This window comes from Neorhizobium galegae (genome assembly GCF_021391675.1).
In the GTDB taxonomy this organism is placed as follows: Bacteria; Pseudomonadota; Alphaproteobacteria; order Rhizobiales; family Rhizobiaceae; genus Neorhizobium; species Neorhizobium galegae_B.
The window spans coordinates 2,085,049-2,141,233 of the sequence record NZ_CP090095.1 but is presented as its reverse complement, the minus strand read 5'-3'; the positions used below and the strand labels follow the sequence as shown (position 1 = coordinate 2,141,233).

The following is a 56,185-nucleotide window of genomic DNA, read 5'->3' as shown; positions in this document are numbered from 1 at the left end:
GATCGACACCTGACCGCGATAGGTATTGTTCGAATTGCCGGCGGAAATGCCCTTAGAGATGATGCGGCTCGACGTGTTCTTGCCGAGATGGATCATCTTGGTGCCGCTGTCGATCTGCTGATAACCGTTAGAAACGGCGATCGAATAGAACTCGCCGCGGCTGTCGTCGCCGCGAAGAATGCAGCTCGGATATTTCCAGGTGATCGCCGAACCGGTCTCGACCTGGGTCCAGGAGATCTTCGAGCGGGCGCCACGGCAATCGCCGCGCTTGGTGACGAAGTTGTAGATGCCGCCCTTGCCCTGCGCATCGCCCGGATACCAGTTCTGCACCGTCGAATACTTGATCTCGGCGTCGTCGAGGGCGACGAGTTCGACCACGGCGGCATGAAGCTGGTTCTCGTCGCGCTGCGGCGCCGTGCAGCCTTCGAGGTAGGAGACGTAGGCGCCTTCCTCGGCAATGATCAGCGTGCGTTCGAACTGGCCGGTGTTCTTCTCGTTGATGCGGAAATAGGTGGACAGTTCCATCGGGCACCGCACGCCCTTCGGCACGAAGACGAAGGAACCGTCGGTGAACACGGCGGCGTTCAGCGTCGCGTAGAAATTGTCCGAGGTCGGAACGACCGAGCCCAGATATTTCTTGATCAGCTCAGGATGTTCGCGGATCGCCTCGGAGATCGACATGAAGATCACGCCGGCCTTCTGCAGTTCCTTCTTGAAGGTCGTCACGACCGAGACGGAGTCGAAGACGGCGTCGACAGCGACCCGGGGCGTCTCGACGCCAGCCAGAATCTCCTGTTCGCGCAACGGAATCCCGAGCTTCTCGTAGACCCTCAACAGTTCCGGATCGACTTCTTCAAGCGACTTCGGGCCGGCGGTGCTCTTCGGCGCGGCGTAATAGTAGAGGTCGTTGAAATCGATCTTCGGATATTCGACGCGCGCCCAGGTGGGCTCTTCCATGGTCAGCCAGCGACGATAGGCGTCGAGACGCCATTCCAGCATCCATTCCGGCTCCTGCTTCTTGGCGGAGATGAAACGGATGATATCTTCCGAAAGACCCTTTGGCGCCTTGTCCACTTCGATGACGGTTTCAAAACCGTATTTGTACTGGTCCACATCGATTAGGCGAACCTGATCGATTGTTTCCTGCACGGCAGCCATGTCATACTCCAAATCTTGCCGGTTCAAATTCCGGCAATTCTTGTCATCATTCCGGGGGGACAATCGCCACCCTTATGTAGGCGCCAGAAGGCGGTTTTCACACCTTTTGGCAAGCGGAAATTTGCGCATGCGCAATTTTGGAAGCGGTCACGCCGCCTCGCCCGCCGATTTTCGCCGGCCGGCAATCTTGGCGAAGGCGGCAAGCGCCCGCGCGATATCGTCTTCCGTCGTGTCGACGCCGAGAGAAATCCGCAAAGCTCCGAGCTTCGGATCATGTCCCATCGCCGTCAAAACATGGCTTTCACCGACTTTTCCCGCCGAGCAGGCGGAGCCCGCGGACAGCGCGATACCTTCGAGATCGAAAGCGATCTGCCCGGTTTCCGATTTCAGCCCCGGCAAAGTGAAAAAGCAGGTATTCGCCACGCGCAGAACTTCCTCGCCATGGATGATCGCATCCGGGGCAGCCTGGCGCATTCCCGCTTCCAGCCGGTTGCGCAGCGCTTCGGTCGCGGCATTGCGCTCATGAAGGTTTTCGCGCACGGCCTGAGCCGCCGCGCCGAACCCGACGATGGCGTGGAAATTCTCCGTGCCGGAGCGATGGCCCTTTTCCTGGCCGCCACCACGGATCAACGGTTTCGGCATCAGCACTTCGCCGCGCGAGACGAGCGCGCCGACACCCTTCGGACCGCCGATCTTGTGCGACGACAGGATCAGGAAATCCGCATCCAGCACATTGATGTCCACAGGAATACGGCCGACCGCCTGCACGGCGTCCACCACCATCAAGCCGCCATGGGCATGGGCGATCGCCGCAACGTCTGCCACGGGCTGGACAATGCCTGTCTCATTGTTGACCAGCATCACCGCGACCATCGGCATGCCGACGCTCCGGTCGTGTTCGGCCAGCAGCGCCTCAAGTGCGGAAAGATCGACGATACCCGCCGGCGTCACCGGCACTTCGGTCACCTGGGCCGGATCAAAGCGACCGCCTTCGCGGATCGCCGGATGCTCGATCGCAGAGACATAGACACGGCTCATCGCCAAAGGCGCCCGGCCCATGCGGAAATCCGGGGTCAGGACGTGGTTGGCGGCTTCCGTCGCGCCGCTGACGAAGGTCACATGCGGGGGCTCTGCACCGACCAGCGCTGCCACCTGCCGGCGCGCCTTGTCGATTGCGGCGCGTGCCGCCCTGCCCTCGCCGTGAACCGACGAGGCATTGCCGGGCAGTTGCAACGCATCCAGCATGGCGGCGCGGGCCGGCGCGCTCAAGGGCGCGGTCGCGTTCCAGTCCAGATATGTGCGGTTCAGTGCCATTGCCTGATCGGCTTCCGTTTCTAGATAGATGTTGAATTACACACGGGCGGACGGGGGACCCGCATTTTCCTTGAAATTTCCGTCGGCCTTGCCGTAAGAGACATCGCATCGGGCGCGCATCCAGCATGCAGCCCAAAGTTTCGAATGGTTCTAAACTGAGTTTAGAAAAGCTGAGCGTCTTCGTCAAGTCAAACTCGACGTGATACTCGTTTGGAACCTGAACATATTGACCGGAGTACCGATGCCCGAAGTCATTTTCAACGGCCCAGCCGGCCGCCTTGAAGGTCGTTACCAGCCCTCCCGGGAAAAGAGCGCCCCGATCGCCATCATCCTGCACCCGCATCCGCAGTTCGGCGGCACGATGAACAACCAGATCGTCTACCAGCTCTTTTACATGTTCCAGAAGCGCGGTTTTACGACACTGCGGTTCAATTTTCGCGGTATCGGGCGTAGTCAGGGCGAATTCGACCATGGCGCCGGCGAGCTTTCGGATGCTGCCTCCGCGCTCGACTGGGTGCAGAGCCTGCATCCCGATTCGAAGAGCTGTTGGGTTGCCGGTTATTCCTTCGGCGCCTGGATCGGCATGCAGCTCCTGATGCGCCGTCCTGAGATCGAGGGTTTCATGTCGATCGCGCCGCAGCCGAACACCTACGATTTCTCGTTCCTCGCACCCTGTCCGTCGTCCGGCCTGATCATCAACGGCGACAGCGACAAGGTGGCACCTGAGAAAGACGTCAACGGGCTCGTGGAAAAACTGAAGACGCAGAAGGGTATCCTCATCACCCATCGGATGGTCGAGGGCGCCAATCACTTCTTCAACGGTCAGGTGGAAACGCTGATGGCCGAATGCGAGGACTACCTTGATCGCCGCCTCAACGGCGAACTGGTGCCGGAACCGGCAGCCAAGCGCATTCGCTGATCGCTCTCAAAAACTGTTGGCAAAAACTGCTGGAAACGGCCGCTTCAGCGGCCGTTTTCATTTGACGGCTTTGATCGATTTCGGCTGCGGAGAGCCGATATGCCGCGCCTGCCTGACGCGGTTGCGGCCGGAGCGCTTGGCTTCGTAGAGAGCGGCATCGGCGTCCCGCATAGCCCCTGCAAGATCGCCGCCCGGCGCAAGCTCCGCCACGCCGAAACTCGCGGTCACCGCGAAGGAGGGCGCAAGCCCACCGACAGCTATCTCCATCGTCCCGCCCCTGAGCGCCTGCGCAGACAGTGTCGCCATGTCGAGCGTCGTGCTCGGCAGGAAGATCGCGAACTCTTCGCCGCCGATACGGCCGACCACGGCATTCTTGGCAGCGCTTGTCTGCAAAAGATCGCCGAAGGCCTGGATCACCAGGTCGCCAACGGGGTGGCCATAGGTGTCGTTGATCCGCTTGAAATGATCGAGATCGCAGATGATAACCGCGTGCCCGGCCTTCGGCGCCATCGCCATCGCGGCCTTGACGCCATTCTCGAAGCCGCGGCGATTGGCGAGACCGGAAAGCGCATCCTTTTCCGAATTGCTGCGCTCTTCCGCCATGATCTCCAGGACAAGAACCGACAGCAGCGTCAATCCGACCGCGACCATCAGCACCGCCGTCGAGCTTTGCGAGATCAGCGCGTAATTGGTGCCGATATAATCCTTGGCGGTCGTGCCCGCCCCCGCAATCACTGCAAGGCTCGCCTTGGCGAAGAAATGCAGGCCGGTCGCCAGCAGCAGATAACCAAGCGCCCGGTCGATCGCCAGCCGGCGGATCGATGAAAAGATGGCCGCCGCACTTGAAAGGAGCACCAATGCAAACGGTGCCTGGTAGGAAAAGGCATGCGCGGCCGTTCCGCGCGGCAGGTCATAGATCAGCAGGTCGAGGCCGATGCCCGTCACCAGGAAACAGCCCGCCCAGACGGGCGCGACCTTCCGGCCGTAGAGACTGCCGATACCGACCCTGAGCAGGGTCATGCCGCCGAGCACCGATGCGAAGGCGCAGATTGCCCAGAATTTCGTGAGATACGCATAGGCGACCAGCAGTTCGCAGACTGACGAGAGCGAGGCGACGGTAAAAGCGGCGGCAAACCAGAGCGCAGCCGTCCGCGAGCGGCTGCGCGTGGAAACCACAACGAAAACCGCGCCGAAGCATATGGCGATGATAAAATTCACCGCGAGGAAAAAGGCAGCCCCGTTCATCAGCCCATCAATGCTGGAGACCTGCACACCACCAGGTTACCGCGTCCGGGCCGGATGTTAAAAGCGTATGAAACAAGAAACCGTTAATGCATAACCTGCCCTTCTCGCACCCGCTATTGCGTCCCGCGAAAATGGCATGGCCTCTTGTTGGCCGCCGTCCATTCGTAGCGCTGATCACACCCAACATCACTTTTGAAGTGATTACCGGCAAAAACAGTGCTAGAGGCGCGGCCACATATCCCAAAACCCACCCCTGCCAGAGTTAGATCATGTCCAGGTTCAAGTCCGATTTCCTCCGCACGCTCGACGAGCGCGGTTTCATCCACCAGGTCTCCGACGAGACCGGGCTCGACGAACTGTTTTCGAAGGAAATCGTCACCGGCTATATCGGCTTCGACCCGACGGCGCCGAGCCTGCACGCCGGCAGCCTGATCCAGATCATGATGCTGCACTGGATGCAGGAGACCGGCCACCGGCCGATCTCGCTGATGGGCGGCGGCACCGGCATGGTCGGCGACCCCTCGTTCAAGGACGAAGCCCGCCAGCTGATGACCATCGACACGATCGAAGGCAATATCGCTTCGATCAAGCGCGTCTTCTCGAACTATCTCGCCTATGGCGAAGGTCCGAGGCAAGCGCTGATGATCAACAATGCCGACTGGCTGCGCAGCCTCAACTACCTCGAGTTCCTGCGCGACGTCGGCCGGCACTTCTCGGTCAACCGGATGCTGTCGTTCGAGAGCGTCAAGACGCGCCTCGATCGCGAGCAGTCGCTGTCCTTCCTGGAATTCAACTACATGATCCTCCAGGCCTATGACTTCGTGGAACTGGCCAAGCGGACCGGCTGCCGGCTGCAGATGGGCGGCTCGGACCAGTGGGGCAATATCGTCAACGGCATCGACCTCGGTCACCGCATGGGGACGCAGCAGCTTTTCGCGCTGACTTCGCCGCTCCTGACCACGTCCTCCGGCGCCAAGATGGGCAAGTCGGCGACTGGCGCCATCTGGCTCAACCCGGACATGCTGTCGGCCTATGATTTCTGGCAGTACTGGCGCAACACCGAGGATGCCGACGTCCCGCGCTTCCTGAAGCTCTACACGACCCTGCCGATGGACGAGATCGCAAGGCTTTCAGCGCTCGGCGGCTCGGAGATCAACGAGGTCAAGAAGATCCTCGCGACCGAGATCACGGCCATCCTGCACGGTCGCCCAGCGGCGGAAGAAGCAGCAGAGACCGCCCGCAAGACGTTCGAGGAAGGCGGGCTTTCCGAAAACCTGCCGTCTGTCGAGGTCCCCGCTGCCGATCTCGAAGCCGGGATCGGCCTCCTGTCGCTGATCGTGCGCGCCGGCCTTGCCGGTTCGAACGGTGAAGCGCGCCGTCACGTCCAGGGCGGCGCGGTACGCATCAACGACCAGGCCGTCAGCGACGAACGCATGACCATCGGCACCGGCGAAATCACCGGCGACGGGGTGATCAAGCTCTCGCTCGGCAAGAAGAAGCACATCCTGGTGCGTCCGGCCTGAACCGCTCTCCTCGGCAGTGAATTGAAACGGGCCGCTTTCGCGGCCCTTTTTATTGGAATTCAAAGATCTGGCGGAAAATACCGGGCGCGATCAGCGATAGCGGGTTGACGGTCAGCCTCGGCTTTTCGAACGGGCCTTCGAGCTTGAAGGTGATGCCGAGCAGGCCGCGATCACGGCCATTGCCGAGAATGGCGCCGATCAGCGGCAGCTCGCCGAAAAGACGGTTCAGGCCGTAAGCCGGCATGAACGTCCCGGTCATCTCCATATTGCCCTTTGCGTCGCGCACCATGCCCTGGAAGGTCGCACCGATCTGCTCGCCGCGCACCACGCCGTTTTCTATGGCGAACGAGCCATTGCGATAAAGCAGGCTTGCAAAACCGCGCTGGAATTTTGCCGAATTGACATCGATGTTCTTTTTGGTGGCCGTGTTCAGGCTGCGGCCCTCCTGATCCGGCGTCGCGACGAGAGACTGGAGCTTGGCTTCGTTGACCAGCGCGAAATTGCGCAGGTCGATGGCACCGGTCCAGGCATCGCCCTGCGCCTTCAGGCGCAGGTTCAGGAGTCCGCCGCGCATGTTGTCGTAGAGGTTCATGAAGCGGATGATAGCGCCCGCGTCGCCGCTGGTGATCGAGATCGTGTCGCCAGCATTCATCTCGCTGACGACCGCCTGCCCGCTTTCCGTCGAGCCGGAAAAATCCGCCGTCGAGATAGTGCCGCCTCGGCTTGAAAACAGGAACGACACGTTCGAGAGGGTCTGGTCGTTGAAGCCGATCATGCGGTCGAGCTTGCCGCGCACGGTGGCGTTGCTCGTATCGTCGTCACCGCGCTTGGCGCCGCTGCCGCTTTTTCCGCCTCCGCGTATCTTGGTGACGACAGGCCGCATATCGACGACGGAGCCGCTGATCGAGACGTCGAAATTGCCCTTTGCGCGTTTGACGCTCACCGCATAATTGTCGGACGGGGAGAGCTGCATATGCGAGAAGTCCGCCGACGTCAGGCTCCCGCCATTAAGCGCGAAGCTGCCGCGCGCGCCAAAACCGTCGCCGGAGAGTTCGAAATTGCGGATATCGGAACGCTCTCCCGTGTCAGACAGCTCGAATTGCGCCTTGGCCGGAATGCCGCCGCCCTTGGTCCAGCCGAGCCACGGGATGGAAAGCGTCGCCCGGCTTAGATCGAGCGAGACCGTCTGACGGGTTTCGTCGATCCGCGTCAACTGAGCCGTCACCGTCCCATCGATGACGTCGGAGAGGCCGGGAGCGAGTTTTTCTCGCTGATCGTTGTTGAGAACGGTCTTGATGATCCGCTCGCGCTTTGTCGGAGAGGCCGGACCGACGGGTTCGACCAGCGTGATATCGGCCGGCACATCATCGATCTTCCCTTTGGCACTGAGCCGTGCCGTGAGGTTGTCGATCTCGAGCGTGCCATCCAGATCGCCGATCTTGCGACCGGAAAACTGCGGTCCGAGATCGATGCCTTCGAGAGCGACATGGGCGCTCCAGGTCGGCTTCGGCGGATTGTGCGCCAGGATCAGCCCCATATGGGCCTTGAGATCGACGCGCGCATGGCCGGTAAAATCCTCCGGCTTGAATTCGGTCCCCTTCAACGCGTTGATCGGCCGGAAATTCGCAAGCTCGGTCAGCGCGTCGGCGGGTCCCGCAATCTTGAGCGAAAGGTCCGCCATCAAAGGCTTGGCATAGGTGGACGGGATCGAGAACCGGCCGCCCTCGACGGCGACGAACCGACCGGATGGGAAGAAGGAGGACGCGCGGGCGACATCGACCTGCATCACCTCGCCCTTCAAATCGAAGCGGCCGTCGATATCGCGCAGCGGGGGCACGTCGCCTGGCAGGTTGATCCGGGCATCGGCGAGATCGAAGCCGATCTGCAGCTCGTTCTTGTCGAGCTCCATCGGAATGCCGGGACCCTTCATCCGGCCGGCCGGAATGAAGACGGCGATCGAACCGTTGGTAATGGTGCCGCCGAACATATTGTCCATCACCCAGTCGCGCGGTTTCCGCGCCATCCAGAACGGCCAGAGCTGCTTGACCCCGGTCACTTCCATATGCGGCAGTTGCGCCCCGAAACTGATCTCGGGAGACTGGTTGCCGAACCGTACCTTCAGGGATCCGGCCATGCGGCCGAGAGGGCTGGAAACCCCCATTTCATCGAACTGAAGCTCGCGATCCGCCGACAGGTAACGCCCGTTCGCCTTGAGATCGAAGCGCGCCGGCTGCTCGCTTGTCGTGGCGCCGACGGCCGTCGCCCCGCTGATCAGAACGTCGAGGCCGAAACCGGGACGCTTGTCGTCCGGATTGAGCCTGTCGAGATCGATCATCGCGCCCGTGAACGGCAGGATGGTCGGGCCGAAACGGGCTTCGGATTTCAGCAGCTCGATCGAATTCTTCGAAAAGTCGTAGGCCACATTGATATTGGCGCCGCTCAAGGTCTGCTGGATGCCGTCGAAATAGAAATGGCCGGGCGACTGGCGAAGCGTCGCGGTGATAGCGGGCTTTACGGCCTCGCGTGAGCGAACCGCCGAGAGATCGAGATCGAGAGAGCCTTCGATCCCCTCGCGCGGCCGGCCATCCTCGGTTCGCTGCAGCATGAAAGATGTCACTTCGAGGCCCGTCAGCTTGGCCGAGAGCGACGACGTGACCCCTTCGACGGTCTTCGACGCTGCCACGAGAACCGCCTTGCGGCCGTTGAGGCTGATCGCACCGTTGATCTCGACCTCTCCTTCGGCGCTGCGCGTCAACTCGAGATCGTCGACGACCAGCACGATCGGCTTGCGTCCAGGTGCTGCCGGCAGCAGGATTTCGATACCGGCGATGCTGACGGAGCCCGTCCCGGTTCGCTCGATGAGCGCGCGAGCTTCGTCGAGGCGCTGGAAAATCTCTTCCAGCAGCGCCGGCATCGCGTCGATGCGGACTTCCGAGATCGGCAACGGATCGCCGGAGGGCAATTGGGCGGTGTCGAGACGGATATGTTCCGCCTCCATATGCTTGATCGACACCCGGCCGCCGAGAAGCGCCAGCGGATCGACCGCCATGCGCATGGCGCCGGCGCGGCTCAGATGTTGGCCGGTCGCCTGTTCGACGATATCGACGTCGCGCGCCTCCAGCGCAAGGCGCAACCTCGAATCGAACCGGATGGCTGTCGAGCCGACAGTAGCCACGTAACGCGGACCGATGGCGTTGTTGATGGCGCTCTGGGCGCGCGACGAAAGCGTGCTGTCGACCATGCCGCCCTCGATCGCGAAAACGGCGCTACCGACCGCAAGAAACACCAACAGGAGGAAAAGCAGCACGGTCTTGCCGAATCGCCTGCCCCGCCGGCTTGGCAGCGGGCAGTGCACGATGATCGGATCCTCGACTTGTGCGGAGGGCAATTCATGCAGCGGAACGAGTTCTTTCCGGCTGAAACTGATCCTTTCTCCGCGAATTTCCGACATCAGGCTGAGGACTCGTCTTTCTGCAATGGAATTCGGACCGGGCGCGACTGCACTGGACGTCGCCCGGGCGAATATATACCGATTGCGGCAAATATCACTCACGATACCGGCGAAAGAAAGGAAATCCATGGCCGACCTGACCATTGGCGACATCGCACCGGACTTCGAACTTCCACGCGACGGCGGCGGCACCGTTTCCCTCAAGGCTTTTTCGGGAAAACCCGTCGTCCTCTATTTCTATCCCAAGGACGACACCGAGGCCTGCACCAAGGAAGCTATCTCGTTTACCGGCCTTTTGCCGGAATTCGAAAAGGCCGGTGCGCCGGTCATCGGCGTATCGCCCGACAGCGTCAAGAAGCATGACAAGTTCGCCAAGAAGCACGCGCTTTCGGTCATTCTCGCGGCCGACGAGGACACTTCCCTTGCCAATCTCTACGGCGTCTGGAAGGAGAAGAGCATGTATGGCCGCACCTACATGGGTGTGGAACGCACGACCTTCCTGATCGGCGCCGACGGGCGCATCGCCCGGATCTGGCCGAAGGTGAAGGTCAATGGGCATGCCGAGGAGGTGCTTGAAAGCCTCAAGGCGTTGTAGGCAGGAGATATCGATGGCGGGCGAGTTTTCGATCACGTCGCTGAGGGGCGGCGCAACGGCAGCAATCCTGTCGGCCGATCTCGATATCAAGACGCGGCTGGCGCAGGAGACCGCCACCCGGTGGTTCGAGCGGCGGCTGTCCCTGCGCTCGCCGCTCGATCCGCCCCTGCCCGAGCGTCCCGGCCGGCCGGCAAAGCCCGAACTGGTACCGCCGAAGGCGGTCGGCAAACGTTCGCTGCACACCGTCAACGGCCGTATCGCGACGCTGCATGCGATCGCCCATATCGAGCTCAATGCCATGGACCTTGCGCTCGACATCGTCGCCCGCTTTGCGACCGAGCCGGTGCCGAACTCCTTCTTCGACGGATGGATGCAGGTGGCTTTCGAGGAGGCTAAACATTTCCGGATGGTGCGGGCTCGGCTGAACGACATGGGCGCCGACTATGGCGACATGCCCGCCCATGACGGCCTCTGGCAGGCGGCCCATTCCACCCGCAACGACCTTACCGCCCGCCTCGCCGTCGTGCCGCTCATTCTCGAAGCCCGCGGGCTCGACGTGACGCCATCGCTGCAGGCGAAGATGCGCGAGACCGGCGATCTCGAAAGTGCAGCCGTTCTCGACGTGATCTACAATGACGAAAAGGGCCATGTGGCGATCGGCGCGAAATGGTTCCGCTTTCTGTGCGCCCGTGAGCGCAAGGATCCGGCCGCGACTTTCCAGCAGCTGGTGCGCGCCAATTTCCGTGGATCGCTCAAGGCACCATTCAACGATATCGCCCGGGCCGAGGCGGGCCTGACGCCGTCATTCTACAGGTCGCTGACCTCCACCAGCTACGCTTGAACGCCTCGAATTAAAGCGTTCGTTAACCATATCCATGTGTAATCCCACCAATGGGAACAGCGGCTGAACGAGTCGCATCTCCGGGAGATCCGCGTGGCGAAGGGAACCGAAAACCGGGTGTTTGGGAAGCGGGCACCTCAGCACGTTCTCATTTTCGCCAGCGGTGAAAAGATCCGCCACATGACCATCCGGCCCTGGATGGCCGCATTGACCTTCTGTTTTCTCGGCGTTTTCGCGATCGGCTATCTCGGTGCCACCTCCTATCTGGTAATCCGCGACGACCTGATCGGCGCGACCATGGCGCGGCAGGCTCGTATGCAGCACGATTACGAGGATCGGATCGCCGCGCTGCGCGCCCAGCTCGACCGTATCACCTCGCGCCAGCTGCTCGACCAGCAGGTGGTCGAGCAGAAAGTCGAGAAGCTGCTGGAACAGCAGAACGCCCTCTTTTCGCGCCACGGCAAGCTTGGTTCTCTTCTGAACCGCGCCGAGGAGTCCGGCCTCACGGCACCGGAAACACCGGCACCAACCGTGCTTCAGCCGCCAGCCAAGGAACGCCAGGCTTCGCTTTCCGGTGGTAGCGGCGGCGTCAAGGCGATCGAGAAGCTCCTCTCCGGCGAAACCTCCGCCATGCCGCTCCAGACGTCGACCGTCCTTGGTTATGCGCCGTTGCGCGAAAACATCGCCGACAGGGCCGATCGGGTCTTCTCCAGAGTGACGCTGTCACTGAAGAACATCGAGAAGGAACAGCTTGCCAAGATCGCCAACCTGACGACGGGCGCCTCGGAAACCGCAGATGCGATCGCCGCAATCCTGAAGCGGACGGGCGTCGAGGTGGCATCCGCAGACAAGGTGACGGAAGATGCCACGAGCGGCGTTGGTGGCCCCTATGTCGCGCCGCAAACCCATGTCGGCGCCTTCGATGCCTCGCTCGACGAACTCGATGCCGCACTCAGCCGGCTGGAAGCCGTGCGCGAGACGGCGCGCGACCTGCCCTTCGGCAATCCCGCGCCCGGCCGTCCGGTCACCAGCCGCTACGGCAACCGCATCGATCCCTTCCTCGGTCGGCTTGCGCTGCATGCGGGCATCGATTTTCAGGCCTCGACCGGCGACGACGTGAAAAGCACCGGCGCCGGCAAGGTGGTTTCGGCCGGCTTCGCCAGCGGTTACGGCAACATGGTCGAGATCGACCATGGCCAGGGCATCACCACACGCTACGGCCATATGTCAAAAATCCTGGTGAAGGAAGGTGACGAAGTGGCTGCCGCGGACGTGATCGGCAAAGCAGGCTCGACCGGCCGCTCCACCGGCCCGCACGTCCACTACGAGGTCCGCCGCGACGGCAATCCCATCGATCCCGTGCACTTCCTCAATGCCGGCATGAAGCTCACGACCTACCTCAATTGAGCCGGGCTTTCGGCCAGAAAGCAATTCTTTACCGGTAGAGCGATAGCCGGCTTGCCCCGCCAGCATCTTCATTCACCAATCCGGCGTCCAATCGCCTTGCTTTCCTTGACTTTTGGACATTTTGGCCCTATGTCGCGGGCCAGTTGTCGAGCAGCCATGCATCGACTCCCATAGTGTTCGTACAGAACCGGAACGGAAACAGAATTCCCTTTGACCACATTTGCTGATCTTGGCCTGAGCCAGAAAGTCCTCTCCGCTGTCACAGACGCGGGTTACACGATCCCCACGCCGATCCAGGAAGGGGCAATCCCGCATGCGCTGCAGCGCCGCGATATCTGCGGCATCGCGCAGACAGGCACGGGCAAGACGGCCTCCTTCGTTCTCCCGATGCTGACGCTTCTGGAAAAGGGCCGCGCCCGCGCCCGCATGCCGCGTACGCTGATCCTCGAGCCGACCCGCGAACTCGCCGCACAGGTCGCCGAAAATTTTGAAAAATACGGCAAGAACCACAAGCTCAACGTCGCGCTTTTGATCGGCGGCGTGTCCTTCGACGATCAGGACCGCAAGCTGGAACGTGGCGCCGACGTTCTGATCTGCACGCCCGGCCGCCTGCTCGACCATTGCGAGCGCGGCAAGCTTTTGATGACCGGCGTCGAGATCCTCGTCATCGACGAGGCCGACCGCATGCTCGACATGGGCTTCATCCCGGATATCGAGCGGATCGCCAAGATGATCCCCTTCACCCGGCAGACGCTGTTCTTCTCGGCCACCATGCCGCCGGAGATCCAGAAGCTCGCCGACCGCTTCCTGCAGAACCCGGAACGGATCGAAGTCGCCAAGCCCTCTTCGACCGCCAAGACCGTGACGCAGCGCCTCGTCGCTTCGCACAACAAGGATTACGAGAAGCGCGCCGTGCTGCGCGATCTCATCAAGGCCCAGGACGATCTCAAGAACGCGATCATCTTCTGCAATCGCAAGGTCGACGTCGCCGATCTTTTCCGTTCGCTCGAGCGGCATGGCTTCTCGGTCGGCGCGCTGCATGGCGACATGGACCAGCGTTCGCGCACGACCATGCTGCAGAATTTCCGCGACGGCAATATCCAGCTGCTGGTCGCCTCTGACGTTGCCGCACGCGGCCTCGACTTGCCGGACGTCGGCCATGTCTTCAACTTCGACGTGCCGATCCACGCGGAGGATTATGTCCACCGCATCGGCCGTACCGGACGCGCCGGCCGCTCGGGCCGAGCCTTCACTCTCGTTACCCGTTCCGATACCAAATATCTCGCCGCCATCGAGAATCTCATCAATGAGAAGATCGAATGGCTGAACGGCGACATCTCAGCGCTTCCCGCCCCCATGGAAAGCCAGGAGAGCGACCGCGGTAGCCGCAAGGGCCGCGATCGTGATAAGGAGCGCGGCCGCGGCAGACGAAGCGATTCGGGACGTGCTGACTCTGGGCGCGGAGATTCGAGTCACAAGGCTGACACGAAGATCCAAGATAATCCGATTGAAGCAGTCGAAGAGGCATTTGTGGAAGCTAGGGTGGAAACCGTGAAACCGGAACGCAAGGCAGACAGGAAACCGCAGAGCAATGGCGGCAACCGCAACTCGCGGCCGACACCTGCCCCGGCACCCGCAAACGACGACAATCGCGAGCGTCGCCAGCGTTACCACCGCGATCACGACGACGGCCCTACCCCGATCGGCTTCGGCGACGACATTCCGGCTTTCATGCTGATCGTCGCGAACGCCGCCAAGGCTTAAAACCTTCCGTGGCCAAACCCGGCATTGATTTCCCCGGCGTCGGCGCCGGGCTTGTTATCGTGCGCGACGATGGCAAGGTTCTACTTTGCCGTCGCCTCAAGGCGCCGGAAGCGGGCTTCTGGAACATTGTCGGCGGCAAGGTCGATCCGATGGAGCCTTCCTCGGAAGCAGCCCGCCGCGAGGCGGAAGAGGAAACCGGCCTTACGATCGGCAAGGTCGAGTTTCTCTGCGTGGCTGAAGAGATCATCAAGGCCGACGGGCAACACTGGGTCTCGCTGATCTACGTCACCCGCGATTTCACCGGCGAGCCCTCGCTCACCGAGCCCGACAAGCTGTCGGAGATCGGCTGGTTCGATCCGAAGGATCCGCCTCAGCCGCTGTCGCCCTTCTCAGCGAAGGCCTTCGCACATCTTCCAAAGTGATCATAGACGAAAGCCGCTCCGGCGAACCGAAGCGGCCGACTTGATGAAATCAATTTGACAGAATTTCCGGACGCGACCCTGGTCGAGAGATTCGGCAGCCCACGCCCCTCAGTATCAGGCGAACGTACGCGCTTCACATTCTGTCGAGCAAGATGCGAAATCTAGCACTCGGGGATATCCAGGTTCAAGATTTCGAGTTGGCACGCACGGCTGCGTCGAATGCGAGCCGCACCCATTTGCGCATCTCGTCGGGATCGTCGAAGGCGTCTTCCGGCACCGACCAATAAGGCATCAGCACCGGTTTCCCCTTCTTTCCCTCATAAAACCATTGCCTGGCACCAGCGCCTTCGAACTCCGGCGCACTGACCGCATCCACCTTCAGCATGATCTCGCCGCGCAGATCGATCGCGACGATCAAACCATCGTGATAGATGCCCTTGCCGCCGAACATGCGGCGGATCGAGACCGGGCCGAGCCCCTCGAACATTTCCTCGATGTCGGAATTGTCCATTCGCCTACCTTTTCAAAATCCCGCCGGCAGCCATTACCGCCTCCGGCGTATCCACGTCCAGATGCGCGGCAGGCCCGATATCCACGTCGATCACCGAAAGCCCCGAGTTCTCGATGAGCGCGCGGGCACCGACATCGCCTTCCAGCCGCAGCACGGCATCGTAAGCTATCCGCGGCAGAATGATCGGGTTGCCGCGTTTTCCGTCCGAGACCGAACGAACCACGACACCGCCGCCAGCCTGACGGAAGGCGGCGATCAGCATGTTCAGATGCTCCGTGGTAACGCCCGGCATGTCGGCCAGCATGACCAGGATACCATCCTTCTGGGCCAGTTCCGGACTGGAGAAACCGGCAACCAGCGAACTTGCCATGCCGGAAGAGTAGTCCGGATTGAAGTGAGAACTGATACCGAGGCCGGCCAGCGCCATCTCGATCTCGTCGCGCCGATGACCGGTCACTGCGACCACCGGTGAGGCCTGCGACGCCAGCAGTATTCCGGCGGTGCGGCGGACGAGCGGAATGCCGTCAAACTCGGCGAGCAGCTTGTGCGGCCCGTCCTTGCCCATACGCCGCGCCTGGCCGGCCGCGAGCATCAGGGCGCCTACCGACAATGCCGCCGCCTTTTCGGGCGCCGCATCGCGCGGGCGCGGCCGGGTCGGAATTTCCATCAGCAGCCCGCCGACGCCCATGCCGGTGATATCGAAGGAGGTCGGCGTCTCGCCGGCCATCAGCCGGTTCAGCACCCAGTCGAAACCGTTTTCCTTCGGCGAGCGCGCGCAGCCCGGAGCACCCAGCACCGGGACCTTGCCGATCCGCCCGAGAACCAGGAGATTGCCGGGGTCGACGGGCATGCCGACCTGATCGACCTCCCCGCCCGCGCGTCGGATGGCGGCGGGAATGACATCGTCCGGATCGGCCACCGCCGAGGCGCCGAAGACGATAATCATAGCCGGCTCATTAATTTCCTCGGATCGAATCTGTTGAAGAACCCCGGTAAGGCGTTCGGCGGAATGGGGAATGCGGATCTCTTTTATTAGCCGGCTACCGGATGGCGCGAGCCTCTGCTCCAGCAGCTTGGCGGTGCGGTCCATGACCGACGCCTTCAGCGAGGGAAGCTCGGTCGCGACCAGCGTCACCGCACGGGGACTGAAGGCTTTTACCTCGAAGGCGACCGATTCTGCCAGCAGCGCCACGGCTTCCGCGACCTTTGCCTCACCAACGGCAAGCGGAATGATCTTGACGGTCGCCACCATGTCGCCGGCGCGCACCGCCACATGGTCGGCAAGGCAGGCAAGCGTGATCGCCGGATCGATACGGTTCAGCGCGTCGACCACCCTCTTGTCGGCAACAAAAAGCCCATCCACCCTGGCATAGATGTTGACGCGGCCGGTGGTCGCCTCCGAGAAACGCAGATTGTCCGGCGCGATCGCATCGGCGATCGCCTGCGCCGCGTCGTCCTCCAGCATGTCGCCGGGATCGAGCCGCACCGCGACGACGGATGCGACGCCTTCTTCCGAAAGCCGAGCGATATCATTCTGGGAAAGTATTTGCCCTTTCGACATGCGGCCGGCGGCTAGCCTGATACTGTGCGCCAGCACCACGCCTTCAGCTTCGCCGAGTTCGAACGTCCCGTATCTCATGGCGTCACCCCTCGGTGACGAGATCGCGCCGGCGGAACGCCTGGACGATCTGGGCCAGCGTGGCGAGCGCGATCTCGGCGGGGCTCGCGGCACCGATATCAAGGCCGATCGGCGCGGCGATGCGGCCGATCTCATTGTCGGTACGGCCCATCTCCTTCAGCCGCTCCACACGCTTCGCATGGGTCTTCCGGCTGCCGAGCGCGCCGACGTAGAAGCAGCCGACCCGCAGCGCTTCCGAGAGCGGGAAATCATCGATCTTCGGATCATGTGTGACGGCCGCCAGTGCCGTATAGGCGTCGAGCGGGCGATCCTTCAACACGTCTTCAGGCCAGTCGGCAATCAGATCGACGCCCTCGAAACGTTCCTCGGTCGCAAAAGCCGTGCGCGGATCGATGATCGTCAGGTCATACCCGGCGACCGGGGCCAGCCGGGCCAGCGCCTGGCTGATATGGACGGCACCGATCACCACGATGCGCGGCGGCGGCAGGTGAACATTGAGGAACAGCGACCGGCCTTCGACCTCGACCGTTCCCGCCTTGCCGCTGCGAAAGACTTTCGCGATCTCCTCGCCGAGCAGGCCCGACACGGGTTCGCCCTCGAGGATCACCTGCACCTGATCGTCGGCGAGATCGGTCACCACCACGGCAGCCCTGCGGGAACGCCGGGCGGCGTTGAGCTTCGTCAGTGCTTCGAGCCGCATCAGCCGAGCCTTTCCACATAAACCCTGATCCGGCCGCCGCAGGACAGGCCGACCCGCCATGCGGTCTCGTCGGCAACGCCGAATTCGAGCATTTTCGGGGCGCCGCTCTCGATGACGTCGAGTGCTTCGGTGATGACAGCGCCTTCGACGCAGCCGCCGGAGACGGAACCTTCGAAATTGCCTTCGCCGTCGATGACGAGATGGCTTCCGGTCGGCCGCGGAGCCGAGCCCCAGGTCTCGATCACGGTTGCGATCGCCACGTTGCGGCCGGCCTGCTTCCAGCTCTCGGCGGTCCGCAACGGGTCCAGAATTTCGGAAACAGTCATACGACCCTCCTCATGTCCAAATAGCGCCGCGGGTCCGCGGTCTTTGTGCGGTCATCCGACAATGCAATCGCCAAATCGGCAAGCGAGCGCAGGTTATGGACGGCGCGAAACTCGTCCACATGCGGCAGCATGGCGCGCACGCCGCGCGCCCGGGCCTCGAAACCATCGAACCGCAACAGCGGGTTCAACCAGATCAAACGGCGGCAGGACCGGTGCAGCCTGTCCATTTCCTGCGCCAGTTCCTCGACGCCCTCTCGCTCAAGGCCATCGGTTATCAATAGCACGACGGCGCCCTGCCCCAGCACACGGCGGGACCAGAGCCGGTTGAATTCGGCAAGCGTCGCGCCGATACGCGTTCCGCCGGACCAGTCGCGCACCGCGTCCGTGCAGCCGGCCAGCGCTTCGTCTGGATCGCGGCGGCGCATCTGGCGGGTGACATTGGTCAGCCGAGTGCCGAACAGGAAGGTATGTACGCGGGTGCGCTTTTCGGTCAGCGCATGCAGGAAATGCAGGAAGATGCGGGTGTACTGGCTCATCGAGCCGGAAATATCGGCAAGCACGACCAGCGGCGGCGGCGCGGTCTTGCGTTCGCGGAACCGCGGCAAAATGAGATCGCCGCCGCTCTTCATCGCCTGGCGCATGGTGGCGCGCGGGTCGATCCTCGGCGGGCGGCTGGACGGCCGGAACCGCCGCGTCGCCACCTTGTCCAGAGGCAGAGCGAGCTTGACCAGCTGGCGCCGGGCTTCGGCCAGTTCGGCCGCGCTCATCTGGGCGAAATCCATGCGCTTGAGGATCTCGCCGACAGAGGTCGTGAAGCGGGAGTCCACTTCGATCTCCGGCGGCTTCTTGCGGTTTGGGGTCTCCGGCTGGTCGGCGGTCAGCGCCTCGCTGACGCGGGTGGCGCCGGCCTTCTGCTTTTCCCTTTCGCGATTGTCGGCAGCCTTGGGCGACATCATCGCGATCATCTTGCCGACCAGATCGCGGGAACGCCAGAACAGGCGAAAGGCCTCGTCGAAGACAGGCTGGTCCTCATGGCGCCTGACGAAGACGGCAGACAGCGCCGCGTGGAATTCCTCGCGCGAACCGATGCCGATCGCATCGACCGCGGCAATCGCGTCGGCGGCAGCGGCCGGCCCGGTCTTCAGCCCGGCACGGCGCAATACGCGGGAGAAATAGACGAGGTTGTCGGCGAGCCGGCCATCATCGCCAGACCTCCCCGGACCGAACCCACCAGCGCCGGCCGGAACCGGGGGCACGATCATTCCGTCGTCGCTCAAGCCTGCCATGGCCCCTATCCTGCTGCCAGCAATTCGGCCTTCACTTCGGAAAGCACCCGTTCGCCTTCTCCGCCTTTGATGCGGGCGATATCGTCCTGATATTTCAAGAGCGTGCCGAGCGTATCGGCAATCGTTTCCGGATCGAGGGCGATCCGGTCGAGCTCGGTCAGCGCCGTCGCCCAGTCGATGGTTTCGGCCACGCCCGGGTTCTTGAAGAGGTCGACTGTCCGGAGCTTCTGCACATAGGCGACCACCTGCCGCGACAGGGTTTCGGAGCATTGCGGCACCTTGCGGCGGATGATCTCCAGTTCCTGTGCCGCATCCGGATAATCGACCCAGTGATATAGGCAGCGCCGCTTCAGCGCGTCATGGATTTCGCGGGTGCGATTGGTGGTGATGATGACGATCGGCGGCTCTGCGGCCTTTATCGTCCCAAGTTCCGGGATCGTCACCTGAAAGTCCGAAAGTACTTCCAGCAGGAACGCTTCGAAGGCTTCGTCGGTGCGGTCGAGTTCGTCGATCAGGAAGACCGGCGCCGGACCACCCGGCTGGCCAAGCGCCTGCAGCACCGGCCGGCGGATCAGGTGACGTTCGGAAAAGAGGTCCGCCTCGATGCGCGTGCGATCCTTGACGCCCGATGCCTCCGAAAGCCGGATGTCCAGCATCTGGGCCGGATAATTCCATTCGTAGACTGCCGAGGAGATATCGAGGCCTTCGTAACACTGCAGCCGGATCAGCGGCCGGTTCAAGGCCTTGGCCAGCGTCTTGGCGATCTCGGTCTTGCCGACGCCGGCTTCGCCTTCGAGGAAGAGCGGGCGTTTCATCTTCAGCGCCAGGAAGATCACCGTGCCGAGCGAACGTCCGGCAAGATAATCCTCGGCGCCCAAAAGCGCGATCGTCTCGTCGATCGAGGTCGGCAAAGCGCTCGTTTTTCCTTCAGGCATGATCACACCCTTTCAAACGGCATCCTATAAGCTACGAAAGCCGCGATCCAGATAGATGAGCGAGGGGTTCGCCTCGCCGAAATGCATGGCCTTCACCTCGCCGAACATGACGAAATGGGTCGAAACCCGTTTTATGTCGGTCAGACGGCAATCGAAGCTGACGACGGCATCGGCCAGCACCGGAGCGCCGGTCACCAGAGTTTTCCAATCTCCGAGCGCAAACCGCTCCTCGGCGGGAACGCCGCTCAGGCCCGCAAATCCCGTCGCCAGCGCCTGATGATGCGCCGCCAGCGAATTCAAAGCAAAGACGCCGCTCCTCTCGAAGATGGCATTGCTTGCATTGCTGCCGTTCAGGCAGACGAGCACGGTCGGCGGGTTGTCCGAGACTGAGCAGGCTGCCGTCACCGTCACGCCGCGCCGCACGCCTTCGAATTCCGTCGTCACAACCTGGACGTGGCCAGCGTATCGTGCCATGCCGTTCCGGTAGTGGACGGGGTCGAGGAGAGGCTGGTCCGTCAAAGGCATCTCTTGAAAGGCATCGGGGGACCGCCGTCAGTCCCGCATTACTCTTGGAGATATGGTGGCAAAAACCCTTGATGTCCACCGGAGTAGCGGCTTTTTACTTCGGAAAGCCGATTCTCTTTGACGGCTGCGATCAGAAAGCTAAATGTCGCTTCGAGAGAGAATCCCAGGAAAAACATGACAGCACGACGTTTCATCATCGCCGGACTGCTGGCTTCGTTTCTCGGATGCGGATCGGCACCGGCGGCAGTGATCGGGGTGGTCGCGCCGCGCTCCGGCCCATACGCACCGCTTGGCACTCAGGTCTTTCAGGGCGCCCGCGCGGCAGCGGAAGCGGGCGGCGACACCGTCGTCGAGATCGACGAGAGCTGCGATGAAAACGGTGGCGCTGCCGCCGCCAGGGGCCTCACCAACGCGAAAGTGTCCGCCGCCGTCGGTTTCCTCTGCGTCGAGACGCTTTCCACCGCATTGCCGCTGCTGAAGGCCGCACAGATTCCGGCCATTACCGTCTCGGTGCGCTCGAAGATCCTGATGGAGGACACGCTGCGCAACGGCTGGCCGTTCTTTCGCATGGCGCCAGCCGAAGGCGACGAGGCGGAGAAACTGTCCGAAACCATCGTCAATGTCTGGAAGGCGGAGCCAATCGCGCTGGTCGAGGACGGCACGATCTACGGCCGCGAGCTCGCCAGCGCCATCCGTCAGCGCCTCGAACCGATGGGCATCACGCCGATCTTCACCGACACGTTCCGACCTGGTCAGGAACAGCAAGTGGCGCTGGTGCGCCGTCTCGCCAAGGCGGGGGCAAGCCATGTGTTCGTCGGCGGCGACCGCAACGACATGGCGATCATCGCCCGCGACGGCGCTTCCGAAAACTTTCCCCTCACCTTGCTCGGCGGCGATAACTTGCGTGCGGCCAACCGTCCGGTGCCCCTGCGCGACGGCGTCCTGGCCGTCGCCCTCCCGGACTATGCCACCCTGCCCTCCGCGGCAGCGGCCGTCGCAGCCCTGCGCGCGAAAAATATCGATGCGGACGGATATCTGCTGCCTGCCTATGCCGCGACCGAACTTGTTCACCAGGCGGTGACCGCGGCGACAGGCCAGCCTCTGGCACAGACGATCGGCAGCCGTTCCTTCAGTACCGTGATCGGCCCGATCGCCTTCGATCGCGGTCATGAACTAAGGGACAATCCGTTCCGCCTGCTCGAATGGCGGGGATCCACGTTCATCCTCTCGCGTCCGGCGACAGACTGACGATTGTTCCGCCCGCGCCGCAATGTTAGAGGGACCGTCGACAACCGGAGACTTTCGACCCATGACGCTCGCCACCGCTCTGCCGATCCGCATCGCCCCGTCCATTCTCGCGGCCGACTTTTCAAAGCTCGGCCAGGAAGTGCGCGACGCCGTCGAAGCGGGAGCCGAATGGGTCCATCTCGACGTGATGGACGGGCATTTCGTGCCGAACATCTCGTTCGGTCCTGACGTCATCAAGTCGCTGCGACCTTACACCGCCGCCTTTTTCGATTGCCACCTGATGATCTCGCCGGCCGATCCTTACCTCGAAGCCTTCGCCAAGGCCGGATGCGACGGCATTACCGTGCATGTCGAGGCCGGGCCGCACCTGCACCGCTCGCTTCAGACGATCCGCTCGCTCGGCAAGAAGGTCGGCGTCACGCTCAACCCGGCAACGCCGCTCTCGGCGATCGAAAACGTGCTGGACGATATCGACCTGATCCTGATCATGAGCGTCAATCCGGGCTTCGGCGGCCAGAAGTTCATTCCCGCGATGACCGACAAGATCCGCGCTGCCAAGGCGATGATCGGCAGCCGGCCGATCGAGCTGGAAGTCGATGGCGGCATTACCGCCGATACGATCGGCGCGGCAACCGCTGCAGGCGCCAATGTCTTCGTTGCCGGATCTGCGGTTTACAAAGGCGAAGGAATCGCGGCCTATCGTGAGAACATCGCGCGGCTGAAAGCTGCGGCGGAGGACGGACGCAGATGATATCAGCCTTGCGATATTCGGTTCCGGCATTTGCGGCGATGTTGTTCGCCGGCTCCACATCCGCGGCCGATATCGCAAGCGTCCGCCCGATCGGCTTTTCCTCCGACGGCGCCGTTTTCGCCTTCGAGGAATACGGCATCCAGGACGGATCCGGCTTCCCCTATGCCAATATCTACGCGCTCGACCTCAACAAGGATACCTACCTGCCGGGAACGCCGTACCGGGTCCGGCTGGAACAGGATGGAGCGACGATCGCCAAGGCCCGCTGGCAGGTGCACAATGACGCGGATGGAATGATCGAAACCCACGAGCTCGCCAATCATCCAGGCGAAGTCGTCGCTTTCAACCCGATCACCGAGATCGGCAACGATCCCCATCAGCTGCGATATCGCAGCGTTCCGGCCGTACCACCGGTCGGAGAAGCCAATACGCTCGTCCTCGACGAGGTCCCGCAGCCGCTCGGCCCGCAATGTGAAGGCATAGTCGAAAAGACGGTCTCCTTGCGCCTTCGCTTTACCGAACGGAACGGGAAACCTGTCAACGACGTTGTTCACGAAGACCAGCGCATTCCGGCGTCACGCGGCTGCGTTACCGGCTACCGGCTCGCTGGCGTCGTCAGCGGCTCGTCGCTCGAAGGCGCTGCGGTCGAAGTAGCGCTGATCATGGTCCTCAGTGCCGGTTTCGAGGGCCAGAACGGACGCTGGATCGCCGTTCCGGTCAAGACAGCGCCCTAATCCCTGTTTGATTGCCTCAAAAACTTGAGCTTCGCCGCGCTTCTTGCTACAGCGCAGCCGACACTCGTGAAGGAAACGACAAGCCCATGATCCCCCGTTACTCGCGGCCCGAAATGGTCGCCATCTGGTCGCCCGAAACCAAGTTCCGCATCTGGTTCGAGATCGAGGCTCATGCCTGCGATGCGCTTGCGGCGATCGGCGTGATCCCGAAGTCGGCAGCGGAGACGATCTGGGCAAAGGGTGGCTCGGCCACGTTCGACGTTGCGCGCATCGACGAGATCGAAGCCGTCACCAAGCATGACGTCATCGCCTTCCTCACCCATCTCGCCGAATTCGTCGGGCCGGACAGCCGCTTCATCCATCAGGGCATGACGTCCTCCGACGTGCTCGACACATGCTTCAGCGTCCAACTGGTGCGCGCCACGGACCTCCTGCTTGCCGATATCGACAAGCTGCTCGAAGCGCTGAAGCGCCGCGCCTTCGAGCACAAGGACACGGTCACGATCGGCCGCAGCCATGGCATTCATGCCGAGCCCACCACGTTCGGCGTCAAGCTCGCCCAGGCCTATGCGGAATTCGACCGCAACAAGACGCGCCTGCTCGAAGCCCGTGACGAGATCGCCACCTGCGCGATTTCCGGCGCCGTCGGCACCTTCGCCAACATCGACCCCCGTGTCGAGGAACACGTCGCCGCCGCCCTTGGCCTGAAGCCGGAACCGGTCTCGACCCAGGTCATTCCGCGCGACCGTCACGCCATGTATTTCGCGATATTGGGCGTGATCGCCTCGTCGATCGAGCGGCTGTCGATCGAGGTCCGCCACCTGCAGCGCACCGAAGTCCTCGAAGCGGAAGAGTTTTTCTCGCCGGGCCAGAAGGGCTCGTCGGCCATGCCGCACAAGCGCAATCCGGTGCTGACCGAAAACCTGACGGGCCTTGCCCGCATGGTGCGATCCTATGCGTTGCCGGCCATGGAAAACGTCGCGCTCTGGCACGAGCGGGACATTTCCCATTCCTCGGTCGAGCGCATGATCGGCCCGGACGCGACGGTAACGCTCGATTTCGCCCTGGCGCGGATGACCAGCGTGATCGACAAGCTGCTCGTCTACCCCGAGAACATGATGAAGAACATGAACAAGTTCCGTGGGCTTGTTCACTCGCAGCGGGTGCTGCTTGCCCTTACGCAAGCCGGGGTCTCGCGCGAGGACGCCTATCGTCTCGTGCAGCGCAACGCGATGAGGGTCTGGGAAGAAGGCAAGGATTTTCTCGAGGAACTGCTGGCGGACCAGGAAGTCCGTGCCGCACTTTCCGAAGAGGACCTGCGCGAAAAATTCGACCTCGGCTATCACACCAAACACGTGGACACGATCTTCCGCCGGGTCTTCGGCGAGGCTTGATCTTGACCCTCTGAGAACCCAGATAGGCGCCATGAAGGCATCCGAAGCAGATATTTTGATCGTCCCCGGCTACACCAATTCCGGGCCGCATCACTGGCAGACCCGTTGGGAGCAGAAGCTGACGACGGCCCGCCGGGTCGAGCAGGAGGAATGGTCGAAGCCGGTGCGCGAGGACTGGGTCACACGTGTCGCCGAAGAGGTGAACCGTGCGACGCGGCCCGTCGTCATCGTCGCCCATTCGCTCGGCATCCCCACCGTCATTCATGCGGTTCCGCTGTTCACGAAACCGGTGGCCGGCGCCTTTTTCGTGGCCCCGCCGGAAGTGGACAATCCGTCCATCCGGCCCAAGCACCTGCAGACCTTCGGCCCCTACCCGCGTGATCCGCTTCCCTTCCCGTCGCTGACGGTTGCAAGCCGCAATGATCCGTTCGGCTCCTACGAACATGCGGACGACATCGCTTCCGCCTGGGGTTCGATGCTGGTCGATGCCGGGGAAGCCGGCCACATCAACCAGGATTCCGGCCATGGACCGTGGCCGGAAGGCACAATGGTTTTTGCCCAGTTCCTCAGTCGCCTTAAGCCTTGAAAATACGAAGGAACAGGCGTTGACCCATAATTTTCGGGTGCGTTAATTCGAACAGCATTTTTAAGCTGGACTTAATTGACACTTGCTAAGATGCGCGCTCGTTTTCTAGCGCGCCAGGCTGTGCCGATGCCGTCAAATGTTCTCTTACGCCTATTGGACTCCGGCCCGGGAGACGAGATCGGCGTTCTTGAGACGGTATTCCAGGCGGCTCCTTTCCCGATTGCCATCATCGATCATGCCGCTGCGCTGCTGTTCGCAAACAGCACATTCAAACGCGAATGGCTTGGCGAAGGCAGGCTACCGACTGCCTTGTCGGCCCTCCTGCGTCCCGACGACCAAGCCAAGGTCCCTCTGGCGATCCAGGGCATGAGCATTGATTCCCCAGCGGAACGTCTGGAACTGCGCATCGTGAGCCCGGCCGGGTCTCAGCGATGGGTGGTGGCGACCGTCACGCCGCTCGGAAAAAATTTCAAGGGCCAGTGCCTGTTTGCGGCCCACCTGACGGACATCACCGACCAGAGGCGGCAGTTCGAAGAACTTGCCGAGCGCGAAAGCCGCTGGGACAACGCGCTGGTCAGCTCCGTCTCAGGCGTCTGGGACCATAATTACGCGACAGGCCAGAAATATTACTCGCCGGTGTGGCGGCAGATCCGGGGAATGTCGGCGGAGGACCCACTGGCTGCCAGTACGGAGGAATGGCTCAAACTTGTCCATCCGGACGACCATGCGCTTGTCATCCATGCCATGGAGCGGCAGATCGCCGGGGATCCCGCCTACGCCGTCTTCGATTATCGCGAACGCCACAAGCAGGGGCATTGGGTCTGGATCGAATGCCGGGGCGCCTGTGTCGAATGGGACGCGAACGGCAAGGCGACCCGTGTCGTCGGCACGGACACGGACATCACCGCCCGCAAGGCCGCTGAAGAGAAGACGGCGCAGATGTCGAGGCGGCTCGACATGGCCCTCGAAATATCCGGGATCGGCGTCTACGAATCCGACTTCTCCACCGGCGAGGTCGAGTGGGACGAACGGATGTTCCGGATCTACGGACTGGAAAAGAGCGAGGAAGTGAAGATCGGCGGGCTCTGGGAGAGCTTCCTGCACCCGGACGATGCCGCACGCGTCCAGGCAAACGTCTCCGCCCATATCGATGAGGGCAAACGTTTCTCGGACCAATACCGCGTGATACTGCGGGACGGCTCCGAACGCGTCGTGCGCACCCGCACCATGTCTTTCATCGACGGTAACGGTCACCAGAAGATGGTCGGCGCCAACTGGGACGTCACGCCCGATGTGACGCTTCACGGGGAACTGGAACGGGCAAAGACCCTTGCCGAGGCGCGCAACCGCGAACTCGAAGCCGCGCGCAGCAGCATCGAGCACAATGCGATGCACGACTACCTGACCGATCTCCCCAATCGGCGTTATCTCGACGAGATGCTGGATCGCATGGCGGCGGAATGCGCCCGCGACCGATACGGCATCGCAATCCTCCATATCGACCTCGATCGCTTCAAGCAGATCAACGACACGCTCGGCCACAGTGCCGGCGACATGATGCTGAAGCATGCGGCAAAAGTCCTCAAGGGCACGATCCGCAAGGGCGATTTCGTCGCCCGTATCGGCGGCGACGAATTCGTCATCCTGTCGAAATTCGAAGGATCGCCGCGCAAGCTCTCGCATCTGGCAGACCGCATCATCAAAGAGTTGCGCAAGCCGGTATCCTATGAGGGCCACGACTGCCGTTTCGGCGCCAGCATCGGCATCGCCTGCCATACGGGAGCGGATGTGGATGCGAGACAGCTTCTCCTGAACGCCGATATCGCGCTCTACCGGGCCAAGAACCGCGGCCGCAATCGGCATGAATTCTTCTCTGCCGAGACCCAGAATGAGATCATCAGCACCAAGCGCATTTCGGACGAGATCCTTCTTGCTCTCGAGCGCGACGAGTTCATTCCGTATTATCAGCTGCAGTTCGATGCGCAGACGCTGGAGATCGCCGGCGTGGAAACGCTGGCGCGGTGGATGCACCCGGAACGCGGCATGCTGTCCCCGGACAAGTTCCTCGATATGGCCGAGGAACTCGATGTCGTCTCGGTGATCGACGGGACCATCCTTGACAAGGCGCTTGCCGATTTCCGGGACTGGCGCGCGCATGGCCTTCCGATCCCAAAACTTTCGGTCAACGTTTCCTACCGGCGGCTGCGTGATGCCTCGCTGTCACGCAAGCTCAGGAAACTCAGGATCGAGCCCGGCACGGTATCCTTCGAGCTGCTCGAATCGATCTTCCTCGACGACTGCGACGAGGATGTCCTGAGGAACCTGGCGCGCATCAGGAAGCTCGGCATCGAGATCGAGATCGACGATTTCGGCACCGGCCACGCCTCGATCATCGGCCTCCTGCGGCTCAATCCGCGTGCGCTGAAGATCGACCGCGAGCTCGTCCGCCTCGTCTCGCAGTCGCAAAAGCAACGAAAGATGGTCGGATCGATCATCGAGATCGGCAAATCGCTGAATATCGAAGTCGTCGCGGAAGGCGTCGAGACCACGGAACAGATCCGCATCCTGCGCGATCTCGGCTGCGACATCCTGCAGGGTTATGCGCTCGCAAGACCGATGCCGCGTAGTAGCATTCCGGATTTCATACTTTCCGGTCGGTGGCGCCCCGGCGAAAGCCCGCAGCCCGACAGCCGCAAGCGGCACCCCACCCACGACTGAGAGCTCGACTTTGACGGGCATAAAGAAAAGCCGCGCCCGACAGGACGCAGCCTTCATATCGGGCTTTGAACAAGCTGGTTACTGGTTCTCGATCTGATCAATCGCCTGAGCCAGAAGCTCCACCATCTTGGTGCGGATATCCTGGTCGGAGATGGAGACGCCGCCGGCATCGAGATCGCTGCGCAGCTTGCGGAACACATCCTCGTCACCCGCTTCCTCGAAGTCGGCAACCACGACTTCCTTCGCGTAAGCGTCAGCATCCGCCTTGCCGAGCAGGCCGGCTGCCCAGAGGCCGGCGAGCTTGTTGCGGCGGGCGAGCGCCTTGAACTTCAATTCCTGATCCAGGGCAAACTTGTTTTCAAAGGCTTTTTCGCGATCGCTGAGGCCACTCATCTCGGGTCTCCCAAAGTGAACTTATATGGGACCCCTTAATCAAAAGACGAGGCGAGCGCAATCGGCGGAACGTCGATTCCGGCATTGACGGAAGCGGAATCGTGGCCGGCAATTGACGAATGCGAATTTCGCCTCGGGGAAACCTGTGCCTGCTGTCTTTGCCCGCACCCCCTTGGCCGTGTCTGTCAGCAGGTCCGGCATCGCCAATCGCAGCTCCTCGCCTGGATTTGCGACACCGGTCGCGTCGAAATCATGACGCAATTTGGTGGCTAAGTCCTGCCGAGGGTTGCCGTCGAGGATTGGAATCCCAGATCACAGGCGTAGGCGCCTGCATCGGCACAGTGAGCAGCCGTGCGATCCGGGGGCCATCAGCCCCTTGCGGCGAGTTCCCGCGCGAAACCGCAAGCTTTGGTCACGGGTAAATTGGTCCTCAACGGCTTTGGCCCGGTCACAAAGAGCATATATGTCACGGGTCCCCGCTTTTCCTGTTTATTACCGCCCTTTCAGCCCGGACACCCCAGTTGCCAGAGCAAACCCTTCGATAACCCGTGTAGTCTGAAGCTCACTGATTCCTGGTTGCGCTTCGCCCACCCCTCGCCCACAAAGGTTTGGAGGCCCGCATTGTGAAACCCGTTCTTTTCCGATAAGGGACCGCTCAACATCATCCATTGCGTCCACCAGGGGCGCCAACAATGAGACAAGAATCATGAACCGTCGCCGCCGTATCTACGAAGGCAAGGCCAAAATCCTTTATGAAGGCCCCGAGCCCGGCACGCTGATCCAGTTTTTCAAGGACGACGCCACTGCCTTCAACAAGAAGAAACATGACGTCATCGACGGCAAGGGTGTACTCAACAACCGTATCTCGGAATACCTCTTCACCCATCTGAACAAGATCGGCATCCCGACGCATTTCATCCGCCGGCTGAACATGCGCGAGCAGCTGATCAAGGAAGTGGAGATGATTCCGCTCGAGATCGTGGTGCGCAACGTTGCCGCCGGATCGCTCTCGACCCGCCTCGGCATCGAGGAAGGCATGGTCCTGCCGCGCTCGATCATCGAGTTCTACTACAAGTCGGACGCGCTCGCCGATCCGATGGTCTCCGAGGAGCACATCACCGCTTTCGGCTGGGCGAACCCCGCCGAACTCGACGACATCATGGCGCTCGCCATCCGCGTCAACGACTTCCTCTCCGGGCTTTTCCTCGGCGTCGGTATTCAGCTCGTCGATTTCAAGATCGAATGCGGCCGCCTGTTCGAAGGCGACATGATGCGCATCATTCTCGCCGACGAGATCTCGCCGGACAGCTGCCGCCTCTGGGATATCGAAACCAGGGAAAAGATGGACAAGGACCGTTTCCGGCAGGATCTGGGCGGGCTTGTGGAAGCTTATTCGGAAGTCGCGCGGCGTCTCGGCATCATCAATGAGAACGAACCTGTCCGCGGCACCGGACCGGTTCTCGTCAAGTAATCTGGGGGTTGGATCTGTGATCAAGGCACGCGTGACGGTCACGCTCAAGAACGGCGTTCTCGATCCGCAGGGCAAGGCCATCGAAGGCGCGCTCGGCAGTCTCGGTTTTTCCGGCGTCGGACATGTGCGCCAGGGCAAGGTCTTCGACCTTGAACTCGAGGGCACCGACAAGGCGAAGGCCGAGGCGGACCTCAAAGCCATGTGCGAGAAGCTGTTGGCAAACACTGTGATTGAGAACTATACTATAGCCCTCGACTGAAGGTTGCGGAGCGTGTGATGGCCGAAGTCACAAACGAAATGCTCTACGAGGAGATGTTGAAGCTCGACGAGCGTAGCAAGCAGACGCTTGAGTCGCTTGAAGAGCTTGTCAGCTTCATGAAGGAGACGAACCGCGAGCTTGCCGAGGGACAAGCGCGAACCGAAGCCTTGAAGAAGGAGCTTTTCGGCGACCGTTTCGATCGATACGGAGCGTATCGTGGCTGACGTTTCCCAGGAACTCATCAATGAGCTTCTGCGACGACTCCATCAGCGAGCTGACAAGTCGGACACCGCCATTCGCGATCTGCGGAATGAGATGAATTCGATGCGTTTGGTCGTTCACGCGCATCAGAGCGATATCAACAACCTCTATACCATGTTGCATCAGCTGGATGCCAGGTTGGAGAGAATCGAAAACCGCCTCGAATTGCGCGAGCTCGCCGAGGCACAGGCAAGGTTTGAACCGCACCCATGAAATCCGCCGTCGTTCAGCTTCCCGGTCTCAATCGCGATCGCGACATGATCGCCGCCCTCACCAAGATTTCAGGCGAGGCGCCGATCACCATCTGGCAGACCGAGACCGACATTCCGGATGATGTCGACCTCATCGTCATTCCGGGCGGTTTTTCCTATGGCGACTATCTGCGCTGCGGAGCGATCGCGGCCCGCATGCCGGTCATGCAGGCGATCCGGGACAAGGCAGACAAGGGCGTCAAGGTGCTCGGCGTCTGCAACGGCTTCCAGATCCTCGTCGAAGCCGGCATGCTACCTGGCGCCCTGATGCGCAATTCCTCGCTGAAGTTCGTCTGCAAGGAAGTGAAGCTCGAAGTGGTCAATGCCGACACGGATTTCACCCGGGCCTATGAAAAGGGCCAGGTGCTCCGTTGCCCGGTCGCCCATCACGACGGCAACTATTTCGTCGATGCGGAGACGTTGTCCGGCATGGAAGATCGTGGCGAAATCGTCTTCCGTTATGCGGAAGGCACCAACCCGAACGGCTCCCTGAACGACATCGCCGGCGTCATGAACACGCGCGGCAACGTGCTCGGCATGATGCCGCATCCGGAAAACCTGATCGAAGCCGCCCATGGCGGCAATGACGGGCGCGGGATTTTCGCCTCGGCGCTCGATGTGATCGCCGCGACCGCCTGAACCTTCATCTTATCCGGATCGATCCCAGAACGATCGAAACCACGTCAGGACGTTTGATGCCGTTCACTTATCGCCTGCTCTCTGCATTTCCTCTCGCCGCCCTTGGCTTAGCGCTTTCCGCCTGCCAATCGGAACGCCCGGCGGCGGTGACGGCGAACCGTGCGGCGCTGCCGACGATGGAGCGCGTGGCGCTCGCCGCCAATAGCTGCTGGTTCAAGTCGGGCGACGCGGCCTTCAAGCCCTATCGGCTGGCACCGGAACTCAACTCCTTCTCCGGCCGGCCGCGCATTCTCGCCGTGCCGCGCAACAGTCCCGAATCGCGCCCGATGCTGGTGGTGCAGGCGGAGGGCAACCCCGCCCGTCTCGACGCGTTCGGTCCGATGATGGGCGGCCCGGAAGGCGAGAGAATCAAGCGCGATGTGCTCCGCTGGGCCGGTGGCGCGAGCGGCTGCTGATATTAACCATTTGAATTTACATCTCTGTAAACAATCTGTTGCAGCTCTGCACCGGCCCGCCCGAATCTTTGCGTTTTTTCGCCACAAGTCATAACGGTCTGTGAACCGGCGCTGGACGGGCGCTACCCGTCATTGTACCACTTTCGTCATCGAGAAGCGGGCGGCCCGTATCGCGGGATCGCGCCAGCCGCAAAAATCGCGGCGCGTATGAGGACGATGGAATGAACAAGGCATTTTTCGGATCCGTGGTCGGTGCAGTTCTGGCGGCGTCGGCGCTGTCTTCCACGGCCTTTGCGCAGGAGCGGCTGTTCGATGAAGTGCGAATCGGCGTTTCCGGTTCGATCCAGAGCAAGAGCACGTTCGAGAAGGGCGCATTCCCGTCCGCCACCGTCTTCTTCGACCCCTTCGACCAGCGCCATGCCCAGAGCTTCATGGACCACATGCTGCGTCCGCGCGTCCATGTCGGCGCGATCGTGTCGACGGCAGGCGAAGCGAGCCAGGTCTTTGCGGGCTTCACCTGGACGGCACCGATCACCGACAAGATCTTCGTCGATCTCGGCTTCGGCGGCGCCTTCAACAACGGCAACCTCGACAAGCCGAACGACGGTCCGAAGCTCGGCTGCCATGTGCTCTTCCATGAGTCGCTCGGCCTCGGTTACAACATCACCAACAACTGGCGCGTTCTTGCGACCGTCGAGCACTCTTCGAACGCCGATCTGTGCGATCACAACGACGGCCTCTCCTACGCAGGCATCGCGGTCGGCTACAAGTTCTGATCCAGATAGAGTATTTTCCAACTGAGGCGCCGGTTTTCCGGCGCTTTTTGTTTTCCGGCCGCAACGCCGTACCGCCGCATGGCAGTATTTTCCTGTCGCGCCGCATTGCGACATAGGTTAAAGAGCGCCAAGAGCTTGGCCCTTCAATCCAGAGAAGATCATGACCATCCCGAACAGTATCGCGATCACCCCCGAACTCGTCGCCTCGCACGGCTTGAAGCCCGACGAATATCAGCGGATTCTCGATCTGATCGGCCGCGAGCCGACATTCACGGAACTCGGTATCTTCTCGGCCATGTGGAACGAGCACTGCTCCTACAAATCCTCGAAGAAATGGCTGCGAACGCTACCGACCAAGGGGCCGCGCGTCATTCAAGGGCCGGGCGAGAATGCCGGCGTCGTCGACATCGACGACGGCGATTGCGTCGTCTTCAAGATGGAGAGCCACAACCACCCGTCCTATATCGAGCCCTACCAGGGCGCGGCGACGGGTGTCGGCGGCATCCTGCGCGACGTCTTCACCATGGGCGCCCGCCCGATCGCGGCGATGAACGCGCTACGCTTCGGCGCGCCCGATCATCCGAAAACCAAGCATCTCGTGTCAGGCGTCGTCGCCGGTGTCGGCGGTTACGGCAATTCCTTCGGCGTTCCGACGGTCGGCGGCGAAGTGGAGTTCGATCCGCGCTACAACGGCAATATCCTGGTCAACGCGTTTGCGGCCGGGCTTGCCAAGTCGAATGCCATCTTCCTATCGGAAGCCAAGGGCGTTGGTCTGCCGGTCGTTTATCTCGGCGCCAAGACCGGCCGCGATGGTGTTGGCGGAGCCACCATGGCATCGGCCGAATTCGACGAATCCATCGAGGAGAAACGCCCCACCGTTCAGGTCGGCGATCCCTTCACCGAAAAGTGCCTGCTGGAAGCCTGCCTCGAACTGATGGCGACCGGCGCGGTGATCGCCATCCAGGACATGGGCGCGGCCGGCCTCACCTGCTCGGCCGTCGAAATGGGCGCCAAGGGCGATCTCGGCATCGAACTCGACCTCGACAAGGTGCCGGTGCGCGAGGACCGGATGACGGCCTACGAAATGATGCTTTCGGAAAGCCAGGAGCGCATGCTCATGGTGCTGCAGCCGGAAAAGGAAGAGCAGGCGAAGGCGATCTTCGTCAAGTGGGGCCTCGATTTCGCGATCGTCGGCAAGACCACCGACGACCTGCGCTTCCGCGTGCTGCACCAGGGCGAAGAAGTCGCCAACCTGCCGATCAAGGATCTCGGCGACCAGGCTCCGGAATACGATCGGCCATGGGTCCAGTCGAATGTTCGCGCGCCCCTGCCCGCTTCGCAGGTCGCCGCACCCGCCGACTATAACCAAGCCCTGTTGAAGCTCATCGGGTCGGCCAACCAGTCCAGCCGCCGCTGGGTCTGGGAGCAGTATGACACGCTGATCCAGGGCAATTCGCTGCAGCGTCCGGGCGGCGATGCCGGCGTCGTGCGCATCGAAAGCCATCCGACCAAGGCGCTCGCCTTCTCGTCCGACGTCACGCCGCGTTATGTCGAGGCCGATCCGTTCGAAGGCGGCAAGCAGGCGGTCGCCGAATGCTGGCGCAATATCGTCGCCACCGGCGCGGAGCCGCTCGCCGCGACCGACAACCTCAATTTCGGCAATCCGGAAAAACCGGAAATCATGGGTCAGTTGGTCGGCGCCATCAAGGGCATCGGCGAGGCCTGCAAGGCGCTCGATTTCCCGATCGTTTCCGGCAACGTATCGCTCTACAACGAGACCAATGGCGTCGCGATCCTGCCGACCCCGACGATTGCCGGTGTAGGCCTCCTGCCCGACTGGCAGAAGATGGCGAAGATCGGTTCTGCCAATGACGGCGACAAGCTGATCATGATCGGGACCGATGGCAGCCATCTCGGCTCTTCGGTCTATCTGCGCGACATTCTCGACACGATCGACGGCCCGCCGCCGGAAGTCGATTTGAAGGCCGAGCGCCGCAACGGCGATTTCGTCCGCTCCCTCATCCGCAACGGCCAGGTGACGGCCTGCCACGACATTTCCTCGGGCGGCCTTGCGATCACGCTTGCCGAAATGGCGATGGCCTCGGCCAAGGGTATGAAGGTCAGCCTCAAGGAGCAGCGCGGCCCGGCCCATGGGCTGCTGTTTGGCGAAGACCAGGCCCGCTACGTGATCGCGGTACCGGCCGATCTCGCCAATTTCGTGCAGGCGAATGCAGAAGGCGCAGGCGTGCCCTTCCGCACACTCGGCACGGTCGCTGGCGACAGCCTCGTGGTCGACGATCTCGTCAGCATCGCGGTGCCGCAGCTTACCGAGGCCCATGAGAGCTGGTTCCCAACCTTCATGGCCTAACCCATCCGGATCAGCCTGTCGCCATGACCGTGGTTTCCAGATCGCGGTTTGTTTGCACAGGTGAACAAAATTTGAAGCCCGAGGGATTGATGGACTCGGGCTGTCCCGATAAGCATTGCGGCTTTCTGAATTAGGAAAGTAAGCGCAAAAAATGCTTATGCCGATTTTGACCTGGTTGAGGTCATCGGGCCCGACCTGGCACTACAAGCGCATCTGGCTCGATGCACTGATCATCACCCTTTGCCTGAACGTTCTGGCTTGGATGGTTTTTTCGAAGTTGGGTATGACTACCCGCGATATCTTCAATGAAGACGGCCCCATCGAAGACATTCAGTCCGCTTCGCTTGCCATCACCGCCCTTTTTGCCGTCATGGCGGCATTGGGGACGCGGATATTGGCCCGCTTCGTCGCAATCACGACAGCCTGCATCTCCATCGTCTTCTTCATGCGCGAGATGCCAATATGCCGCGACAATGTGACAGTTTATTGCGTGTCGAAGACCTGGCTGCCGATTATTATCGGCGCGGCGGCTCTTATCCTGCTGATCGCGACGATCGTGTTCGAATATCGCCATAGAGGAGGCCTTCTCCGAGCCATTCATCCACGCCTTTCCTGGCCGCTGGCCCTGGTTGCCGCCGTTCTCGCCTGCAGCCAACTTGCCGAGCATTTCGATATTGTCGTGATGGAGGAGAGCATTGAATCCTACGGTTTCATGATCCTGACCCTGAGTTCCATCTGGCTTTTCCGCTTCTCCCGCACGCAGCATCTTCCACCGCTCAGAACCCGAGCCAAAGCCAGCCTCCACAAGGTGAAACACGTATTCTTGCACCATTGAGGCGGAGCCGTTCGATCCAGCTTTGACCGGGGAGCAGCTTTGAGGCAGTGTATCCTCACAAAAGGTTCCGCGGTTTTGAGTCCCGCGGAGAGAAAAGGGACGACATCATGGCTATGAGACCCGGTGAAATCGAAGACCTGATCAAGGCCGGCATTCCCGGTGCCAAGGTCACCATCCGGGATCTTGCTGGCGACGGCGATCATTATGCCGCGGAAGTGGTGGCGGAAGCGTTCCGGGGAAAGAGCCGGGTGCAGCAGCACCAGATGGTCTACGAGGCTCTGAAGGGCAATATGGGCGGCGTGCTCCACGCGCTGGCATTGCAGACTTCGGCTCCGGCGGAGTGAGCGATGCCTGACCTGATCAAGGAGATCGTTACCGGCCTCGTCGAAACTGCCCTGAAGGAACTTCTCGGAAAGTCGCATGGCCGCACGCCCGCCAAACGCAAGAAGCGGCAGATCCGCTCGGCCACTACCGGGCGTTTCGCCAATAAGACTGCACGCACCAAGACCACAGCCAGACGCGCGGCGAAGCCGGCGACGAAACAGGTGAGCCGCCGACGCACCCCGGCAAGTCGCAGCAAGCAGCGCAGCCGCTGACGCAAATGCACTTGGGTCCATGGCTTAAACGGCAGTCAGCGAGGCAATAAGCGCTTTCCAACGGACTATTCCGCTGGAATTCCCGATGCCACGTTGCTATTTAAGGCAGATGACGCAGCGCAGCGGCCCTTGAAACCGCATGTGAAAGGATAGGACATGAGCGGAATTACCGATTTTATCGCCAACGAAGTGAAGACCAATGACGTGGTTCTCTTCATGAAGGGCACCCCGCAGTTCCCGCAGTGTGGTTTCTCGGGCCAGGTCGTGCAGATTCTCGACTATCTCGGCCTGGATTATAAGGGCGTCAACGTGCTCGCCGATGCGGAGATCCGCCAGGGCATCAAGGACTACTCGAACTGGCCGACGATTCCGCAGCTTTACGTCAAGGGCGAGTTCGTCGGCGGTTGCGATATCGTCCGCGAGATGTTCCAGTCCGGGGAATTGCAGACTCACCTGCAGGAACAGGGCATCGGAGTCCGCGGCGCGGCCTGAGATTTTCCGGGCTGCTGTCCGGGATATTTAAAAGACATTTTCAAGGCGCCGCTCCCAACGGCGCCTTTCACGTTGTTTAGGAAACTGCTGTGACAAATCCTTCACAAACTGCCCCGGACCGCCTGCGCGGCATGGGCCGGATCGAATTCATCGCGATGATGGCGATGCTGATGGCCATCAATTCGCTTGCCATCGACATCATGCTCCCCGGCCTGCAGGAGATCGGCGCCTCGCTTGGCGTCGCCAACGAGAACCATCGGCAATATGTAGTCTCCGCCTATCTCTTCGGCCTCGGCGCCGCGCAGATCATCTATGGACCGATCTCCGACCGTTTCGGTCGCAGGAACCCGATGCTCTTCGGCCTCGGCCTCTATTTCATCTGCGCGGTCGGCGCCGTCGTCGCGCCGTCATTCGGAGCGCTGCTGGCCCTTCGCTTCATCCAGGGTGCCGGAGCGGCCGCAACACGGGTGATTTCCATTTCGATCGTGCGCGACGTATACGGTGGTCGCGCCATGGCGGAAGTGATGTCGCTGATCATGATGGTCTTCATGGTCGTGCCGGTCATCGCGCCTGCCACCGGCCAGGTGATCATGCTGTTCGGCAACTGGCACCTGATTTTCGTGTTCATGGCCGTCGCCTCGCTCTGCATCGGCTTCTGGATGTATGCGCGCCTTCCGGAAACGCTCGATCCGGCCGATGTGCGTCCCTTCACCATTTCCTCAATCCTGCACGCCTTCCAGATCGTTCTGACCAATCGCCTCGCCCTCTGCTACACGATTGCCAGCACATTCATCTTCGGCGCCATGTTCGGCTTCATCAACTCGGCCCAACAGATTTATGTCGGGATCTACGATGTCGGCGTCTGGTTTCCGCTGGTCTTCGCCTGCGTGGCGGTGTTCATGTCTGCGGCATCCTTCCTGAACGCCCGGTTTGTCGGGCGTTTCGGCATGCGGCGCCTTTCGCACGGCTCGCTGCTTGGCTTTATCGGCATCACATTCGTTTGGATGCTCGTACAGATCTTCGGGCCTCAACCCATGCCGCTCGTGATCTTCATCGTGTTTTTCGGGCTCTCCATGTTCCAGTTCGGTTGGATCGGCTCGAATTTCAATTCGCTTGCCATGGAGCCGCTCGGCCATGTCGCCGGAACGGCGTCCGCCGTACTCGGCTTCATGAGCACGGTCGGCGGAGCGCTGATCGGCGTCGCGATCGGCCAGGCCTTCAACGATACGGCACTGCCCCTGGTCGCAGGCTTCTTTACTGTCTCGATCATCGGGCTGATCTTCGTGCTGATCGGCGAGAAAGGAAAACTCTTCCAGCCGCAAAATCCGAAGATCTGAGGCATTTCACCCCACAAAAAAGGCCGGAGCGATCCGGCCTTTTCTTCTGATGGCCGCTATTTCAGTGGCCGATGATCTCGTGGCGCAGCATCTGCCAGCTTTCCTTGTCGGTGGCGAGCAGCAGCCCGCCGTCGACATGGTGCGGCATGTAAGGAGAGCCGTCGAAGCGCGCCACATAACCGCCCGCCTCCGTGCCGATCAGCGTGCCGGCCAGATGGTCCCAGGGCATCAGCTTGTTGTAGAGCACGAACTGCACGTGGCCGCCGGCAAACGTGCGGTATTCATGGGCCGAGCAGCGATAGTTGGCGAAGAACCGGACCTTGGCGAGATTGCCGAGGATCCGCTCGCGCTCGCCGCCGAAGAAATATCCGGGTGACGCCATGCCGATCATGGCTTCGATCGGCCGGGCGTCGGCGACCGAAAGCCGGATCGCCTCGCCGTCCGGCCGCCTCATGAACGCGCCGGCGCCCCTTTCCGCCATCACCCAGTCGTCGCCCATCGGATCGTAGATGATCCCGGCGACCGTCTCACCCTTCCAGACGACCGAGGCCATGACGCCGAAGGCCGGGATGCCGGAGGCGAAATTGAACGTGCCGTCGACCGGATCGACGACGACCGCGAACTCCGCATCGGCGAGCTTGGCGAGCAGCGACGGATCGGCCGCCACCGATTCCTCGCCGATGAAGAGCGCGCCGGGCGCAAAAGCTTCCAGCTCGCGGCGGATCATCCGCTCGGCGGCCTCGTCGGCCTCGGTTACCAGGTCGGACGGCTCGCTCTTTGAACGTACATCGCCGCTGCCGAGCCGCCGGAAACGCGGCAGGATTTCGGCCTTGGCAGCAAGGCGCAGAAGATCGGCAAGCTTCGTGATGTCGAGCGGAAGGGTCATGACAATGGTCTCAGTTCGGGAGGTTCTCGGTTCGGGAAGAATTCAGAGGCTTTGAGCGGCTTGCAGGCCGGAGAAATCGAAGAGTTTCGGATCGAGCAGGTGCGACGGGTTCACGTGGGCGAGCGCGCGCAGCATCGTATCCTTGCGGCCCGGCATGCGGGCCTCGATATCGGCAAGCATCGCCTTCATCGCATTGCGCTGCAGGCCATCCTGCGAGCCGCAGAGATCACACGGGATGATCGGGAACTGCATGGCGGCGGCGAATTTGGCCAGATCGTCCTCGGCGCAATAGGCAAGCGGCCTCAGCACCATCACGTCGCCCTCGTCGTTCAAGAGCTTTGCCGGCATGCCGGCAAGCCTGCCCCCATGGAAAAAATTCATGAAAAAGGTTTCGAGGATGTCTTCCCGGTGGTGGCCGAGCACCAAGGCGTCACAGCCCTCTTCGCGGGCGATGCGGTAAAGGTTGCCGCGCCGAAGCCTGGAACAGAGCGAGCAATAGGTAGCGCCTTCCGGCACCTTTTCCTTCACGATCGAATAGGTATCGCGATATTCGATGCGGTGCTTCACGCCGATCGAGGTCAGATAGTCCGGCAGCACGTGCTTGGGGAAATTCGGCTGGCCCTGGTCGAGATTGCAGGCGAGGAGTTCGACCGGGAGCAGACCGCGCCATTGCAGATCGAGCAGCACGGCGAGCAGAGAATAGGAATCCTTGCCGCCGGAGACACCGACCAGCCAGCGTTTCTGGCCATTGAGCATGCCGAAGTCGTCGAACGCCTGCCGTACCTGTCTGAGCAGGCGCTTGCGCAGCTTGTTGAACGAGACGGAACTCGGCGCATCGCGAAAGAGCGCTGGCACCAGACCGTTGCCGGTCTCGTCCAGCTCATCATCGATTTTGGCCGTCACGCCCATTTGTTTTTTCCTTGAAACCAAAAAGCGGGCCGAGCCCGCTTTTCCTGTCGATGATCAGGCCCCGAGAGCGGCTGCCACCGCGTCGAGCGCCTCGTTCGCCTTGGCGCCATCGGGTCCACCGGCCTGGGCCATGTCCGGACGGCCGCCGCCGCCCTTGCCGCCGAGCGCCACGGATGCGATCCGGACCAGATCCACGGCGCTGAACCGACCGACGAGATCCGGCGTGACCGCAACCACGGCGCTCGCCTTGCCGTCTTCCGAAACGCCGATCAACGTGACGACGCCAGAGCCGAGGCTCGCCTTGCCTTCGTCCGCCAGGCCCTTGAGGTCCTTGGCGTCGATGCCGTTGAGCGCCTTGCCCATGAACTTGATGCCGCCGATCTCCTTGAGATCACCGGCCGAACCGCCCTGCCCGCCGCCCATCGCAAGCCTGCGCCTGGCATCCGCCAGTTCCTTCTCGAGCTTGCGGCGCTCGTCGATCAGCGCTTCGACGCGCGAAACCAATTCCGCCGGCTGCACCTTCAAGGCGCCTGCGAGCGTTTTCACGCGCTCGTCCTGTTCGGCGAGATAAGCCCGTGCAGCCTCCCCCGTCACCGCCTCGACACGACGAACGCCCGCACCGACTGCGCTTTCGCCGAGAACGCGGACCAAGCCGATATCACCGGTCGCGTTGACATGCGTGCCACCGCAGAGTTCGACCGAATAGGGCTTGCCGGCCTTCGGACCTTCGATCGCCTTGCCCATCGCAACAACGCGAACTTCATCACCGTATTTTTCGCCGAATAGCGCCATAGCGCCTTCCGCGATCGCGTCGTCGACGCTCATCAGGCGTGTCGTGACCGGCGCATTCTGGAGGATGATGGCGTTCGCCATGTCCTCGACCTTCTGCAATTCCTCGGCCGACATCGGCTTCGGATGCGAGACGTCGAAACGCAGGCGCTCGGGCGCTACCAGCGAACCCTTCTGGGCCACATGGGTGCCGAGCACTTCACGAAGCGCCTCATGCAGCAGATGGGTGGCCGAATGGTTGGAACGCAGGCGCGAGCGACGGTCGTGATCGACCGTCAGCGCTGCGGCATCACCAACCTTCAACGTGCCCTCGGTCACGGTGGCGATGTGGACGAATACGCCCTCGCCCTTCTTCTGGGTATCCGAGACAGTGAGCTTGGCATTGTCCGTCGAGATCACCCCGGTATCGCCCATCTGACCGCCGGATTCGCCGTAGAAAGGCGTCTGGTTGACGACGACCTGCACCTGTTCGCCGGCCGATGCACTGGCGACCGCCTTGCCCTCGCGCACGATCGCCTGCACCACGCCTTCAGCAGTTTCCGTGTCGTAGCCGAGGAATTCGGTGGCGCCGTGCTTTTCCTTGAGCTCGAACCAGATCGTTTCCGTCGCCTTGTCGCCGGAACCGGTCCAGTGCGAGCGGGCTTCCGCCTTCTGGCGCTGCATGGCGTCGGTGAAACCGGAAATATCGACGCCGATTTCGCGGGCGCGCAAGGCATCCTGAGTGAGGTCAAGCGGGAAGCCATAGGTGTCGTAGAGCTTGAAGGCGGTCTCGCCATCCAGCATATCGCCCTTGTGAAGCGTGTTGGTCGCATCCGACAGCAACGAAAGACCGCGCTCCAGCGTCTTGCGAAAACGGTTCTCCTCGAGCTTCAGCGTTTCCGAAATCAGTGATTCCGCACGCACCAGTTCCGGATAGGCGCGGCCCATCTGCTGGATGAGCGCCGGCAGCAGCTTCCAGAGCAGCGGATCGCGGGCGCCGAGAAGCTGTGCGTGGCGCATGGCGCGGCGCATGATGCGGCGGAGCACATAACCGCGGCCTTCGTTCGAGGGCAAGACGCCGTCGGCGATCAGGAACGCGGAGGATCGCAGGTGGTCGGCGATGACGCGGTGGCTGCCGCGATGCTCGCCTTCCGCCTTGACGCCGGTCGCCTCTTCAGAGGCCGAGATCAGCGCCCGGAACAGGTCGATATCGTAATTGTCGTGCTGGCCCTGGAGGACGGCCGCAACACGCTCGAGGCCCATGCCGGTGTCGATCGACGGGCGCGGCAGGTCGATCCGCTCTTCCTTCGTCACCTGCTCATACTGCATGAAGACGAGGTTCCAGATTTCGATGAACCGGTCACCGTCCTCTTCCGGCGAACCGGGCGGTCCGCCCCATATATGGTCGCCATGGTCATAGAAGATTTCCGAGCACGGGCCGCAGGGACCGGTATCGCCCATCGCCCAGAAATTGTCGCTGGTCGGAATGCGGATGATCTTGTCATCCGAAAGACCGGCGATCTTCTTCCAGAGGTCGAAAGCCTCGTCGTCGGTGTGGTAGACGGTGACCAGGAGACGCTTGGCGTCGAGGCCGAATTCCTTGGTGATCAGGTTCCAGGCAAGCTCGATCGCATTCGCCTTGAAATAGTCACCGAAGGAGAAATTGCCGAGCATTTCGAAGAAGGTGTGGTGACGAGCGGTGTAACCGACATTGTCGAGGTCGTTGTGCTTGCCGCCGGCGCGAACACATTTCTGCGCCGTCGTCGCAGTCGAATAGGAGCGTTTCTCAAGACCGGTGAACACGTTCTTGAACTGCACCATGCCGGCATTGGTGAACATCAGCGTCGGATCGTTGCGCGGCACCAGCGGGCTTGAGGAGACGACTTCGTGCCCGTTCTTTCGGAAATAGTCGAGGAAGGTCGACCGGATTTCATTCACGCCGCTCATGCTACGCCCTTTTTACCGCCGGATGCGGTCCTATTATTCGAAAACCAAAGGCTTGTATCGCCCACACCCACAACTGTCCAGCCGCCCCACCGCCTAACCGAACGAGAAACCGGCCGCTCATCTTTCGATGGCGACCGGTTGATTGGCAGCGGCCGGAGAAAACTCCGAGTGCGGCGGGACCGCCTACATTTCGGCGGCTGTATCGCCGTCGTCAGCATCCGGACCGCCATTCTGCAGGAAGCGGTCGGCGATGAGGCCGGCATTCTGGCGGAGCGACGTCTCGATTTCGCGCGCAAGCTCCGGATTGTCGCGCAGGAACGTCTTGGCGTTCTCGCGGCCCTGGCCGAGGCGCTGGCTGTTATAGGAGAACCAGGCACCAGACTTCTCGACGATGCCGGCCTTGACGCCGAGATCGACCAGTTCGCCGGTCTTGGAAACGCCTTCGCCATACATGATGTCGAATTCGACCTGCTTGAAGGGGGGCGCCATCTTGTTCTTGACGACCTTGACGCGAGTCTGGTTGCCGACCACTTCCTCGCGTTCCTTGACCTGGCCGATACGGCGGATGTCGAGGCGAACGGAGGCGTAGAACTTCAGAGCGTTGCCGCCGGTCGTGGTTTCCGGAGAACCGAACATCACGCCGATCTTCATGCGGATCTGGTTGATGAAGATCACCATCGTATTCGACTTGGAAATCGAAGCGGTGAGCTTGCGCAGCGCCTGGCTCATCAGGCGCGCCTGAAGGCCCGGCAGGCTGTCGCCCATCTCGCCCTCGATTTCGGCGCGCGGGGTCAATGCCGCAACCGAGTCGATAACGAGGACATCGACGGCACCGGAACGGACCAGCGTGTCGGTGATTTCGAGCGCCTGCTCGCCGGTATCCGGCTGCGAGATCAGAAGGTTCTGGAGATCGACACCGAGCTTGCGGGCATAGACCGGATCGAGCGCGTGTTCAGCGTCGACGAAGGCGCAGATGCCGCCCTTCTTCTGGGCTTCGGCAATCGTCTGCAGCGCAAGGGTCGTCTTGCCCGAGCTTTCCGGACCGTAGATTTCAATGATGCGGCCCTTCGGCAGGCCGCCGATTCCCAGCGCGATATCGAGGCTGAGAGAGCCGGTCGAAACCGTCTCGATCTCAACAATGTTCTCGTTCGAACCGAGCTTCATGATCGATCCCTTACCGAAGGATCGTTCGATCTGCGACAATGCCGCTTCCAGCGCCTTGCTCTTGTCCACGCCTTTATCCTCTACCAGCCGCAATGAGTTCTGTGCCATGTTGATCCCACCTTTAGGTTATTGCCGCCGCGCAAGCAATGAAGCAGCCGATAAAGGTGATGTACCTATTTTGTTCTCATTTTGCAAGAGCCAATCAACAGGTTGACTCAAAATGAGAATTCCGGTTCCGTTCTCATCATGTTCACGCCATGTGGCATGTGGAAAATTCGCGTTTGAAAACAATCACGCGTCACTCTGCTAGGTGATAATCACGGGCCGAGAAACTTTTGGCGCGTGTGCGATTCTCAGTCCGAATCGAGGGTCTCACGTACCACTACGGCAAGCTGCTTCAGCGAGAACGGCTTCGGCAGAAAGCCGAACTTGGCACCGTCCGGCAGGTTGCGAGCAAAGGCATCCTCCGCATAACCGGAAACGAAGATGAACTTCATGTCTGGATAGGTTTTGCGCAGCTCGGTCAAAAGCGTTGGCCCGTCCATTTCCGGCATGACGACGTCGGAGACGACGATATCCACCTTGCCTTCGAGTTCGGCCAGGATATCGAGCGCCTCAACGCCGGATCCGGCCTCGTGAACCGTATAGCCGCGCGTCTCGAGCATGCGCTTGCCGCCGCGCCGTACCGCCTCCTCGTCTTCAACGAGCAGCACGACCGCCGACTTGCCGGTGAGATCGAGATCCTCGGCCGGAGGGGCGGAGACGACCGGCGCGAGAGGAACCGGCTGAGCCGGCGCGCCGGTCGCGGACGCCGCGTCATGGACGATGACCGGCGCTTCGGGAATGTGGCGTGGCAGGAAGATGCGGAAACTCGTGCCGCGTCCGACTTCCGATTCGGGATAGATATAGCCGCCCGACTGTTTGACGATGCCATAGACCATCGAGAGGCCGAGGCCGGTCCCCTTGCCTACTTCCTTGGTGGTGAAGAACGGCTCGAAGATCTTGTCCATGATTTCGGGCGAGATGCCCGTGCCGGTGTCGGAAACCTCGACCATGACGAAATCCTCGGCCGGCAGATCCGTCTGATGGAAACCGCCCGCATCCTCGGCGGATACATTGCGGGTCTTGATGAGGATCGTGCCGCCCTGGGGCATGGCGTCGCGCGCGTTGACGCAGAGGTTGATCAGCACCTGCTCGAATTGCGACAGATCGGTGCGCACCGGCCAGATATCGCGGCCGTAATCCACTTCGAGCTTCACATTGGTGCCGGAGATCAACCGGTCGACCAGCATGCGCAGATCGCCGACGACGTCGGTGAGGTTCAGCACCGCCGGCCGCATGGTCTGCTTGCGCGAGAAGGCGAGCAGCTGGCGCACCAGCACGGCGGCACGGTTGGCGTTGCGCTTGATCTCCATCAGGTCGGCAAAGCTCGCGTCGGAGGGGCGCGCCTGCAGCAGGAGATGATCGGAGGACAGAAGAATCGCCGTCAGGACGTTGTTGAAGTCGTGGGCGATACCGCCCGCCAGCGTGCCGACGGCATTGAGCTTCTGGGTCTGCGCCATCTGGGTTTCGAGCGCCTTCTGTTCCGTCGTCTCGACGGCATAGACGATCGCGGCCTCTTCCGGCGCCTCGTCGCTCTCGTCGATCACGGCGTTCACATAGAAGCGCACATAGCGGTTCTCGTCGCCGGGGTGGCGCGAATCGATCGGGGCGATATCGCCCTGGCCATCCTTGGCGGCGGCAATCGCATGCATCAGATGCTGGCGGGAATTGTCGTGCACGATGCGGTCGAGTTCGATGCCGTTATCCACGTCGTCGCGGGAAACGACGCCGGCAAACAGCTTGAGGAACGGCGCATTGATGCGCAGGATTCTCCCTTCGCCATCGACGGAGGCGATCGCCATCGGCGTATTGTTGAAGAAACGCGTGAAGCGCATCGCGGAGGCGGACTGGTCGCCCTCGCCGCCCTTTGGCCGCGCCAGCACGATGGTGCGGCTTTCGCCCGGCGCGCCGTCGCGGGTGGCGCTGACATTGTGCACCAGGCGCACGGGCAGGCTCTGGCCGTTGGTGCGGCGCAGATCGAGGTCGAGGGTCTCGGTGCGCTTCAGACCGGGTGCGGCCTGCACCGACTGGATCAGCGCCATGCCCTCGCCGGCCACGAGATCGGCGATCGTCACCGAGCGCGGCACGAACTTGGTCAGGTCGATGCCGAGCCATTCGGCAAGCGTGGCGTTCAGGTAGAAGATTTCGCCCTTCTTGCCAGCGGAGAAGAACCCGGCGGGCGCGTGGTCGAGATAGTCTATAGCGTTCTGCAGTTCGCGGAAGAACCGTTCCTGGTCGTCGCGTTCCGAGGTGATGTCGGTGATCTGCCAGATGTCGAGCTGGCCCTTGCGGCTGTCGGCGGGCGTCAGCAGCCGTGCCTTGAGACGGTACCAGTGGGCACCGGAACCGTTGCCGGTCGTCCGTCCGATCGGCTGGAGAAGCCGGAACTCCTCATGGCCTTCCCGGCCTTCGCGCAGAGCCGTCGTCAGCCGGTAGAGCGCCTCGGTCGATTCGCGGGTCTTGGATAGAAGCGCTTCGAGCGACTGCACGTTGCTCGCCTTGGTCGCACCGGTCATCCGGCCATAGGCGGCATTGGCGTAGAGAATGCGGCCCTTGGCGTCGGTGATCAGAATGCCGTCGGGATGGTTGGCCAGGAAACCGCGGGCCAGTTCGTCGGAACGCGACTGCGGCATGACCTCGACGAGGCCGATGATCGACGACACCAGGAAGAAGATGCCGACCATGGCGAGAATGCCAAGCAGGCCGAGCACCAGCTCATTGTCGAGCGCATGCTGAAACAGCACGAATCCGGCGGCCACGCCACAGAGAACGAGCGCCAGGAGAACAATCCGGATGATGGTGCCGCCACGCGTCCCTTTTTCCACCAGGGGCGCCTCGTAGTTGCCGCTCTGCTGCAACTTCGTCATCAATTCCTCGCATTTCGACCGACGCTGCGGCCATGAACATTCAGGGATCGGGAATCCCGCGATTCCTTATTAGCAAGTTGCAGGTTCAGCAAAAAGCTCTGCTGGGCCACAAAACCCGGGACAGTTTGGCGGAGTGACCTATCTTTGCTTTTCTACGCTGTTTTTCAGCGCGGGACAGTGACAGTTAGCAGCTTGCTTCGGTAGCAAAAAAGTCGTTTTTTACCGCGGCGTTCATATGAGGAGTGGCAAGAGATGTTCGAAGAGCTGATGGGCGCCTATGGAGGCCGCCTGGTGATCGCAGTCGCCGGCGTCGGCATTGGGCTTCTCGTCCTTATCGGCGTGCTCTGGCTCATCCGCAGCCGTTCCGGCCCTTCGCCTTTTGTGCGCGGCGGCAAGAACCGCCAGCCGCGGCTTCAGGTCCTGGATGCGGCGGCCGTCGATGCAAGGCGTCGCCTGGTTCTCATCCGCCGCGACGGGGTCGAACACCTGATCATGATCGGCGGGCCGACCGATATCGTCATCGAAAGCGGAATTTCGACGGCGGCACCGGCCATGCCGGCAACAGCGGCCAACCGGTTCCAGCCGATGGACATGACGGTTCCCGTTCAGGTCGCAGCCGCCATGGAAGCCCGACCGGCTGCCGTTGCCGAACCACGCCCTGCCCCGATCCCACGCCCCGCGGCTCCGGAACAGCGCGTCGAGCCGGCCCGGGAAAGCGCCGTGCCGCCGCGAGAGACGCCGCGCGCCGCTCCGCCGGTGGCTCCCACGACGGGACCGATACCGATGAGCGGTACACTCGCGCCACGACCCGCATCGCCTGCCCCGGCGAACAATGCAGCAATTCCCGAGCCGGCGGCCGCCCCCAGGATCGAACCGCCGGCCCGTCAAGCCCCGGAGGTAAAATCCGACCAGTTGCGGCCGATCGCGGCGCTGGCAGCCGCCGCGGCGGCGCCGCCTGCCTCAGTTCCCGCCCAGGTTCCGGCTTTCGACGACGCGGCCGACGTGCTCGACGCCGCCCGTGGGCGGGTCTTCCAGGAAGCACCCGAGCCGCGCGCCGTGCCGGTCAGCGCCGCGATCGTGCCGCCGGCCCTGCAATCGGCCGCCGACAAGCCGAAACAGCTCGGCAGCGACTTTGAACGGATTCTCGAAGAGGAAATGGCCAACAACCTCGCGGCCCGCGAGACCGCCGTCATCCCCCAGCCGAACCGTCAGATACAGCCGAGGAGCCCCGGCGTGCCGCCGGTCACCGGTGCCACGCCGGAACCGAGCCTGCAGTCGGAAGTTGCGCGCATCTTCGGCGAGATGTCCGTCACCCGTGACAAGTGAGCCGGCGCGAGGTTTGAATTTCCGCCAAGAAAAAAGGCACGGAAAACCGTGCCTTGAATTCGTTTCCGACTGATCGGGCGGATTATTCGTCCTTATAGACCTTTTCGCGGCGCTCGTGGCGTTCCTGTGCCTCGATCGACAGCGTGGCGATCGGACGAGCGTCGAGACGCTTGAGGCCGATCGGTTCGCCCGTTTCCTCGCAGTAACCGTAGGTGCCCTCTTCGATGCGCTGCAAGGCGGCATCGATTTTGGAAATCAGCTTGCGCTGGCGGTCACGGGCTCGAAGTTCGATAGCTCTGTCGGTTTCGGAGGAAGCCCGGTCGGCGAGATCGGGGTGGTTGGCGCTCTCTTCAGCCAGATGGCCGAGCGTTTCGCGCGCTTCTCTCAGAATGTCATTTTTCCAGGCGATCAGTTTCGCCCGGAAATACGCCTTCTGGTTTGCATTCATGAACTCATCGTTTTCAGAGAGCACATAGTTGCTAAGATCGATCTTCTCACTCAACGCGATTCTCCTGAAGAACATCTCATGCGGCGCTCTATATCCTATCCTCCCATCCGGATTCAAGCCTCGCGCTCAGTATTAAGGCATTTTTAAAACTGTCATAAAAATCCGCTAAACGGCTATTTTTTAAGCTTTTATTCTGAGCACCCGAAACTCTTCTCCACAGGAGGCTTTACCAGGGCAGGCTATTTCAGAACATCTGCGGCAGTTGACGAGTCTCGTGCCGAAAGGCTACCCATCGCTTCCATCCTCTCACTAGCGGTGCCGGGCATGACGACGATCACTCCTCCTCCTTCCCGCATCTACCTGCTGCGCCATGCCAAATCCGGCTGGGCGGAGCCGGGACAGCACGATTTCGATCGCCCTCTCGACAATCAGGGCTTCGCACAGGCCGAGATCGTTGCCGACAAGGCTGCAGATCGCAACTACCGGCCTGATATCCTTATCAGTTCCACCGCCATGCGGTGCCGCCAGACCGCCGAAGCCATCCGCCGCGCGATCAGCGAGGAGATCGAGCCTGTCTTCATCGACGAACTCTACAACGGCTCGCTCGGCACCTATCTCGCCATCCTTGCAGGCCAGCGGGACAGCAATTCGGTCATGCTCGTCGGCCACAACCCGACCATGGAAGAAGTGCTGGAAGGGCTGATCGGCGCCGAGCAGATGGTGGCGGCGGTCCCGGGCGGCTATCCTCCTGCCGGCCTCGCGGTGCTCGATTATCGCGGTTTTGTCGCCGGCTCGGATGCCGCCTGGACACTGACCGACTTCCTGACGGCCTGAACTGGACCCGAGCGACGGCTTTGCGGCCTCGCGACGGCTTCCTATATAGGCGTAAACTCTGGACCCGGAACGACGCCTTGCCGCCTTCGCTTACCAGCTTCTCGGATGACGCGCGCATCGCGCTCGACAATCTCGCCGACCGTGCCTCGGGCCTCGTGCATCCGACGATCAGGCTCGGCGTGACCGGCCTGTCGCGGGCCGGCAAGACCGTGTTCATCTCGTCCCTTGTCCACAATCTCCTGAACGGGGGCCGGTTGCCGCTCTTCGAGGCGTTCCGATCCGGCCGGATTTCCGCCGTGCGGTTGGAGCCGCAGCCGGATGATGCCATCCCGCGCTTCCAGTACGAGGACCATATCCAGGCCCTGGTGCGCGACCGCATCTGGCCGGATTCGACCCGCGCCATCTCGGAGCTGCGGATCACTCTCGACTACCAGAGTGCCAGCGGCTGGGGCCGGATGTTTTCGCGCGGCCGGCTGTCGATCGATATCGTCGATTACCCCGGCGAATGGCTGCTCGACCTGCCGCTGCTGGCGCAGGATTTTCGCACCTTCAGCGACAACACCGTGGCGCTTGCCGGCACCGGCATCCGCGAGGAATTGTCGCGGGAATGGCTGGCTCTCGCGAACGGCATAGATGCAGACGCCCCGGCTGACGAAATGACCGCGAGGCGGTTGTCGGAAGCCTTTGCGGGCTACCTCAAGGCCTGCAAGGCGGACGAGCGGTCGCTTTCGACCCTGCCGCCCGGCCGTTTCCTGATGCCCGGCGATCTCGAAGGCTCGCCGGCGCTCACTTTGCGCCGCTGCCGAACATGCCTGATGCCAAAGCGCCGAAGGGTTCGCTGCGGGCGATGATGGAGCGCCGCTACGAGGCCTACAAGAACGTCGTGGTCAAGCCGTTCTTCCGCGAGCATTTCGCGCGGCTCGACCGCCAGATCGTGCTGATCGACGCGCTGCAGGCGATCAATCGCGGACCCGAAGCGGTGCAGGATCTGGAACGGGCGCTGACCGACGTGCTCGCCTGTTTTCGGCCCGGCCACAACAGCTTCTTTTCCTCCCTGATCGGCCGCCGGATCGACAAGGTCCTGGTCGCGGCCACCAAGGCGGATCACCTGCACCACGAAAGCCATGACCGCCTGGAACGGCTCACCGGCCGGCTGGTCGATCGCGCCGTGCAGCGGATCGGCATGGCCGGCGCCGGCATCGAGGTGATGGCGATCGCATCGGTGCGCGCCACCCGCGAAGCGACCGTCAAGGAAGACAATCATCTCCTGCCGGTCATCGTCGGCACGCCGATTGCGGGCGAGATGATCAATGGTGAACGTTTTGACGGAAACAAGAAAACAGCGATATTTCCCGGTGACTTGCCGGAAAACCCTGAAGCATTCTTTCAACAGCTGGATTCCATCGACGCGGAGCTTCCGGAGATCAACGTGGTGCGCTTTCGCCCACCGGCGCTCGAAGAGGCGAATGGTGGCATGAAACTCTCGGTACCGCATATCCGGCTCGACCGCGCCATGCAGTTCCTGTTCGGAGACCGCCTCGCATGAGACCGCCCGAATCACCTCAGAACGGCAAGCGCCGACCCGCATCCTTCTCGGTCGAAGAGGAAAGTGCTGCCCGAAACGAAACCTTGCCTGTCCCTCGCCGGAGCCCGCGCAGCTTCGAGGACGGCGTTGTGGTGACGCCCGACGAACAGGATCCGTTCGTGACGCCGCCCGAACTCGCCGCAGAAGCCATCCCGGTCGCCGAGCCCCGGGCGCGCAAGAGATTCTCGTTCGTCAATCTGGCGACGGCGGCCTTCGGCACCTTCCTGTCGCTTGCCTTCGGTCTCTGGGCCGATAGCGTCATCCGCGACCTGTTCACCCGTGCCGACTGGCTTGGATATGCGGCGCTAACCGCGCTTGCCATCGGGCTCGTCGCCGTTGCCGTGATCGTCGGCCGCGAGATCTTCGGCATGATGCGGCTTTCCGCCGTCCAGACCCTGAAAGCACAAGCGGAAGAGGCGGCCCTTTCCCCTCGCCCGACCGCCGCGCGTGCCGTCGTTGCCACGCTTGCGAAACTTCTCAGTCACCGGGCGGAGACCGCCAAGGGACGCGCCAACCTCGAGGCGACGAAAGACGAGATCATCGACGGCCCGCAACTCATCGAGCTGGCCGAACGGGAGCTCCTGGCGCCGCTCGACCGCAAGGCCCGTGCTCTCATTCTCGGATCGTCCAAGCGTGTCTCGATCGTCACCGCCATCAGCCCGCGTGCCATCGTCGACCTTGCCTACGTGCTCTTTGAAGTCACGCGGCTGATCCGCGCCATGGCCGAGCTCTACGGCGGCAGGCCGGGCACGCTTGGGCTCATGAGGCTGATGCGGGACGTCATCGCCCATCTCGCCGTGACCGGCTCGATCGCCGTCGGCGACGGTGTCGCGCAACAGGTTCTGGGACACGGCCTCGCTTCGAAACTATCCAAGCGTTTGGGCGAAGGCGTGATCAACGGTCTGCTGACTGCGCGAATCGGCATCGCCGCCATGGATCTCTGCCGGCCGCTGCCCTTCCGGGCGGTCAAAAGGCCCGGAATCAGCGATTTCATCTCGGATATCGCGACTGTCGGCGGGCGGAAAGATGAACAATAGAGTGTCCGACCATGGCTCAGACCCGGCCATGGTCACCAGTCGTTAACCATTCCCACCTAAATTACGGGACACTTAAAGCTGCTGCTCGTCAGGGGAAAGTTCATGTATTCGCGCTTCTTTTCGCTTCTGGGCGGGTTCGCCATTCTGACAGTCGCGACCACTTCCGCCATGGCGCCGCAGGCTGAAGCCGCTCCGCGCGACAAGGCTTTCTTCCAGTCGGTCGCCGGCGTCTGGAAAGGTCCCGGCGAAATCGTCGCCGGCAAATACAAGGGCACGAAATTCAGTTGCAACCTGACCGGTGCAGCGATCCCCGACAGCGATGTCGGCATCAAGCTCGATGGGACCTGCCGTGTCGGCGTGTTCCAGCAGCCGATGTCGGCCACCATCACCCAGAGCGGCCGCGGTTACACCGGCAAGTTCCTGGACGGCGCCGAGGGCAAGGGACTGGACATCATTTCCGGCTCGGTCAGCGGCGACAAGGTCGTCATGGGCATCAACCGCAATCAGCTCAACGGCGCGATGGTCGCCAGCCTGCGCGGCGAGAACAAGATGAACATTACCATCTCGATCAAGGTCGAAGACCAGATGGTTCCGGTGATCGGGCTCAGCCTCGACCGCGACATGGATTCGATCGCCGTCGGTTCGATCCAACAATAAGACAACAAAGGGCGCCTCAGGCGCCCTGCCACCAGTCCTGGCTGTCCTGCGCGATCTTGATGCCGGCAGTATCGGCGCCGTCAAGCCAGTCGCGCACTTTCCTTCCCTTCACCAGAAGATCCGGGGCGATGTCGGCAAGCGGCATCATCACGAAGCCGCGGTCGGTCATGCGCGGATGCGGCACTTCCAGTTTTTCGCTTCTCTGCTCGCGCGCCCCATAGGTCAGGATATCGATATCGATGGTGCGTGGTCCCCAGCGCTCCAGGCGAACGCGCTTCATGCCGCGCTCGATCGACAGACAGACGTCCAGCAGGTCCTCCGGCTCCAATGAAGTCTCCACCAGGACGCAGCAGTTGAAGAAATCCGCCTGGTCGGTCTTGCCCCAGGGCGGGGTCGAATAGAGTTTCGAGACGGCAAGAACGCGGCAGTCCTCGCGCCCATCGAGCTGCCTGAGCGCCTCGGCCATGGACGACGGCGGATCGCCGATATTGCCGCCGAGCCCCAGAGCCGCGACCTCGACTGTCTTTTCAGGCGAAATGCTCAACACGCACCTCCGCATAATCGAGGATGCCGGGGATCGGCACGCTCGGCTTGCGCACGGCGATCTCTGCCCGGCGGATCTGCGGCGACCAGGCGCAGAGCGCCTTGGCGATGTCCTTGGCGAGCGTCTCGATGAGGTTGCGGCGGTGGCCGGTCACCACCTTCTCGACGATTTCGTAGGCGATGCCGTAATGCACCGTGCTCGCGACATCGTCGTTTTCGAGTGCCTCGTCCGCCTCGACGTCCATGATGACGTCGATGAAGAAACGCTGGCCGAGCGTGGCCTCCTGCTCGAAAGCGCCATGCTTGGCGTAGAACGCACAGTTCTTCAGCGTGATCGTGTAGGTCGCCATCAAAGGCCCTCTCTTTCTTCATGCACGGAGGCTGCGGCGAGAACCGCATCGGCCATTGCCAGCGCATCGCGATTGGCGGCAACGTTGTGGACACGGAAGATCGAAGCCCCCGCTAAGCGCAGGATCGCCGTGGTCGCGGCGGTGCCGACGTCGCGCTCGTTCGCCTTTTCTCGTCCCGTCAGGGCGCCGATGAACCGTTTGCGCGAAGTGCCGGCGAGGAGCGGGAAGCCGAGCCTATGCAGTTCGGCAAAACGCGCCATCAATTCCATGTCGTCGTCACGGTCCTTGGCAAAGCCGAAACCCGGATCAAGCACGATCGCCTCGTCGGAAATGCCGGCGCTGCGAGCGATCTCGAGAGACTGCCGCAGGAAAAATTCCTGGTCGGCGATCTGATCGGACCGCTTTTCCTGCTCGCGGCCGCGGCCGGTATGCATGATGCAGACACCGGCAGATGTTTGAGCCGCAACGGTCGCGATCTCCGGCTCACGCTGCAGGCCGTGGACGTCGTTGATGACATGGGCACCCGCCGCCATCGCCAGGCGAGCGGTTTCGGCGCGGTAGGTATCGATCGAGATCAGCGCATCGGTCTCCGCGGCGAGTCTTTCGATCACCGGCAGGACGCGATCCTGCTCTTCCGCCGCCGTCACCTCGGCGGCGCCAGGCCTAGTCGACTCGCCGCCGATATCGAGGATAGCGGCGCCCTCCCGGATGCAGGAAACGGCGTGAGCCACCGCGGCATCCAGGTTTGCGTAGTTTCCGCCGTCGGAAAAGGAATCGGGCGTGATGTTGATGATCGCCATAATCTGGCCTTGGCGACCCAGTTCAAGAACACGGCCCCGCCCGACACGCCAGGTTCTGTTGCGCTGCGATATCACCGGATGGCCGTCTTTCGAAGGGTAACGCAAAATTTGATGCCTTTGTGTTGCGCTCAGGCTGGCTATGCCCCAAGGTCCCCATAAGTTCAACGTCGCAGGCCATAGAATGTTCTCCATGCGCAGAGTCCGCCGGTTTTTCGGTGTCTTTCTTCTCCTCTGCGTGATCCCTGCGACGGCCATGGCAGAACCAATCATCAACAAGACCTATTCCTATTTCCGGATCGGTGGGCGCACGGCCGAGGACCTCGACAAGGAACTGGAGAGCCGCGGCCCTCTCACCCGCAGCACCGGCCATCGCCATCCCGGCGCCACCGAAATCAAGTTCGGCGGCGACGTCACCTATGTGGAAAGGGGCGGGCGCTGTTCGGTCGGCGGCGCGCGTGTGACACTCCGAACCCACATCATCCTGCCGCGCTGGGGCAATCGCGGCCGTGCCACCGCCGATCTCGGCTTCATCTGGGATACTTTGTCGAAGGACATCAAGCGCCACGAGGAGCGGCATGCGGAAATCGCCCGCAACCACGCGCGCCAACTCGAACGGGAACTGCTTGGCCTCCCCGCCAACAGAACCTGCGATGCGCTGGAAAGACAGGTGGCGGAGACGACCCGCCGTGGTCTTGAGACGCATGACCGGGAGCAGCTGCGGTTCGACCAGATCGAGGCGGCCAATTTCGACGCGCGGATGATTCGGCTGCTGCAGTATCGCCTGAAGCGATCCGGCAATTGATCCGCTTTTTGGGGTGAATCAACCCGACCAACCGTGCCCAGGCTTTTGCGGAGCTTGCATCATCCCTCGTCAATGACGGGTGATTTATGGTGATAGTCTAAAATAGAAATTTCGGATACAACCTAAGACATAGCTTACCTACCAACGCTTCGAAAAACGAGGCAAATGAGGTAGATAGCCGCAGGATCAGCGTACCTTTCCGGTTTTCGAACCGATGTGTCGGACGCGGTTGTTTCAGGTGTTCCTGAGTTTGGTTTCCGGTGTTTTAGTTCTCCTGGCGCGTCTTCAAGCCGCAGGTGGTTCCTCCCTCCCCTGCTGGTGATGCGCCCGCCTGGCCTCGCTTGCCGCTTTTGCGGAGCGAGGCTTTTTTTTGCCCGTAAACGGGCGATCGGGAAAAGACGATCAGGCCACGATCAGGCTTGGCGCTCGGGCACGTTGACCACGAGCCCGTCGAGATCCGCCTTGACCTTGATCTGACAGGAAAGGCGCGAGGTCGGCTTCACCTCGAAGGCGAAGTCGAGCATGTCTTCCTCCATGGGAGCCGGCGGGCCGACCCTTTCGGTCCAGGCCTCGTCGACATAGACATGACAGGTGGCGCAGGCGCAGGCGCCACCGCATTCGGCCTCGATGCCGGGGACGGAATTGCGAACCGCATTCTCCATAACGGTGGAGCCTGGCTCGGCTTCGATATCGAAACGCGTTCCGTCAAAGGCAACGATGGTCAGTTTCGTCATGATAGGGAAATCCGGAATGTTGAAGGTCAGGGCACACTATTTGAGCGTGCTGTCTTCCAATAAAACCCCGGCGCAGTCAATATTTCGGGGCGCCGCCGGCTGTTCAATCGGCGCCTCGCCCAACCGATTGGCCGAATCGCTCAGCGGCAGAGTTTGTTGATGAAGTTTTCGGCCTCGATGACTGCGGCAGCGACCGCGGCCCGCAACGAGGCGTCGGAGGCATTGTCTTCAAGGCGCTCGGCAGCGGTGGAAACCTTGAAGGCACCGACTGCACCGGCAGCGCCCTTCAGGCGGTGTGCGG

54 protein-coding genes and 1 pseudogene (2 of these 55 running past the window's edge) are annotated in these 56,185 nt (G+C 61.9%); 32 read left to right on the top strand and 23 right to left on the bottom strand.

The features are described 5' to 3' along the window. Both sufB and LZK81_RS10690 read right to left on the bottom strand, forming a co-directional pair. Positions 1 to 1,158, bottom strand: partial view of a Fe-S cluster assembly protein SufB gene (gene sufB / locus LZK81_RS10695; RefSeq protein ID WP_046611565.1) — the 5' portion only. 312 nt of this gene lie to the left of the window's left edge; 1,158 of the gene's 1,470 nt are visible here — the first part of the coding sequence; the start codon lies at positions 1,156 to 1,158; its stop codon lies off the left edge, out of view. Between the two features lie 147 nt (positions 1,159 to 1,305). Next, positions 1,306 to 2,472: a cysteine desulfurase family protein gene (locus LZK81_RS10690; protein WP_233956224.1), complete on the bottom strand. Its 1,167-nt coding sequence runs from the start codon at positions 2,470 to 2,472 to the stop codon at positions 1,306 to 1,308. A gap of 241 nt (positions 2,473 to 2,713) precedes the next feature. On the opposite strand from LZK81_RS10690, the gene LZK81_RS10685 reads away from it, so the two are divergent. Next, a complete protein-coding gene (locus tag LZK81_RS10685) occupies positions 2,714 to 3,391 on the top strand; it encodes an alpha/beta hydrolase (protein WP_233956222.1) in 678 nt (225 codons plus the stop codon). A 57-nt stretch (positions 3,392 to 3,448) separates the two neighbouring features. Here LZK81_RS10685 and LZK81_RS10680 read toward each other — a convergent pair whose 3' ends face one another. Continuing rightward, the gene (locus LZK81_RS10680) at positions 3,449 to 4,636 is read right to left on the bottom strand and encodes a sensor domain-containing diguanylate cyclase (RefSeq protein ID WP_046626435.1); all 1,188 of its coding nucleotides are present in this window, start codon (positions 4,634 to 4,636) and stop codon (positions 3,449 to 3,451) included. 269 nt (positions 4,637 to 4,905) lie between these two features. Here LZK81_RS10680 and tyrS point away from each other — a divergent pair, with 269 nt between their 5' ends. Then, complete coding sequence (gene tyrS / locus LZK81_RS10675; protein WP_233956220.1) at positions 4,906 to 6,159, top strand: tyrosine--tRNA ligase; 1,254 nt, start codon at positions 4,906 to 4,908, stop codon at positions 6,157 to 6,159. Positions 6,160 to 6,208: 49 nt separating this feature from the next. Here tyrS and LZK81_RS10670 read toward each other — a convergent pair whose 3' ends face one another. Next, positions 6,209 to 9,610: an AsmA-like C-terminal domain-containing protein gene (locus tag LZK81_RS10670; RefSeq protein WP_233956218.1), complete on the bottom strand. Its 3,402-nt coding sequence runs from the start codon at positions 9,608 to 9,610 to the stop codon at positions 6,209 to 6,211. 127 nt (positions 9,611 to 9,737) lie between these two features. Between LZK81_RS10670 and LZK81_RS10665 the strand changes: the two genes are divergently transcribed. The 5 genes from LZK81_RS10665 to LZK81_RS10645 all read left to right on the top strand — a co-directional run bounded on the left by LZK81_RS10665 (position 9,738) and on the right by LZK81_RS10645 (position 14,639). Then, positions 9,738 to 10,205, top strand: coding sequence for a peroxiredoxin (locus LZK81_RS10665; RefSeq protein WP_046626430.1), 468 nt, complete (start codon positions 9,738 to 9,740; stop codon positions 10,203 to 10,205). Positions 10,206 to 10,218: 13 nt separating this feature from the next. Further along, positions 10,219 to 11,046, top strand: coding sequence for a ferritin-like domain-containing protein (locus LZK81_RS10660; RefSeq protein ID WP_233956216.1), 828 nt, complete (start codon positions 10,219 to 10,221; stop codon positions 11,044 to 11,046). Between the two features lie 93 nt (positions 11,047 to 11,139). After that, positions 11,140 to 12,453: a M23 family metallopeptidase gene (locus LZK81_RS10655; RefSeq protein WP_233956214.1), complete on the top strand. Its 1,314-nt coding sequence runs from the start codon at positions 11,140 to 11,142 to the stop codon at positions 12,451 to 12,453. A gap of 210 nt (positions 12,454 to 12,663) precedes the next feature. Next, entirely contained in the window at positions 12,664 to 14,217 is a 1,554-nt protein-coding gene (locus tag LZK81_RS10650; protein ID WP_046606802.1) for a DEAD/DEAH box helicase, read from the top strand. Positions 14,218 to 14,225: 8 nt separating this feature from the next. After that, positions 14,226 to 14,639 (top strand): NUDIX domain-containing protein, encoded by a 414-nt coding sequence (locus tag LZK81_RS10645; RefSeq protein WP_233956212.1) that lies wholly within the window; start codon positions 14,226 to 14,228, stop codon positions 14,637 to 14,639. A gap of 184 nt (positions 14,640 to 14,823) precedes the next feature. Here the strand turns inward: LZK81_RS10645 and LZK81_RS10640 are convergent, their stop codons facing one another. From LZK81_RS10640 to LZK81_RS10610, 7 genes are read right to left on the bottom strand one after another with little or no spacing between them, the layout of a single operon-like run. Continuing rightward, positions 14,824 to 15,150: a TfoX/Sxy family protein gene (locus LZK81_RS10640; protein ID WP_046606800.1), complete on the bottom strand. Its 327-nt coding sequence runs from the start codon at positions 15,148 to 15,150 to the stop codon at positions 14,824 to 14,826. Between the two features lie 4 nt (positions 15,151 to 15,154). After that, entirely contained in the window at positions 15,155 to 16,789 is a 1,635-nt protein-coding gene (locus tag LZK81_RS10635) for an NTP transferase domain-containing protein (RefSeq protein WP_233956210.1), read from the bottom strand. Positions 16,790 to 16,793: 4 nt separating this feature from the next. After that, the gene (locus LZK81_RS10630; RefSeq protein WP_233956209.1) at positions 16,794 to 17,489 is read right to left on the bottom strand and encodes an XdhC family protein; all 696 of its coding nucleotides are present in this window, start codon (positions 17,487 to 17,489) and stop codon (positions 16,794 to 16,796) included. Continuing rightward, a complete protein-coding gene (locus LZK81_RS10625; RefSeq protein WP_046606797.1) occupies positions 17,489 to 17,815 on the bottom strand; it encodes an XdhC family protein in 327 nt (108 codons plus the stop codon). The genes LZK81_RS10630 and LZK81_RS10625 overlap by 1 nt, the downstream gene beginning before the upstream one ends. Further along, on the bottom strand, positions 17,812 to 19,077 hold the full coding sequence (locus LZK81_RS10620; protein ID WP_233956521.1) for a vWA domain-containing protein: 1,266 nt from the start codon (positions 19,075 to 19,077) through the stop codon (positions 17,812 to 17,814). Before LZK81_RS10620 ends, LZK81_RS10625 begins: the two co-directional genes overlap by 4 nt. 29 nt (positions 19,078 to 19,106) lie before the next feature. Then, positions 19,107 to 20,036, bottom strand: a complete 930-nt coding sequence (locus LZK81_RS10615) for an AAA family ATPase (protein ID WP_046606796.1) — start codon at positions 20,034 to 20,036, stop codon at positions 19,107 to 19,109. A gap of 24 nt (positions 20,037 to 20,060) precedes the next feature. Further along, positions 20,061 to 20,561 carry a flavin reductase gene (locus tag LZK81_RS10610; protein WP_233956207.1) on the bottom strand — a complete coding sequence of 167 codons (501 nt, stop codon included), beginning with the start codon at positions 20,559 to 20,561 and terminating at the stop codon, positions 20,061 to 20,063. Positions 20,562 to 20,735: 174 nt separating this feature from the next. Here LZK81_RS10610 and LZK81_RS10605 point away from each other — a divergent pair, with 174 nt between their 5' ends. The 6 genes from LZK81_RS10605 to LZK81_RS10580 all read left to right on the top strand — a co-directional run bounded on the left by LZK81_RS10605 (position 20,736) and on the right by LZK81_RS10580 (position 27,992). Continuing rightward, positions 20,736 to 21,809: a branched-chain amino acid ABC transporter substrate-binding protein gene (locus tag LZK81_RS10605; protein ID WP_046606794.1), complete on the top strand. Its 1,074-nt coding sequence runs from the start codon at positions 20,736 to 20,738 to the stop codon at positions 21,807 to 21,809. 61 nt (positions 21,810 to 21,870) lie between these two features. Then, positions 21,871 to 22,560 carry a ribulose-phosphate 3-epimerase gene (gene rpe, locus LZK81_RS10600; RefSeq protein WP_046606793.1) on the top strand — a complete coding sequence of 230 codons (690 nt, stop codon included), beginning with the start codon at positions 21,871 to 21,873 and terminating at the stop codon, positions 22,558 to 22,560. Then, positions 22,557 to 23,294 carry a DUF2259 domain-containing protein gene (locus tag LZK81_RS10595; RefSeq protein ID WP_046606792.1) on the top strand — a complete coding sequence of 246 codons (738 nt, stop codon included), beginning with the start codon at positions 22,557 to 22,559 and terminating at the stop codon, positions 23,292 to 23,294. Before rpe ends, LZK81_RS10595 begins: the two co-directional genes overlap by 4 nt. An 86-nt stretch (positions 23,295 to 23,380) precedes the next feature. After that, on the top strand, positions 23,381 to 24,688 hold the full coding sequence (purB, locus tag LZK81_RS10590; RefSeq protein ID WP_046606791.1) for an adenylosuccinate lyase: 1,308 nt from the start codon (positions 23,381 to 23,383) through the stop codon (positions 24,686 to 24,688). Positions 24,689 to 24,719: 31 nt separating this feature from the next. Next, entirely contained in the window at positions 24,720 to 25,274 is a 555-nt protein-coding gene (locus LZK81_RS10585; RefSeq protein ID WP_046606790.1) for an RBBP9/YdeN family alpha/beta hydrolase, read from the top strand. Between the two features lie 126 nt (positions 25,275 to 25,400). Then, positions 25,401 to 27,992, top strand: coding sequence for an EAL and GGDEF domain-containing protein (locus LZK81_RS10580; RefSeq protein WP_233956205.1), 2,592 nt, complete (start codon positions 25,401 to 25,403; stop codon positions 27,990 to 27,992). A 78-nt stretch (positions 27,993 to 28,070) separates the two neighbouring features. Here LZK81_RS10580 and LZK81_RS10575 read toward each other — a convergent pair whose 3' ends face one another. Next, entirely contained in the window at positions 28,071 to 28,385 is a 315-nt protein-coding gene (locus LZK81_RS10575; protein ID WP_046606789.1) for a DUF1476 domain-containing protein, read from the bottom strand. 706 nt (positions 28,386 to 29,091) lie between these two features. On the opposite strand from LZK81_RS10575, the gene purC reads away from it, so the two are divergent. From purC to LZK81_RS10510, 13 genes are all read left to right on the top strand, one after another. Further along, positions 29,092 to 29,856, top strand: a complete 765-nt coding sequence (gene purC / locus LZK81_RS10570; protein WP_046606788.1) for a phosphoribosylaminoimidazolesuccinocarboxamide synthase — start codon at positions 29,092 to 29,094, stop codon at positions 29,854 to 29,856. Positions 29,857 to 29,872: 16 nt separating this feature from the next. Continuing rightward, positions 29,873 to 30,115, top strand: a complete 243-nt coding sequence (purS, locus tag LZK81_RS10565; protein ID WP_007770062.1) for a phosphoribosylformylglycinamidine synthase subunit PurS — start codon at positions 29,873 to 29,875, stop codon at positions 30,113 to 30,115. A gap of 17 nt (positions 30,116 to 30,132) precedes the next feature. Then, the gene (locus LZK81_RS10560) at positions 30,133 to 30,339 is read left to right on the top strand and encodes a hypothetical protein (RefSeq protein ID WP_046611583.1); all 207 of its coding nucleotides are present in this window, start codon (positions 30,133 to 30,135) and stop codon (positions 30,337 to 30,339) included. Next, a complete protein-coding gene (locus LZK81_RS10555; RefSeq protein ID WP_046611584.1) occupies positions 30,332 to 30,589 on the top strand; it encodes a hypothetical protein in 258 nt (85 codons plus the stop codon). The genes LZK81_RS10560 and LZK81_RS10555 overlap by 8 nt, the downstream gene beginning before the upstream one ends. After that, positions 30,586 to 31,266 (top strand): phosphoribosylformylglycinamidine synthase subunit PurQ, encoded by a 681-nt coding sequence (gene purQ, locus LZK81_RS10550; protein ID WP_046611585.1) that lies wholly within the window; start codon positions 30,586 to 30,588, stop codon positions 31,264 to 31,266. The genes LZK81_RS10555 and purQ overlap by 4 nt, the downstream gene beginning before the upstream one ends. Positions 31,267 to 31,322: 56 nt before the next feature. After that, complete coding sequence (locus LZK81_RS10545) at positions 31,323 to 31,721, top strand: hypothetical protein (RefSeq protein ID WP_046611586.1); 399 nt, start codon at positions 31,323 to 31,325, stop codon at positions 31,719 to 31,721. Between the two features lie 221 nt (positions 31,722 to 31,942). Beyond that, on the top strand, positions 31,943 to 32,497 hold the full coding sequence (locus tag LZK81_RS10540) for an acyloxyacyl hydrolase (RefSeq protein WP_046606783.1): 555 nt from the start codon (positions 31,943 to 31,945) through the stop codon (positions 32,495 to 32,497). Positions 32,498 to 32,657: 160 nt separating this feature from the next. Then, the gene (purL, locus tag LZK81_RS10535; protein ID WP_233956203.1) at positions 32,658 to 34,865 is read left to right on the top strand and encodes a phosphoribosylformylglycinamidine synthase subunit PurL; all 2,208 of its coding nucleotides are present in this window, start codon (positions 32,658 to 32,660) and stop codon (positions 34,863 to 34,865) included. 157 nt (positions 34,866 to 35,022) lie between these two features. Then, on the top strand, positions 35,023 to 35,700 hold the full coding sequence (locus LZK81_RS10530; RefSeq protein ID WP_046611588.1) for a hypothetical protein: 678 nt from the start codon (positions 35,023 to 35,025) through the stop codon (positions 35,698 to 35,700). 107 nt (positions 35,701 to 35,807) lie between these two features. Further along, complete coding sequence (locus LZK81_RS10525) at positions 35,808 to 36,044, top strand: BolA family protein (RefSeq protein ID WP_007770085.1); 237 nt, start codon at positions 35,808 to 35,810, stop codon at positions 36,042 to 36,044. 3 nt (positions 36,045 to 36,047) lie between these two features. Beyond that, positions 36,048 to 36,296 carry a hypothetical protein gene (locus LZK81_RS10520; protein ID WP_233956201.1) on the top strand — a complete coding sequence of 83 codons (249 nt, stop codon included), beginning with the start codon at positions 36,048 to 36,050 and terminating at the stop codon, positions 36,294 to 36,296. A 156-nt stretch (positions 36,297 to 36,452) separates the two neighbouring features. After that, on the top strand, positions 36,453 to 36,788 hold the full coding sequence (gene grxD, locus LZK81_RS10515; RefSeq protein WP_038542857.1) for a Grx4 family monothiol glutaredoxin: 336 nt from the start codon (positions 36,453 to 36,455) through the stop codon (positions 36,786 to 36,788). A gap of 89 nt (positions 36,789 to 36,877) precedes the next feature. Next, entirely contained in the window at positions 36,878 to 38,125 is a 1,248-nt protein-coding gene (locus LZK81_RS10510; RefSeq protein ID WP_418936486.1) for a multidrug effflux MFS transporter, read from the top strand. A gap of 61 nt (positions 38,126 to 38,186) precedes the next feature. On the opposite strand, the gene LZK81_RS10505 is transcribed toward LZK81_RS10510, so the two are convergent. The 5 genes from LZK81_RS10505 to cckA form a co-directional block, all read right to left on the bottom strand. Then, positions 38,187 to 39,011 (bottom strand): inositol monophosphatase family protein, encoded by an 825-nt coding sequence (locus LZK81_RS10505; protein WP_233956199.1) that lies wholly within the window; start codon positions 39,009 to 39,011, stop codon positions 38,187 to 38,189. Between the two features lie 42 nt (positions 39,012 to 39,053). Next, entirely contained in the window at positions 39,054 to 39,920 is an 867-nt protein-coding gene (ttcA, locus tag LZK81_RS10500) for a tRNA 2-thiocytidine(32) synthetase TtcA (protein ID WP_046611591.1), read from the bottom strand. Between the two features lie 54 nt (positions 39,921 to 39,974). Further along, entirely contained in the window at positions 39,975 to 42,635 is a 2,661-nt protein-coding gene (gene alaS, locus LZK81_RS10495) for an alanine--tRNA ligase (protein WP_233956197.1), read from the bottom strand. 183 nt (positions 42,636 to 42,818) lie between these two features. Beyond that, on the bottom strand, positions 42,819 to 43,907 hold the full coding sequence (gene recA / locus LZK81_RS10490; protein ID WP_046606775.1) for a recombinase RecA: 1,089 nt from the start codon (positions 43,905 to 43,907) through the stop codon (positions 42,819 to 42,821). A gap of 245 nt (positions 43,908 to 44,152) precedes the next feature. Next, positions 44,153 to 46,768, bottom strand: a complete 2,616-nt coding sequence (gene cckA, locus LZK81_RS10485; protein ID WP_046611593.1) for a cell cycle histidine kinase CckA — start codon at positions 46,766 to 46,768, stop codon at positions 44,153 to 44,155. Positions 46,769 to 47,020: 252 nt separating this feature from the next. Between cckA and LZK81_RS10480 the strand changes: the two genes are divergently transcribed. Further along, positions 47,021 to 48,094, top strand: coding sequence for a flagellar biosynthetic protein FliO (locus LZK81_RS10480; RefSeq protein ID WP_233956195.1), 1,074 nt, complete (start codon positions 47,021 to 47,023; stop codon positions 48,092 to 48,094). 82 nt (positions 48,095 to 48,176) lie between these two features. Here LZK81_RS10480 and dksA read toward each other — a convergent pair whose 3' ends face one another. Then, positions 48,177 to 48,596, bottom strand: coding sequence for an RNA polymerase-binding protein DksA (dksA, locus tag LZK81_RS10475; RefSeq protein WP_046608133.1), 420 nt, complete (start codon positions 48,594 to 48,596; stop codon positions 48,177 to 48,179). A gap of 270 nt (positions 48,597 to 48,866) precedes the next feature. Here dksA and LZK81_RS10470 point away from each other — a divergent pair, with 270 nt between their 5' ends. The 4 genes and pseudogenes from LZK81_RS10470 to LZK81_RS10455 all read left to right on the top strand — a co-directional run bounded on the left by LZK81_RS10470 (position 48,867) and on the right by LZK81_RS10455 (position 52,655). After that, positions 48,867 to 49,376: a SixA phosphatase family protein gene (locus LZK81_RS10470; RefSeq protein ID WP_046608127.1), complete on the top strand. Its 510-nt coding sequence runs from the start codon at positions 48,867 to 48,869 to the stop codon at positions 49,374 to 49,376. Positions 49,377 to 49,453: 77 nt separating this feature from the next. Continuing rightward, positions 49,454 to 50,922: pseudogene (locus LZK81_RS10465) on the top strand (YcjX family protein). Then, positions 50,919 to 51,998 (top strand): YcjF family protein, encoded by a 1,080-nt coding sequence (locus LZK81_RS10460; RefSeq protein WP_233956193.1) that lies wholly within the window; start codon positions 50,919 to 50,921, stop codon positions 51,996 to 51,998. Before LZK81_RS10465 ends, LZK81_RS10460 begins: the two are co-directional and overlap by 4 nt. 102 nt (positions 51,999 to 52,100) lie before the next feature. Then, on the top strand, positions 52,101 to 52,655 hold the full coding sequence (locus LZK81_RS10455; protein WP_046608124.1) for a hypothetical protein: 555 nt from the start codon (positions 52,101 to 52,103) through the stop codon (positions 52,653 to 52,655). Positions 52,656 to 52,671: 16 nt separating this feature from the next. On the opposite strand, the gene folK is transcribed toward LZK81_RS10455, so the two are convergent. The 3 genes from folK to folP are packed head-to-tail and all read right to left on the bottom strand — an operon-like array spanning position 52,672 to position 54,348. Then, a complete protein-coding gene (folK, locus tag LZK81_RS10450; RefSeq protein ID WP_233956192.1) occupies positions 52,672 to 53,214 on the bottom strand; it encodes a 2-amino-4-hydroxy-6-hydroxymethyldihydropteridine diphosphokinase in 543 nt (180 codons plus the stop codon). Further along, entirely contained in the window at positions 53,183 to 53,548 is a 366-nt protein-coding gene (gene folB / locus LZK81_RS10445) for a dihydroneopterin aldolase (RefSeq protein ID WP_046626632.1), read from the bottom strand. Before folB ends, folK begins: the two co-directional genes overlap by 32 nt. After that, complete coding sequence (gene folP / locus LZK81_RS10440; protein ID WP_233956190.1) at positions 53,548 to 54,348, bottom strand: dihydropteroate synthase; 801 nt, start codon at positions 54,346 to 54,348, stop codon at positions 53,548 to 53,550. Before folP ends, folB begins: the two co-directional genes overlap by 1 nt. A gap of 253 nt (positions 54,349 to 54,601) precedes the next feature. Here folP and LZK81_RS10435 point away from each other — a divergent pair, with 253 nt between their 5' ends. After that, entirely contained in the window at positions 54,602 to 55,150 is a 549-nt protein-coding gene (locus tag LZK81_RS10435) for a DUF922 domain-containing Zn-dependent protease (RefSeq protein WP_233956189.1), read from the top strand. A gap of 413 nt (positions 55,151 to 55,563) precedes the next feature. On the opposite strand, the gene LZK81_RS10430 is transcribed toward LZK81_RS10435, so the two are convergent. Further along, positions 55,564 to 55,884, bottom strand: coding sequence for a 2Fe-2S iron-sulfur cluster-binding protein (locus LZK81_RS10430; protein ID WP_233956187.1), 321 nt, complete (start codon positions 55,882 to 55,884; stop codon positions 55,564 to 55,566). 140 nt (positions 55,885 to 56,024) lie between these two features. Further along, on the bottom strand, positions 56,025 to 56,185 hold the final stretch of the coding sequence (locus LZK81_RS10425) for an Hpt domain-containing protein (RefSeq protein WP_046608130.1). The gene runs 208 nt beyond the window's last position; only the last 161 of its 369 coding nucleotides appear in the window; its start codon lies beyond the right edge, outside the window; it ends in the stop codon at positions 56,025 to 56,027.

Coding starts and splice junctions, on each gene's coding strand:
- LZK81_RS10690 (WP_233956224.1), bottom strand. CDS start 2,472: ATGGCACTGAACCGCACATATCTGGACTGGAACGCGACCGCGCCCTTG.
- LZK81_RS10685 (WP_233956222.1), top strand. CDS start 2,714: ATGCCCGAAGTCATTTTCAACGGCCCAGCCGGCCGCCTTGAAGGTCGT.
- LZK81_RS10680 (WP_046626435.1), bottom strand. CDS start 4,636: ATGAACGGGGCTGCCTTTTTCCTCGCGGTGAATTTTATCATCGCCATA.
- tyrS (WP_233956220.1), top strand. CDS start 4,906: ATGTCCAGGTTCAAGTCCGATTTCCTCCGCACGCTCGACGAGCGCGGT.
- LZK81_RS10670 (WP_233956218.1), bottom strand. CDS start 9,610: ATGTCGGAAATTCGCGGAGAAAGGATCAGTTTCAGCCGGAAAGAACTC.
- LZK81_RS10665 (WP_046626430.1), top strand. CDS start 9,738: ATGGCCGACCTGACCATTGGCGACATCGCACCGGACTTCGAACTTCCA.
- LZK81_RS10660 (WP_233956216.1), top strand. CDS start 10,219: ATGGCGGGCGAGTTTTCGATCACGTCGCTGAGGGGCGGCGCAACGGCA.
- LZK81_RS10640 (WP_046606800.1), bottom strand. CDS start 15,150: ATGGACAATTCCGACATCGAGGAAATGTTCGAGGGGCTCGGCCCGGTC.
- LZK81_RS10635 (WP_233956210.1), bottom strand. CDS start 16,789: ATGAGATACGGGACGTTCGAACTCGGCGAAGCTGAAGGCGTGGTGCTG.
- LZK81_RS10630 (WP_233956209.1), bottom strand. CDS start 17,489: ATGCGGCTCGAAGCACTGACGAAGCTCAACGCCGCCCGGCGTTCCCGC.
- LZK81_RS10625 (WP_046606797.1), bottom strand. CDS start 17,815: ATGACTGTTTCCGAAATTCTGGACCCGTTGCGGACCGCCGAGAGCTGG.
- LZK81_RS10620 (WP_233956521.1), bottom strand. CDS start 19,077: ATGATCGTGCCCCCGGTTCCGGCCGGCGCTGGTGGGTTCGGTCCGGGG.
- LZK81_RS10615 (WP_046606796.1), bottom strand. CDS start 20,036: ATGCCTGAAGGAAAAACGAGCGCTTTGCCGACCTCGATCGACGAGACG.
- LZK81_RS10610 (WP_233956207.1), bottom strand. CDS start 20,561: ATGCCTTTGACGGACCAGCCTCTCCTCGACCCCGTCCACTACCGGAAC.
- LZK81_RS10605 (WP_046606794.1), top strand. CDS start 20,736: ATGACAGCACGACGTTTCATCATCGCCGGACTGCTGGCTTCGTTTCTC.
- rpe (WP_046606793.1), top strand. CDS start 21,871: ATGACGCTCGCCACCGCTCTGCCGATCCGCATCGCCCCGTCCATTCTC.
- LZK81_RS10595 (WP_046606792.1), top strand. CDS start 22,557: ATGATATCAGCCTTGCGATATTCGGTTCCGGCATTTGCGGCGATGTTG.
- purB (WP_046606791.1), top strand. CDS start 23,381: ATGATCCCCCGTTACTCGCGGCCCGAAATGGTCGCCATCTGGTCGCCC.
- LZK81_RS10585 (WP_046606790.1), top strand. CDS start 24,720: ATGAAGGCATCCGAAGCAGATATTTTGATCGTCCCCGGCTACACCAAT.
- LZK81_RS10580 (WP_233956205.1), top strand. CDS start 25,401: ATGCCGTCAAATGTTCTCTTACGCCTATTGGACTCCGGCCCGGGAGAC.
- LZK81_RS10575 (WP_046606789.1), bottom strand. CDS start 28,385: ATGAGTGGCCTCAGCGATCGCGAAAAAGCCTTTGAAAACAAGTTTGCC.
- purC (WP_046606788.1), top strand. CDS start 29,092: ATGAACCGTCGCCGCCGTATCTACGAAGGCAAGGCCAAAATCCTTTAT.
- LZK81_RS10560 (WP_046611583.1), top strand. CDS start 30,133: ATGGCCGAAGTCACAAACGAAATGCTCTACGAGGAGATGTTGAAGCTC.
- purQ (WP_046611585.1), top strand. CDS start 30,586: ATGAAATCCGCCGTCGTTCAGCTTCCCGGTCTCAATCGCGATCGCGAC.
- LZK81_RS10545 (WP_046611586.1), top strand. CDS start 31,323: ATGCCGTTCACTTATCGCCTGCTCTCTGCATTTCCTCTCGCCGCCCTT.
- LZK81_RS10540 (WP_046606783.1), top strand. CDS start 31,943: ATGAACAAGGCATTTTTCGGATCCGTGGTCGGTGCAGTTCTGGCGGCG.
- purL (WP_233956203.1), top strand. CDS start 32,658: ATGACCATCCCGAACAGTATCGCGATCACCCCCGAACTCGTCGCCTCG.
- LZK81_RS10530 (WP_046611588.1), top strand. CDS start 35,023: ATGCCGATTTTGACCTGGTTGAGGTCATCGGGCCCGACCTGGCACTAC.
- LZK81_RS10525 (WP_007770085.1), top strand. CDS start 35,808: ATGGCTATGAGACCCGGTGAAATCGAAGACCTGATCAAGGCCGGCATT.
- LZK81_RS10520 (WP_233956201.1), top strand. CDS start 36,048: ATGCCTGACCTGATCAAGGAGATCGTTACCGGCCTCGTCGAAACTGCC.
- grxD (WP_038542857.1), top strand. CDS start 36,453: ATGAGCGGAATTACCGATTTTATCGCCAACGAAGTGAAGACCAATGAC.
- LZK81_RS10505 (WP_233956199.1), bottom strand. CDS start 39,011: ATGACCCTTCCGCTCGACATCACGAAGCTTGCCGATCTTCTGCGCCTT.
- ttcA (WP_046611591.1), bottom strand. CDS start 39,920: ATGGGCGTGACGGCCAAAATCGATGATGAGCTGGACGAGACCGGCAAC.
- alaS (WP_233956197.1), bottom strand. CDS start 42,635: ATGAGCGGCGTGAATGAAATCCGGTCGACCTTCCTCGACTATTTCCGA.
- recA (WP_046606775.1), bottom strand. CDS start 43,907: ATGGCACAGAACTCATTGCGGCTGGTAGAGGATAAAGGCGTGGACAAG.
- cckA (WP_046611593.1), bottom strand. CDS start 46,768: ATGACGAAGTTGCAGCAGAGCGGCAACTACGAGGCGCCCCTGGTGGAA.
- LZK81_RS10480 (WP_233956195.1), top strand. CDS start 47,021: ATGTTCGAAGAGCTGATGGGCGCCTATGGAGGCCGCCTGGTGATCGCA.
- LZK81_RS10470 (WP_046608127.1), top strand. CDS start 48,867: ATGACGACGATCACTCCTCCTCCTTCCCGCATCTACCTGCTGCGCCAT.
- LZK81_RS10460 (WP_233956193.1), top strand. CDS start 50,919: ATGAGACCGCCCGAATCACCTCAGAACGGCAAGCGCCGACCCGCATCC.
- LZK81_RS10455 (WP_046608124.1), top strand. CDS start 52,101: ATGTATTCGCGCTTCTTTTCGCTTCTGGGCGGGTTCGCCATTCTGACA.
- folK (WP_233956192.1), bottom strand. CDS start 53,214: ATGCGGAGGTGCGTGTTGAGCATTTCGCCTGAAAAGACAGTCGAGGTC.
- folB (WP_046626632.1), bottom strand. CDS start 53,548: ATGGCGACCTACACGATCACGCTGAAGAACTGTGCGTTCTACGCCAAG.
- folP (WP_233956190.1), bottom strand. CDS start 54,348: ATGGCGATCATCAACATCACGCCCGATTCCTTTTCCGACGGCGGAAAC.
- LZK81_RS10435 (WP_233956189.1), top strand. CDS start 54,602: ATGGCAGAACCAATCATCAACAAGACCTATTCCTATTTCCGGATCGGT.
- LZK81_RS10430 (WP_233956187.1), bottom strand. CDS start 55,884: ATGACGAAACTGACCATCGTTGCCTTTGACGGAACGCGTTTCGATATC.